The sequence below is a fragment of the Veillonella sp. T11011-6 genome (assembly GCF_002959755.1).
Taxonomy (GTDB): domain Bacteria; phylum Bacillota; class Negativicutes; order Veillonellales; family Veillonellaceae; genus Veillonella.
Genome location: NZ_PPCW01000005.1, coordinates 372,672 through 430,342 on the forward strand (window position 1 = coordinate 372,672; position 57,671 = coordinate 430,342).

Consider the following 57,671-nt stretch of genomic DNA (forward strand, 5'->3'; position numbering starts at 1 on the left):
CTAGCTTGAATCAAGTCATTGCATATCCTGCACAAACAGCTATTAATACAGCAGAACATGACTTACAATATAAACCTTACAATATTACGTTGGAACAAGCTAAAGCATATGCTTTGCTTCACCGTTCTGCCCTTGTAAAATCTGCTCTCGATGTAAAATCTGCAGAAGAGGCTGTAAAATCTGCTAAATCTGGCTACTTGCCAACTGTAGCTGTAAAAGCTGGTCGTGGTTATGCCGATCCAGATGGTTACTTTGGAACAAGTACAAAATCCTGGAGTGTAGGTGCTACTGCATCTTGGAGCTTATGGGATGGCGGTGCAACACAAAATGCTATTAAAAAAGCAAATGCACAACTTGAACAAGCGAAAGAGGCTAATTTAGCTACTGTTGATGCTGTATTATTAGCAGTACAAAAAGCATACTTGAATTTGCGTTCTGCAGAGCAAACAATCCAAAGCACTCAAACTGCAGTTGCTCAAGGTCAAGAAAGCTTCCGTATTGCTACACTTCGCTATCGTGCTGGTGTTGGTACAAACCTTGATGTACTCGATGCGGAAACTAAATTAACAGATGCTCGTAATAACTATGTACAAGCTCTTTATAATTACAATATTAGCATTGCAGCTCTTGAACAATTGACAGGTGTTCCATTGAATACTCCAGTTGGACAAGGTGCAGAAATTATTGCAAACAGTGGTGCAGCTGAACAATTAGCACAACTTGGTGGCAATCAATAATAGAATACTAAAAAAGACGACTTCGGTCGTCTTTTTTTTGTTATAGATTTATAAAGCGTAAATTCATTGTATATTTTCATTTTTATGTTATGGTAATGTTTAAAATAATTTTATCTGTAGTTATTGCAGAAAATGATTAGTAAAAAATATATTAGTTTTATAAAATTTACCCTTAAAATACTATAGTTATTACTTTGTGTGTGGTAAGATTAGTATATATATTTATATTATTCATAATGTGTATGGGAGATCATTATGACCCGTAAAAAGTGGTGCCTCATAGGGGCTGCAATTTTAGGCTTATCTGCAGTTGGTGCTAGTATAAACCCTATAGCTCAGACCTATGTAGCACCTATGGTTAAAGAACAAGTAAATAATGCCATAAACGGATCTGTGGACTATGATTCTCTTCGTATCAATTGGAATGGTGATGTAGTTTTATCAGATGTGGTGATTAAAGATCGGGATGGTCACTTAGTAGGGACGGCGCAAGATGTAGCCGTTGGGGTTAAACTATCTGCATTACCAAGTATAATTGGGGGTAATACATCAGGGGCAACAGCTATATCGACTGTTACTGTAGAGGCACCTGATCTTCATATATGGCAATTGAACGATGGATCTTGGAGTATAGAAAAATTAGTAAAACCATCTGATCCGAATAAATCGGGTGGTTTTGATGGTGATATTACCATTAATAATGGCCATGTAGCGCTACGTACTAAAGATGGCATTAAACGCAATGTTGAAAACCTTGATGGTACCGTTGCTCTTAATATGAGTGGTATGTCTAAAGGGGCTTTTACTGCAGATATAGATGGTTCCTCTGTTCTTGTAAATGGCAACATTGATATGGATCATGTATCTAATTTCGATCTCTTTGTGCAAGCAGATGAAATTGATACGGCAGGTATCATGAGTTTTATACCGCTTCGTAAAGATTTGTCAGTAACGGGTGGGAAATTACAAGACTTACATCTCAATATTAAAAGTGAAGATGGCCAATATGTTATGAGTGGCAATGTAGGCTTTAAAGGCTTAACGGGGACTTATAAACGGAGCAATACGCTTTATACGATTACCAATGGTGAAGGTCGTATTATGTTGAATCACGACCAAATTGTTATTAGTCATAGCTCTTGGCGTATTAATGATCAGGAAGCAAAGCTTAATGGTCTCATTACATTGGGAAAAGACGAAGAGTATTTAAATCTTAATGTTGTAGCCGATAAGGTGGATTTAGAAGCTATTACTGATGTAGGGGTTACTGGTATTGTTGGCGGTCGTGCGCATATAGGAGGCACTACTGTAGCGCCTCGCGTAGACGCAACAATAGGTAGTGATGGTATTTCTTATAAAGGATATCATGTGGATCGCGTTCAAGGAAATGTGGTATACGATAATGGATTAGTTCGTATCGATGATGCCCAATTGTCTATTGGTGCTGGTAATGCTAAAGTCAAAGGTCAATACGTTGTAGATACAGGTGATTTTGACGCTATTGCCAATGTAAATGCATTATCGTTGGATACTTTTACAAAAGATTTAGCTATGCCTATTAGTGGGACCGTTGATGGTGAAATTCACGCTTTAGGGAAGAATAATCAACTTACAGATCTTGTGGGAGCGGTCCAAGGTCATCAGATTGGTGTACGTGGTGTAGTTCTAGACTCTGTAAAAGCGGATTTGACCCATAGTGATAATCTTACCAACATAACTATGGTAGGCAATATGGGAACGGGTTCCTTTAGTGGATATGGTTCTATTCAAAATGGCCAAGTGGATGCCACAGTTTCTGGTAATGCCTTGCCGTTGACATCACTTAGTCCAATCATAGGTGAAGATGTAGCTGGCACAGTTAGCACTTCTATTAATGTAAAAGGTGCCTTAGATAACCCTAATGTGATTGGAACCGTATGGGGACAAGAGGTTCTCTATAAGGGGGCTCACTTTAATGATATTCATAGCGATATCAATCTAGATAATCATATTCTAACAATAACCAATGGTCATATTGGTGATGGTAGTGGCGGTTACGATATTACCGGTTGGTATAATATCAATACTGATGCATTAGATTTAAATGCTAAAGCTCGTGCTGTACGTATTGAAAATTTAATTCGTCCTGTAACAGATATTCCTATTACAGGTTGGTTTGAAACTGACAACCATATAACAGGGACTATTGCTAGTCCGATTGTAGAAGGGCGAGCTCATTTATGGGATGGGTCTGCCTATGGCAAGCTTATTACTAATGCTTTTGCCAAATACAACTATAAAAATGAAACATTAGAATTATATCGCTTTGATATCGAAGGTTACGGTGCAACTATTACTGGTGGCGGTACTGTATCAAAAGAAGCTATTAATATTGATTTTGAAGGTAAGAAAATCGATATGGGTAGATTGCTCATCAATACCGATTATAAGGTGGATGGTTTACTAGCAGGCCGTGGTACTATAACGGGTTCCATGGATAACCCTCAGTTTAATGGCTATATTTTATCAGATGCTTTATCCATTAATGGACAGCTATTGACGGATATTCATGGCCATGTTTATGCCGATAAGTCTGTTGTAAATGTACAAGATTTTTCGTTTGCTGAATCGAATGGTGGTCGTTATGTTGCTAAAGGTGGCATGAAGCTTGACGATAGCAAACAATTATTTGGCGTTTTAGATGTTACCAATGGTAGTGTAAAGAACTTATTGGCTTTATTAGATCGAGCTGATGAGCACCTCGATGGTCAATTAAATGGCTCTGTTGAAATTGGAGGTACGAAGGACAATCCAAGTGTTATTGTAAATGGTAAAATTAACGATGTTAGCATTGATGATAAGGTAGTAGGGGATGCAACAATTGATGCTAGCCTAGCTAATCGTAAGTTTAAAATTACCACTTTAAAACTACCTGTTGGTGAGGGCCTCATTGCTATGGGTGGTACTTTGGATCTCGATGGGCAAGCTGATTTACAAGTAGCCTTAAAGGATGTCGACATAGTGCCATTCTTACCACTTGTAGGTAAGGATATTCAAGCAACAGGCTGGGTAACAGGTGTTGTGAATGTTACTGGAGAAACTAAAAATCCTAAGGTGGAATTATCTGGTGCAGTAGAGTCCGGTTCGTTCAATGGAATTGGTATTGATGAAGGCTTTGCGTTGGCTACAATGCAAGATCATGTCATTCAAATCCAACGTATTCAAGGCGCTAAAGGAGGCTATAAGCTCAGTATTTATGGTAAAATTCCATTGGCGGCTCTTTATACATCTGGTTATTTAGAAGCTAGTGATGCTAAATCTATGGATGTAACAATTGACTTTAACGAAGCAGATATGGCTGTTATTCCTCTTGTTACTACTAGTGTTAAAGATGCAACGGGGCCGTTAAAGGGTGCAATTAGGCTTACAGGGACTATAGACCAACCTGAGGCATACGGCACAGTATCTGTACGTAATGGTACTATGAAATTGGCCAATGTAGATAATGAAATTACTGGTATTGACGGAGATTTAATCTTCTCTGGACAACAAGGGGATTTCCAATCTCGTATCAATATGGGGAAAGGTAGTGCTGGTTTAGCTGCTAAGGTAAATTGGTCTGGTCATGAGCTTACCAACTATAAGGCTGCCGTTCAACTTGATGGACTCGATGTTCGTAGCGAATATGTGAGAGGCCCATTAAATGGTGAACTTTACATTGCGGAACGTGATGGATTACCTACCTTGATAGGTAATTTGGACCTAGAAAACATCCAATTTAAGATTCCTCTTTCCTTGCAGTCTAGTGAAAGTAGCACCAACATGGGTGTAGATGTTAATATTCATGCTGGCAAGGGCGTACGCTTATATGATCGAACTCTATATAACATGTTTATCGGTGGTGATGTTCATTTCGGTGGCACATTACAAAACCCAACTGCTAGTGGCCAGTTCGATGTTAAATCTGGTACGTTCAAATACTTAAGTCATGTATTTAATATTACGAAGGGGAATGCACACTTTGTAGGTGGTTCCTATTTACCAAACTTACAATTAGAGGCTGAAACGAATGTAAGCAACTACAATATTATGCTTGGTGTAAAAGGGACTGTAGACCATATGGATCTTACTTTGTCGTCTAATCCTAGTTTGTCTAGAAAGCAAATTATTTCCATGTTAACCTTTGGTCGTGGTGCAGATTCAAATAGTAGTACATTGACAAATGATGATGTGAATGCTGTTGCTACAGCAGGTTTACAAATGTTTGCCTTTGGCTATGTGCAAGATGCATTGCAAAATACATTAGGTTTAGATCGGATTAATATTACGACAGGTTCCATTGATCCTGATGAACCAACTAATAGGGCAACAGCAGGTAATTACAACATTGAAATTGGCAAATATATTGTGCCAAAAGTTATGCTTACCTATTCTCAAGGTATCAATAATAAACAAAATAAATATGGTGTGGAGTATTCTGTTAAACGAAACCTTAAATTCACTGCATGGCATACATCGCAAGGGAACAATTATATAGGCGGCCGTTGGACAAGAAGCTTTTAAGTGTATGGCTAGAGTGTGCAAATCCCATGGATATGCATATTCTAGTCATATTAATTTCATAAAATTTGTTTAATATAGTACTCATTCCCAGTATTTTATGCTATAATAATAAAGATTTATTAGTCTTTATAAAACAAGATGTAAACTTTTTATGGGGATGAGTTCTAGGAGGAATTTATGTTTAAACCAAAAGCCTATAAAAGTATGCTTGCAGCATCTGTGTTGACTGCTGTCATGGGGACAGGCAGTGTATTTGCTGCGGAGGTACAAGCTGGCTATACTCCAGATTTAAATAACACAACAACAACTAGTGCAGCAACTACTAATGATTCTACTACTACACAAGCAGTTTACAATGCTAATGCGGCTACATCTGCAACAACACAAGATGAAACTGATGCAGCTATCTTAGCGGCTCGTGGTGATACAACTGTATCTAGCGATGGTACTGTAGTTAAAGGTTCTGATGGAACTGTTACAGTTAATAATGCTGCTTTGAAAACAGATGATAAACAAGTAAAAATGGTGTCTAAAACTACTGGTGGTACTGACCTTGATAAGGCTGCTGAAAATGGCCAAACTCAAGCTGTTACAACTGTAGAGGCTCAATATGTTACATCTGCAAATGCAGAGTCTATTAATCCATATGTAGGTAAATTGATAACTGGTTTATCTATTTCTGGCGTAACAGCTGAACAACAAGCACAACTATTGCCAATCTTAACAGAAAAAATCGGCGATGCTGTGTCCGTTGATGGTGTATTTAAAGACGTAACTAACCTAGGTAATACTGGCTACTTCTCTGAAGTAAACCCTGTATTCACTACAGTACCTGAAGGGGTTAAATTGGACTTTGCTGTCACAGTAAATCCAATTACTACAGGTGTAGCTTTCGAAGGCAATACAGTTTATACTTCTGAAGTATTGACTAAGTTCATGGATATTCAACCAGGTCAAGTTCTTAACTCTGTATACGTAGGCCAAAAAGTTCAAGGTATCAACGCAGCATATGCTCGTGATGGCTATATGTTGGCACATGTAGATGGTATTCGCGTAGATGACCAAGGTGTGCTTCATGTTCATATCGTAGAAGGTATTGTAGAAGATATCATTCCTGCGGGGAACAAGAAAACTCGCGACAAAGTTATTACTCGTGAATTCGTTCAAAAGAAAGGTAAACCTTTCAATAAGTTCTTGGTTCGTCGTTCTGTAGAACGCGTATACAACCTAGGCTTCTTTGACGACGTAAATGTTCGTATGTTGCCTGGTAATCAGGATCCTAATAATGTAATCATTGAAATCGATGTTTTGGAGCATAAAACAGGTACTATTACATTAGGTGCTGGTTACTCCAAATCTGATGGCTTGATGGGTATCATTGAATTTGGTGAAGATAACTTCCGCGGCACAGGTGATAAATTCAAAGTTCACTGGGAAATCGGCGGTAAGAAAAAATATAAAAACTACCAAATCTCTTACTTGAAACCTTGGATTGATAGCAAAGGTACATCCCTTGGCTTCTCCTTCTTCAACCGTGAAGATGAATATACAGATTACAACGAAGATGGCAATGAAGTAGCAGAATACAACAAGAAATCTCGTGGTTTCAATATCTCCTTCGGTCGTCAAACTGGGGAATATACACGTGATTACTTGACATTAGAATCCCGTAAAGATACTTATAAATGGGATAGTGACGATAGCTCTGGTTATCGTTATGACACAGATGCTATCTCTAATACAAGTGGTAGCGGTAATGATTGGAATAATACTAATCCAAATACTGGTGGTAGTTGGAATTTTGCCTCTAATAATTACGTAAAAAATAACTTTGGCCGTATTAACTCCATTACATGGCAAAAGGTATACGATTCCCGTGATAATATTTATGATCCGACACGTGGTCGTCGTATTTCCTATACAGCTCAATGGGCTGGTCATGGTTTAGGCGGTGATTTCGACTTCTATAAATTCACAGCTGAAGCACGTATGTATAAAAAACTAGGTGCTAAGAACGTTTTGGCATTCCGCGCACGTGGTGGTTTTATCCAAGGTGATGCACCTTATAGCCAATTATTTACATTGGGTGGCGCTGATTCCTTACGTGGTTACGAAGATGATCAATTCCGTGGTAAGTATATGTATAATGCGACATTGGAATTCCGTTTCCCAATCGTTAAAAAGGTTAGTGGTGTGTTGTTCACTGATATCGGTGATGCATGGGATGCACCAAATGTTACGTGGTACAATGGCAAGAAAACCTTTAACTATGGCGTTGGTGCTGGTGTTCGTATTACTACACCAATTGGCCCAGTTAAACTTGATTATGGCGTGGGTAAACACAAAAATAAATTCCACTTCAGCTTCGGCACACAATTCTAATATAGTAAATATATATGGTGGAGGCCTCGTTTCTAAAGAGGCTTTCACCAATATCTCTATATGGCATCCTTTGATGCAGTAATTTAAAGAAATGAGGGCACTCTATTATGATGCGAATGATGAACAACAAGGCGAATGTGAAAATTTTTTCTATCGTCATTGCTGCTATTTTTATTATTGGTATTGGCGCTTTAGCGTATACACAAATGGCTACGCCAAGTGGTAATAGCGGTAATAGTACAATTGGTGTTATCGATACATCTCGTATGATGTCTCAAGATAATCCAATTTATATCTCTGCAGCTCAAGAATATATGAGTTATCAAAGTCAATTACAACAAGAAACACAAGCAAAAATTGATGCAGCACAAGATGATGCGACTAAACAAAAATTAGCTGAAGAAGCACGTCAAAACTTAGCAAAAAAAGATCAAGAAATTGCTAAATCCGTTCAAGATAAAGCGATGGAAGCAGCAAAAGCTGTGGGTGATGCAAAAGGCCTTAGCGTTGTAATGACTAAAGATACTGTATTATACGGTGGTGTAGATATTACAGATCAAGTATTGAAAAAATTAGCTAATGATGCGAAAAAATAAACTGTAGTTCTATGTAAGGGAGAACGACAATGAACGGGAAAAAACGATATATAGGATTTGCCATATTTCTCGTTGTTGCATTATGTGCTATGGTTTGGGCCTATGGATTTGTGACGAATCGTCAGCAGAGTCCTGATGGGGTATCAATAGGTGTTGTACGTATTGATGATGTATTAGAGTTTAATCCTTCTTATGAGGATTATAAACAAGCAAAAAATGAATTGGACCTTTTACAACGTCAATATGAACTTGAGCAACAAGCTCTAAATGCCAAGTCAGAGACACAAGAGGAACAGTTGAAATCTCTTGCATTAGATTCAACCTTGTCAGATGCTCTTACGGTGGAATTGCAAACTCGTATTGCAACAAAAGAAAATGAATTGAATCAGCAATTAAATGCGAAACGAAATGAACTCACTCAAAAATATTTAGCCCAGTTAAAAGTTAGTGCTAATGAATATGATCTTGAAATTGTAAATCTTCAATTAGATTTATATGCTTATGATGCTCGTGTATACATTGATGATGCACAAAAAGAAGCGGCTATGGCAGAGAAGGCTAAGAAAGAGGAACGATTGAAGGAGTTATTAGCTAAGAGAAAACCATCTAATCTAGATGTAGACTCTATTAAGGCTAAAGTACAAGCAGAACTTGCTCCTATGCAACAAAAAGGGCAAGAAGAGCTTAACCAATATGCAGCATCTTTACAAAAGGAATTGGCTGCAAAACGGGATACTATGGTACAACAACAAGCACAATCTATTATTGCTAATAATAACTTACCTGTTGCTCAGGACTGGAATGATTCTTGGGCTAAAAAGCTTTCAGATAAAGAAGCTGAAGTGAGTGCACTTCATGAGGCCATTTTAGAAGATGTCCGTATGCGTGTAGCAATTATTGCAGAGGAACAACATTTAGATTTAGTCATCATCGATGATGGTGGTAATATTAAGGGGCTTGATATTACTGATGCTGTAAAAGCGTCCTATCGAGTTCAATAAGGAGTTATATTATGAATAAACGTATTAAATCTTTAGTATTAGGTGCATCCTTAGTGGCTTCTATGGCTATTTTAGGTGGTTGTGGTTCTAATAATATCGGTTATGTTGATAGCGTGAAAGTAGCAAACAGCACTGAAAAAGGTATTGAAATCACTAAAGAAATCAATGCTAAAAAAGCTGAGTTGGATGCTAAAATTGCAGCCGCTGATGAAGCCTCTAAACAAAATGTATTTAATCAAGCTAATCAAGAATTAAACGCCTTTGCCAATGCAAAAGCACAAGAATATCGTCAATATCAAGAACAAAAAGTTGGTGAACTTGTAAAAGAGAAAAAACTTGATGTTGTTATCGAAAAAGGTGCTGTTGTTGGTGGTGGCACTGATGTGACTGATGATCTGATTGCGAAGATGGGCAAAGCTTCTGATGACCAAATTAAAGAAGCTCAAAATGCAGCTAAAGCACAAGAACAACAAGATGCACAACAAAATGCTCAACAAGCAGGTCAAACTACAGCAGTTAATACTGAGGAAAGTGCACAATAATTAAGGATTATTACAGGGGGAGGAGTTTACCTTGGAAAAAACTTTACAGGAACTCGCAACATTAGTAGGTGGTCGTGTTATAGGCGATGCATCTATTGTTATTACTGAGACACGTAGCTTTGAACAAGCTGTAAAACAATCCATAACTTTTGCAGTAGGTGAATATGTTGAACATATTGCATTATGCCAAGCGGGTGCTGTGATCGTTGAATCTGAAGTGAAAGATGCACCGATGGCTCAAATTGTAGTTGATAATGCAAAAGCAACGTTTGCACAAGTGTTAGAACTCTTCCATCCACCTGTTGTTGTTCCTAGAGAAGTGCATAGCACTGCTATTATTGGCGAAAATGTAACGATTGGAAAAAATGTTGCTATTGGTGCCTATTGTGTTATTAATGATAATGCAGTCATTGAAGATAATGTAACAATTCGCCCATATGTTTATATTGGACATAATGTGCGTATTGGTGAAGGTTCTGATATTTATGCAGGCGCTATTGTTCATGAAAACTGTATTTTAGGTAAACGCGTTGTATTGCGTGCTAAAGCAGTAATTGGTGGCGAAGGCTTCGGTTTTGCTACAGAGAATGGCGTACATACTCATATTCCACAAGTTGGTAATGTTATTCTTGAAGATGATGTTGAGGTTGGCTCTTGTACAACAATTGACAATGCTACAATGGGATCTACATTAGTTCGTCGTGGTACAAAAATCGATAACCTTGTACACCTTGGTCACAATGTGGAAATTGGTGAAGATTGCTTCTTAATTGCTCAAGTTGGTATTGCAGGTAGTACTAAATGCGGTAATCATGTAATCTTTGCAGGTCAAACTGGTTGTACTGGACATATCACAATTGGAGATAATGTGCAATTTGCTGGAAAGACTGGTATTACAGGTAATGTACCATCTAATTCTATTATGGCGGGCTATCCTATGAGACCACATAAAGAATGGTTAAAATTGGCCGCTTATGAAAACCGTTTGCCGGATATGGTTAAAACAGTAAAACAATTACAAAAAGAAATTGACGCTTTGAAAGCACAGCTGAAGGAGAGCTAATAATCCATGTATAGGTTTATGAAAATCTTTAGTGCCTTTATTTGCTTATTACCTAAAGGTTTGCAATATGCTATTGGTACATTGCTTGGTGAAATTGCGTGGCTAGTCGTACCGCCTAAACGCAAGCGCCTAGCGATAGGCCAAATTCTATTCTGTAATATTACCGATGATCCCAAGGAAGCTCGACGCATTGCGAAAGCTAGTACTACGCGCTTTGGTCGCATGATTATTGATGTATTACGCTATCCTGAAATTAAGGATGGTGCATACAAAGATATGGTAGAGTTTATTAACAAAGAGTACTTAGATGATGCTTTAGAAAATGGTCGTGGCGCAATTTTGGCGGCTGTTCATAGTGGCAACTGGGAACTCCTTGGGGGGGTTCTTGCTTCGGAAGGGTATCCGTTGATTTCCGTGGCAATGAAACAGAATGGTGATGCCGATAAGTTTATCAATGAATATCGTCGGATTATGCACCAACATGTGACTTATAAAACTGGTGTGCGGGAAATGATCAATGAACTAAAAAAAGGTGCTTTTTTAGGCCTTATTATGGATCAGGATCCTGGTGATGATGGCGTTCTTGTACCATTCTTTGGTTATGAAACATTGACAGCTGCTGGTCCGGCTGTACTGGCTCGTATGCAAGATGTACCAATCATTTTTGTGACTATACATTATAGTCCATTTTCTGAAAAATATGAGATTGAAGCACATCCACCGATTTATGTGGAGCGTACAGATGATAAAAAACGCGATATAGCTGTTACTACTACTCTACTTAATGAGTTTATTGAAGATTATATTAGACGATATCCTGAAGATTGGTTCTGGCTTCATAACCGTTGGAAGTGGACACGTCGTTTCTATGGCGAGCAGATTGATACTCCGCCAGATGTATATCGCTAATTATTAAATATAAAGAGATTTTACATGTTTATTTGTACAGTATCGATTTAGATACCGCATGAATAAAGCATAGTAAAGTCTCTTTTTATTTTGCAGTGTATAAAGTAGTATTTATAATTAAATTTATATAAAGTTAATTATGTGAAAAATGCTTTCAAAATCATTGAATATATGGTAAATTTCTTGTATCACCTATGCAAATAGGGTATAATACATATTGGTGTATAGTAAACGTGAATTCAGATTATGAAAGGACTTTCTTATGAGTAAGCCACAACAAACAATTAAACAGGCTATTTCATATCAAGGGATTGGCCTTCATAGCGGTGAACCAGTGAATATGGTTTTTAAACCTGCACCTGAAAATACAGGAATTGTGTTTATCCGCACGGACATTGAAGGTCATCCTTCTGTGCGAGCACACATTGATAATGTGACGAACACTATGCGCGCTACTACATTGGAAAATGGTGAAGCGAAGGTTTTCACTGTAGAACATGTTATGGCTGCGTTCAGTGCTATGAATATTGATAACTGTTATATCGAGATGGATTCTCCTGAACCTGCTGTAGGTGATGGTAGTAGTGCTATTTTTGTAGGCCTTATAGAAGAGGCTGGCATTCAAGAACAAACAGCACCACGTCATGTATATAAAATAACTCGCTCCCATGCTATTTATGATGGTGATCGTTTTATAGTTATTTTGCCATACGATGGCTATCGCATTACATTTACATCGGTTAACAGTCATCCGTTACTTGGTACGCAAAATTGCGATTTTGAGGTTTCACCAGAATACTTTAAAGAGCATATTAGTGCTGCTAGAACTATCGGATTTATGAAAGAATTAGAACAATTACAGGCTATGGGCCTTGCAAAAGGTGGTACCTTAGATAATGCGTTAGTTTATGATGATGAGAAGTGTTTGTCTGTACCTCGCTTTGATGACGAATTAGTTCGTCATAAGGCATTAGACGTAGTAGGCGACTTATTCTTATTAGGACGAATCGAAGGTCATGTAATTGCTATGAAATCGAGTCATGAATTAAACTCAAAATTGGCTCGTAGTATAATGGAAGAAATAAGGGAGACACAGCCATGATTCTTAATCACGAAGACATTTTAGAAATTTTACCTCATCGTTATCCTATGCTTTTGGTAGATCGCATCGTTGAGTTAGAACCTATGAAACGCGCTGTGGGCATTAAAAATGCTACATTTAACGAATTGTTCTTCCAAGGTCACTTCCCAGGTAATCCAGTAATGCCAGGCGTGTTATTGACTGAGGCTATTGCACAAGTTGGTGGTATTGCTTTGTTATACCCTGAAGAAAACCGAGGTCTTACACCTATGTTTACAGGTATTGATAAAGTTCGTTTCCGTCATCCTGTAAAACCTGGTGATCAAGTACGTATGGAAGTTGATATTGTAAAAATCAAAGGTAAAATGGGTAAGGTTGAAGGCCGTGCCTATGTTGGCGACAAATTGTGCGCTAGCGGTGAATACATGTTTGCCCTTGTATAATGATTGAGGAGTGATTGTAGTGATAGTTGTAGGCATGGAAAATGCAGAATCCAACATCCATAGTACAGCCATAGTCCATCCAAATGCTAAATTGGGCAAAGATGTAATCGTAGGTCCTGGTGCTGTAATCGGCGAACATGTCGAAATCGGCGATGGTACACAAATCGGTGCACATGTTGTAATTGGTGGTTGGACAACCATTGGTAAGCGTTGTGAGATTTATCCTAACGCATCTATTGGGTTGGAACCGCAAGATTTAAAATTCAAAGGTGAAAAAAGCTATTGTAATATTGGCGATGAAACGGTTATCCGTGAATTTGTTACTATTAGCCGCGCTACTGGAGAAGGTGAAGAAACACGTGTAGGTAATAACTGCTTGCTTCAAGCATGTACACATGTGGCTCATAACTGTATTGTTGGTAATAATGTAATTATGAGTAACTGTGCAGGCTTAGCTGGTCACGCTATCGTTGAAGATCGCGTAGTTATTGGTGGCCTTGCAGGTATTCATCAATTTGTTAAGATCGGTCGAAATGCTATGGTTGGTGGCATGGCTAAGGTGGTTCAAGATATTCCGCCGTACGTTATTGCTGATGGTCAACCGGCGCGTGTTATCGGCCTTAACTCTGTTGGTTTATCTCGTGCAGGCATTTCAGAAGAAGTACGCCGAGATTTGAAACAAGCATTCCGTATTATTTATCGTTCTGGTTTTAGCTTATCTAAGGCTATTGAAGAAATGGAAATGCAGCTTGATTCTTCTGTAGAAATTGAAAATTTATTACGCTTTTTGCGCAATGCCGATCGTGGTATTATGCGTACACGTCGCGACTAATTCAAAAGACCTCGTACAATGTACGAGGTCTTTTTGTGTAATCTATAAATATTAATATTTTTATATGATCTATAAAATTTAGAGTTTTAATTGGATAAGAATTTTATAATGGTAGTTCATTAATATAAAATATTTTGATAAAAATATTTGAATAAATTTTACGTTTCTAAGTTGTAAAATTGGTATTAAAATAATTCTGTTAAAATGTTGAAGAAATAGGCATAAAACATGGTGTTTTAATGGTAAAAAGTGTCCATTTATAGTACAATATATTGTATATGATTATGTCTTTTTTGAGGCATTATTTATTGTAAATTTGTAATTACTAATTGATATATAGGCCGTAGGTCATCTAGGAGGTATAGTCTTGGCAAAGGTAGGATTGATTGCAGGCATTGGAGTTTTACCTGTAGAATTCATGCGTGCCGCTCATGTATTAGGTCACGAGGTAGTTGTTATCGGCGTGGTTCCAGATATAGACCCGGCTTTGAAGGCTGAGGCCGATGCTTTCTATGATATCAGTGTTGCTAAACTAGGTAAAATCTTCAAAACCTTGAAAAATGAAGGTGTTGTAGAGTTAACTATGTTAGGCAAAGTTACTAAAGAAATTCTTTTTAAGGGCCTTGCTTTCCCAGATTTGAAAACATTAGGCGTGCTTAAACGTTTGAAAAATCGTAAGGATGACACGATTATGCTTGCCATCGTTGATGAAATTGAAAGAGAAGGGTTTAAAGTTTTAGATCAAACCGTATATCTTAAACCATTTATGCCGAAGGTGGGGGTGCTTTCCAAAGCACAACCAACTGATGAACAATGGGCGGATATTTGCTTTGGCTTTGAATTAGCAAAACAAATGGGGGGGCTTGATATTGGTCAAACCGTTGTTGTAAAGCATAAAGCGGCGATGGCGATTGAAGCCATTGAGGGCACTGATAAGTGCATTTTGCGTGGTGGTGAGCTTGGCCGTGGCGATGCAGTTGTAGTTAAAACAGAAAAGCCAAATCAAGACGTGCGTTTTGATGTACCTGCTGTGGGGATTAAAACATTAATGTCTATGATTGACAGTGGCTGTAAAGTGTTAGCTGTTGAAGCAGAAAAGACTATTTTTGTTCAGCAAGAAGACGTACTTGATATGGCGAATCGCCATGGTATTGTCATCTGTGCTGTAGATCAAGAATTTGTGAATTCCAGAAAGGATGCATAATGAAAGTCATGTTTTCCGCCGGAGAAGCATCCGGTGATACTCATGCGGCCAGCGTTGCTAATGCACTAAAAGAAATAGATCCTTCGGTCGATATGTTTGGTATGGGTGGCACCTTGATGGAACGCGCTGGTGTTCGCATCGTATATGATATTAAAAATTTAGGTGTTATCGGGATTGTAGAGATTGTTAAATCCTTACCAAAATTCTTTAAACTTCGCACATATTTAAAACGCGTCATGATGAAGGAAAAACCAGATATTCTCGTATGTGTAGACTATCCTGGATTTAATATGAAGCTGGCAGCCGTAGCCCATGAATTAGGGATTCCTGTTCTATATTACATTGCTCCTACAATTTGGGCATGGCATAGCAGTCGTGGTAATACAATTCGTAAGTATGTAACAAAGGTTGCATCCATATTCCCCTTTGAAGCTGAAGCGTATCGCAAATATAAATGCGATGTAGAGTTCGTGGGGCATCCATTATTAGATATCGTACATCCTACGATGACTAAAGAGGAGGCTGAAGAATACTTTGGGGCTCGTAAAGAAGCTAAAAAAGTATTGCTTATGCCTGGTAGTCGCAAGCAAGAGGTTTTATCTTTGCTTGATACGATGTTAAAAAGTGGTGAGCAATTGATGGCGAATCATGAAGACATTCAATTCTTCTTGCCTCGGGCACATACCATCGACCGCAGTGAGTTAGAAACTTTCATCGATGCTCATAAGGTGCCTGTTACGATTACAGAAGACCATACGTATGACTTGATGCAGATTTGTGATGTATGTCTTGCTGCATCAGGAACTGCTACGTTGGAAACGGCAATGATGGAATTACCGACAGTGTTACTGTATCGTGTATCCCCAATTACTTATGGTATTGGGAAAATGGTAGTAAATGTATCACATGTAGGATTGCCTAATATTGTGGCCGGTAAAGAGGTAATTCCTGAATTATTACAAGATTCTGTTACACCACAGGCTATTGTATCCTTAGTGGAACCTCTTCTAACTGATGTTGAGAAAAATAAAGCTATGCGCAGTGAATTACGTGAGGTGCATCATAAATTAGGTGAGCCTGGTGCTGTAAAACGAGTAGCACATCTTGTATATGATCTCGGTAAGGAGAAATGTAATGAATAGTTATTCTAGGCTTTTATACTTTGTAAAGCCTTATTATAAACGCATGATCTTTGCAGTATTTTGCATGATTATTGCGGCTGCGGCCTACTTGGTAGTGCCTTGGCTAATTAAAAATGTAGTAGACCAAGTATTAGATGACAAAAATATGTTTATGTTGAACCTCATTGTAGGGGCTATCATTCTTATATTCTTAATTCGTGGCTTTGCTACCTATGGTCAAACCTATAATATGTCCTACATTGGACAACGTGTCATCATCGATGTCCGTGAGGCTATTTTTAATCATTTGCAAAAATTAAGTTTATCTTATTTTGACCGTCGTAAGACTGGCGTTATCATGAGTAATCTTACGAATGACGTTGCTGCCTTGCAAACTGCCGTTGTAGATAATTTGATTTCCTTTATTACTGAATCCGTAACACTTATTGGCTCCTTAGTGTCTATGCTTCTCATCGACTGGAAATTGACACTCGTTACCTTCGTTACGGTTCCAGTAGTCTTGATAATTATTAATGTGTTTGGTAAAAAGCTTCGCGTTGCCGGTCATGACGTGCAAGGACGTATAGCCGATATTACGGCACTTTTACAAGAGGTCATCAGCGCTATTAGAGTGGTGAAATCTTTTTCTCGTGAAGATTTTGAGCGCCACCGTTTCGAAACTGAAAACGATCGTAACTTTAGAGCTGTTATTAAGGCTACCAAATTGACTAGCTTACTAAGCCCAATGGTTGAGTTCTCTGCGGCTATCGCTGTAGCGGTTATTCTATGGTACGGCGGCTATTCCGTAGTAACTGGTGTAATTACGGCTGGTTCTTTAATTGCGTTCTTGATTTATGCTATCAACTTGTCCAATCCAGTAAAACGTTTGAGCCAAGTTTACGGTAATATTCAAAAAGCATTGGCTGCAGCTGATCGTGTATTTGAAATCTTAGATACTAAAACTGATGTTGTAGAAAAAGCTGATGCTATTACGTTGCCATCCATTAAAGGCGATGTAGAGTTTAAAGATGTTTCCTTCTCTTATGATGGTGAAAAAACGGCGCTTGAAAACTTCACGTTGTCTGTTAAGGCTGGTGAAAGTGTAGCCCTTGTTGGTCCATCTGGAGCAGGTAAAACGACTCTTGCTAACTTGTTACCTCGCTTCTACGATGTAACGGGTGGCGCTCTTACCATTGATGGTTATAATGTAAAAGATGTTACATTTAAATCATTACGTGAGCAAATCGGACTTGTACCACAAGAAACAGTATTATTTAATGCCACGATTAAAGAGAATATCTTGTATGGTCGATTAGATGCTACTGATGAAGAGGTATATGAAGCTGCTAAGGCTGCTAATGTTCTTGAGTTCGTAGAAAAGATGCCTGATGGTCTCGACACAGTTGTAGGTGAGCGAGGTAGCTCCTTATCTGGCGGTCAACGTCAACGGGTAGCCATTGCACGTGCTATTTTAAAAGATCCTCGTATTCTAATCTTGGATGAAGCCACATCTGCATTAGATACAGAGAGTGAAAAACTTGTACAAGAGGCACTAGATCGCCTCATGAAAGGGCGTACTGCATTTGTTATTGCCCATCGATTGAGCACAGTTCAAAATGCTCATCAAATTGTTGTACTTAATCAAGGTCACTTGGTAGAGCAGGGGACTCACCAAGAGCTATTAGCTGTTAATGGCGGATTGTACAATCATCTCTATTCCGTTCAATTCTCCAACAAAGGATAACCATGTACTGGATATATAATGTATTGCTCATATTTTATTGGATTGGCTTGATTCCGGTTATTTTATACCGTCTCGCCTTTGAAGATGGATTTTATGAGCGTATCAAACAGAGTGCAGGCTATATGCCAGCCTCATTACTAAAGAAAATTGAAGGCCGTCGTGCTATTTGGATTCATGCTGCTTCTGTAGGGGAAATTGTAGCTACTAGTCCATTAGTAAAAGAGGTAAAAAAGGAATTTCCTGAAGCCGTTGTGGTCGTATCTGTTGTAACGGCTACAGGTCATGCAATGGCACATCGCATTATTCCTGAGGCAGAAGGTATTATTTTCTTCCCTCTTGATTTACCTTATTTGACACGTAAGATTTTGCATATTATTAAACCTATTGCCATCTTGCTTGTAGAAACAGAAATTTGGCCAAATTTCTTGCGTATTGCGCAATCAGAAGATATTCCTGTTATGATGGTTAATGGGCGGATTTCTGATCGTAGTATGAAACGCTATAAATATATTAGTGCGTTCACAAAAGAAATGTTGCGTTCTATTGAACGTTTTTGTATGCAATCTAAGTTTGATGCAGCACATATTGAAGTGTTAGGAGCTCATACACCAGATATTACCGTAACAGGGAATATGAAGTACGACCAAACGTACGCTACTGTATCAAACGAAGAAAAACAATCTCTTCTTGAAGAGTTTGGCTTTGGTAATAATCATCCTATAATTATTGCTGGTAGTACACATAAGGGTGAGGAAGAAACAATATTTGAGACCTTTAAACAAGTATTGAAAGAATACCCTCAAGCTCGTTTACTAATTGCGCCTCGTGAGATATATCGCGGTCATGATGTTCAAAATCTAGCGAACCGTTATGAATTAAATGCTATTTGTCGTAGTGATATGACTGAGCCAGTTCATGAAGGAATACCTGTAGTTGTATTGGATACTATTGGCGAACTCGGTCGTTTGTATAGCTTAGGGGATATTATTTTTGTTGGTGGTTCTCTTGTGAAAACTGGGGGCCATAATATTCTCGAACCGGCAGCACATGGTAAACCAATTCTTGTAGGACCATATATGTTCAATTTCAAAGAGATTTTTGCTTTATTACATTCTCGTCATGCTTGTGAGCAGGTAAAGAATGGTAAAGAATTAACTGATATGGTATTGCAATTATGTAAGGATAAGGATTTATCAACGAAAATGGGGCAAAACTGTCTTGATATTATTCGTGAAAATCGCGGTGCTACACAACGCAATACACAAGAGTTACGTCAGTTGTTTGAAAAACACCATATTATTCCATAAGCTAGATATAATTTATTACATTCATCTATGATGTTACATAATAGGAGGAGTCACCTATGAGTGGGGAAGCATTATTTAAATCCATCGTTAGTGGTGAGAATCAATCCATATTAGGTGATATAGCTCGTTCCAGCTTGGGCTTTCTGAGTAAAGGTTACGAAAAGGCTGTATCTATACGAAACGCTCGATTTGATGCGGGAAAAGGGGTTACTAAAGTTACCGTTCCGGTTATCAGTGTTGGTAATATTACTGCTGGTGGTACAGGTAAAACCCCAATGGTGAGATTTATATGTGATGTGCTCACCCGAAAAGGACTCCATCCTACTGTGCTTAGTCGTGGCTATCGGGCTGAGGACAATAAGAAAAATATAATTATTTCTAAAGATGGTGCTATGTTGGTAGAGCCATTTATTAGTGGTGATGAAGCTTGGTTGTTGGCAAAAGTATTACAAAAGTCTAATGTGATTATCGGCCGTGAACGGGCCAAATCTGCACAAATTGCCATAGATGAGCTCGGTGCAGATTGTTTAGTTATGGATGACGGCTTTCAACATCGCGCATTAGCTCGAGATATTGATATCGTTCTTATTGATGCTTCTAACCCATTTGGTTATGACCATGTATTACCTCGTGGTTTATTACGAGAACCGCTTAGTGGCTTACAGAGAGCTAGTATTATCGTTCTTACCAAGGTGGATCAAGTGGCACCAGGTGTTGTTTCAGGCATCCGTAAGCGTTTAGCTCATATGCTTCCCAATACACCTGTATATGAAACAATCCATAAGCCTCAATGTATGTATACATTAGATGAGTGGGCTAACGGAGAAAATGGTTCTCCAGTCGATACATATCAAAAGCATCGAATCATGGCGGTTAGTGGTATTGGGAACCCTCAATCCTTTACACAAACATTGACCGATATCGGATATAATGTGGTCCATACAATGCCATTTGGTGATCATCATAATTTCGAAAATGATGATGTTGTAGATATTTGGAAAGAAGCATTTGCTCATCAAGCAGATGCTATTTGTATCACGGAGAAGGATGCGGTGAAGTTAAGTCAATTGCATGCAATTGAAGATTTAAAAATACCGATTCTAGTGCTATCTATTGGAATTGAGTTCATCTCTGGAAAACAAGAATTCATAGAAAATTTAGAGATTTAGTGTATAATAATTAGATACACGAATAACAGAAATGGGGTTTTATTGTGAAGTTTGGATGCGTTATTCCTGCTCGTTATGGTTCTACAAGATTACCAGGGAAACCATTAGCGGATATTGCAGGTAAACCAATGATTGAACGGGTTTATGCAAGAGTGTCACAAGCGACAAAAACAGAGTGTACTATTGTTGCTACAGATGATGAACGTGTATATTCTGCAGTTCAAAACTTTGGGGGATCTGTTATGATGACAGACCCTAATCACCCTACAGGAACTGATCGATTAGCCGAGGTTGCTAATCATTATACAGACTTAGATGTCATTATTAATGTTCAAGGTGATGAACCTATGATTGAGCCAAACCTTATTGATGACTTGGCCCATCTTTTTGAAGAAGATCCAAACTTGCAAATGGCTACCGTAGCTACTCCTTTATTGGAGGATGAATACGATGAACCGTCAGCGGTAAAGGTTATTTTAAATAATCGCAATGATGCGATGTATTTTTCTAGATCCTTAATTCCCTATCCTCGTCATGATTTTGTACGTGCGCCGTTAAAACATATTGGTATCTATGCATATCGTAGAGATTTCTTATTAAACTATGCAACGATGGAACCAACACCAGCGGAGCAAACCGAATCGTTAGAGCAATTGCGCGCTCTTGAAAATGGCTATACTATTCGTGTTATTCTTACAGATAAACGATTTATCGGTGTAGACACACCGGAAGACTTAGCTCGTGTAAATGCAATTTACGAGCAAGAGGAGAAATAAATGAAAACAGTTCAAATTAAAGATATTACTGTCGGTGGCGGTAAAGGTCTTTTTGTCCTTGCTGGACCTTGTGTTATTGAAGATTATGACCGTACATTGGCTATTGGCAAACGAGCAAAAGAAATTTGTGAACGCTTAGGAGTTCCATATATCTTTAAAGCTTCTTTTGATAAGGCTAACCGTTCTAGCTATGGTTCTTTCCGTGGACCAGGTCTTGAGGAAGGTCTAAAAATCCTTGCTTCTATTAAAAAAGAACTCAATGTACCAGTTGTAAGTGATATTCACTCCATTGAACAAATCGAACCGGCTGCAGAAGTATTGGATGTTTTACAAATTCCAGCCTTCTTATGTCGTCAAACAGACCTTGTATATGGTGCAGCTAAAACTGGCAAATGCGTAAATGTGAAAAAAGGTCAATTTATGGCGCCTAAAGATATGGAAAATGTCTTAAACAAAATGAAAGAAACAGGCAATGAAAATCTTATGCTTACAGAGCGTGGATTTAGCTTTGGCTATAACAATCTCGTTGTAGATATGAGATCCTTCCCAATTATGCGTTCTTTCGATTATCCAGTAGTATTCGATGCTACACATAGCGTTCAATTACCTGGTGGTGCAGGTACTAAATCTAGTGGTAATCGCGAATTTGTACCAAACTTGGCTCGTGCCGCTGTTGCAAGTGGTGTAGATGGTCTATTCTTTGAAGTACATGATAATCCAGAGGAAGCCTTATCCGATGGTCCAAACATGTTATACTTAGATAATTTTGAAGCTTTGCTACGAGATTTAGTAGCTATTGATAAAATCGTAAAAGGTTAGGGGCGGTATTTGTGACTATTTTAGAACAAGCAGCGCAGGTACTTCATGAGGAAGCACGTGCTATTGAGGAATTAAGTTCTCGTTTGGATCACAATTTTGTAAATGCTGTAAATATGATTTTGGCTTGTAAGGGTCGTGTAGTATGTACTGGTATGGGAAAATCTGGTCATATTGGTCGCAAAATTGCGGCTACTTTGGCTAGTACTGGTACACCGGCACTTTTCATGCATCCTGGTGAAGGTGTGCATGGCGATCTTGGTATGATTACAGAAGATGATGTAGTATTAGCTTTTTCCAATAGTGGTGAAACAGGCGAAATCATCAGTATCTTACCATCCTTACGTCGCATAGGTGCAAAATTAATTTGTGTTGTAGGTAAACCAGAATCTACATTAGCTAAGAATTCTGATATTGTATTGCTTGCTGAAGTAGAACGTGAAGCTTGTCCATTAGGGTTAGCGCCTACTACAAGTACTACTGTTGCTTTAGCATTAGGTGATGCCTTAGCAGTATGCTTATTAGAACGACATCACTTTACACCTGAAAACTTTGCTGTATTCCATCCAGGTGGTTCTCTTGGTCGCAAATTATTGTTGACCGTAGAAAATATTATGCATGGTGGTGAAGATAATCCTACGGTATTTAAAGGTGCAACAGTGCGAGATGCACTCTTTGTAATGACCGAAAAAGGTTTAGGTGCTACTAATGTTATTGATGAAGAAGGTCACTTATTAGGCCTTGTTACCGATGGTGATGTGCGTCGCGGATTAGATTCTGGTAGTAATTTCCTAGAATGGCCTGTAGAGGATATGATGACCTCTATGCCTCGTACGATTACAAAGGACAAATTAGCGGCTGAAGCTCTTCATTTAATGGAGAAAAATCAACCACGCCCTATTACGGTGTTACCAGTTGTAGATACAGATAATAAATGTCTAGGCATTGTTCATATTACGGATTTATTGCGTAGAGGCATTGTATAATGAATATTCAATGGATTGTTCTTGATGTTGATGGCGTGCTATCTGATGGTACTCTAATCTATACATCAAGTGGGGAAGAGCTTAAGTCTTTCTCTGTAAAAGATGGTCTAGGATTAACGGCAGCTCGAAAAGTAGGTCTTAAGCTTGCCATCATCACAGCACGGATATCTCCTATGGTTGAGCGACGTGCTAAGGAACTTCATTTTGATGCATTGCTTATGGGGCATGCGAATAAGACAGAAGCATTAAGAACCCTTTGTAAAGAGCATCAAATCAATTTAGAAGAGATTGCTTACATGGGGGATGACCTAAATGATTTAGGGGCACTCCAAATCGTAGGTTTACCAATGGCACCAAATAATGCGGTACCAGAGGTCAAAGAATTAGCTAAATTTATATCTACTGTCAATGGAGGCCATGGTGCTGTTAGAGAGGCTGTAGAATATATCTTGAAAAATCAAGGTTTATGGGAAACTGTTGTAGCAGACTATGCACGAGAGGCCCATGCTCATGGACAATAAAGGAGGTGGGCAGAATGAATAACGAATGGCAATACCATTTAGTTAAAGGCATTAGCTGGCTCGTTTGCCGACTGCCGTATAAGCTCATTTTGCTCATAGGCGCTAGTTTAGGACCAGTATATGGTCTCATAGCGAAGAAGCAAAAACTTAGAGGTATAAAAAACATAAAAATTGGCATGAACATGAATGATCAAGAGGCAGAACAATTAATTGAAAAGTTATTTAAAAATCTTGGCCGTAGTGTTATGGAAGTATTGTACATGCCAAACCTTACAAAATCCTTTATCGATAAACATATTGAAATGCGTGGTGTCGAATATTTAGAAGAAGCCATCGCAGAAGATAAAGGCGTTATTGTTCTTACTGGACATGTAGGCAATTGGGAATGGATGGGCGCTGCTATGGCGGCTCATGGATATCCATCTACCACAATTGTTAAAAAACAACCGAATGCTCAATTTACACGTCTCATGAATGAGTATCGTGAGATGGTGGGACTTGATGTATTTGCTAGTGGTGGCAATGAAATCGTTTCCGCTGCAAAGGCTTTAAAGAAGAAAAAACTGCTTGGCTTCTTAGCTGACCAAGATGGATATATACATGGTTTACCAGTTCCGTTTTTAGGTCAAGACTCCTCAGCGGTTATTGGGCCAGCTACATTTGCGAAAAAATTTGGTTCTCCCGTAGTTCCCATTTTTGCATCTCGCAAGGCTGAAGGTGGGCATATTGTTCACATTTTACCAGCATTGCATTATATTGACACTGGCGATGAAGATGCAGATATGTATCGCCTAACTGAGGAATGTGTACGCGTTACTGAAGACTTTATTCGCCAGCATCCAGATGAATGGCTTTGGTTCCAACATCGCTGGATGACTAAGATGGATCAAATTATTGATTATGATAAGAAGATAGCTGCACGGGAGAGGGCACATGAAAAATAATAAAAAATTAATTGCCATAGTGGCCGTTATAGTGTTGGCTCTAATTGGTCTTATCGTATATATTATGAAAGACTCTGGTGATGTGGGTACCACTCAAAATCAGAATGGTCAACTCGTTAATTTCCAAGGTGCTGACCTACAAGAGGAAAAGGATGGCAAATTAGTGTGGGCCTTATCAGCTGAAAAGATTGAATATGACCCACGGACAAAGGCCATCGTTTTGACTAATTTGAAGGGTCTTTTCTATCAAGATGATGTGACCACTACTATTACAGCTCCTCATGCTGTATTGACGGGGGACCGCAATTCTCTTGATATCGACCAAGGCGTTACAGCTACCAATACAGAAGGTGCAGAATTTAAAACAGAAGCCCTTCACTTTGATAACAAAACGAAAACGTTGACATCTAAGACGGCTTTTACTTATAACAGTAAGGATGTAACTATTACAGGCGATAAGCTTGAAGGTAATATGGCTTTGAAAATTATTAAAGCCATTGGCAACGCAAAATTAACGAAGAAGTAATTGAGGGGAAATATGATGAATAAGAAAAAACAGATTGGTATGGCTATTTTGGCTGTACTCATGACAGCATCTGTTACAGCTTGGGCTGCAAATGACCCATTGACTATTAGCGCTGATACGTTGTCTTATGATGGCAATACAGGTCGTGCTGATGCAACCGGTAATGTTGTTATTACTCAAGCTGATAAAACTATGACTGGTGCCAATGGTTGGTACAACACAAAAACTCAAGAAGCAAGTCTTGAAGGTGGTGTATCTTTGATTGGTTCTGATATGGCTATGTCTGCACAATCAGTGCACAGCTACAATAATAATAAATTTACTGCTAATGGCGGTGTTCATTTACAACGTAGTGATCGTCAAATTTTTGGCGATAAAGTTGAATATAATACAGATACAGAATATGGCCTTGTATCTGGCAACGCTCGTTTAATTGCAGAAGGTACTACATTAACAGGTAATCAAGTAGAAGGTTGGCTAAAAGAAATTCGCGCAGTAGCACAAGGGGATGTGACATTCTCTAATCCAGAACGAAATGTATCTGGTTCTGCAGAACGAGCTACCTATACACAAACACCAAATCAAAATGATGGAGTTGTACTCTTATCTGGCTCTGCTCATGCTGTTCAAAACGGTAATGTACTTAATGCACCAGAGCTTAAGATTCGCCTTGCTGATGATTCTGCTGAAACATTAGGTGGTCGTAGTACGCTTATCATTGTTCCAAATCAATAAGGATTAAATATGTATATAGAAACCAAAAACTTAGTCAAAACCTTTAACGGGCGCAACGTAGTAGACGGGGTTAGTCTACGCGTTGATAAGGGGCAAGTCGTTGGGCTCCTAGGTCCTAATGGGGCAGGGAAAACTACATCATTCTATATGATTGTTGGCATTGAACGACCTAGTTCAGGTATCATTACCGTTGATGGCAAGGATATTACGAATATTCCAATGTATAAACGCGCTGCTGAAGGTATTGGGTATCTTCCGCAAGAAGCATCAATTTTTCGCTCTATGACTGTTGAGGATAATATTCGAGCAATGTTACAGACAACATCGAAGAAATCTGATGAAATTGAAGCTATAGTGGAATCCCTCATTGAAGAATTTCATATTGGTCATGTTCGGGATCGTATGGGGATGCAGCTATCTGGTGGTGAACGCCGTCGTGTAGAAATCGCTCGTTGTCTTGCGTTAGAACCGAATTTTATTCTTCTCGATGAACCTTTTGCTGGCGTCGACCCTATCGCGGTTGCTGACATTCAACAAATCATTTTACATGTAAAAAATCGCGGTATTGGTATCTTGATTACAGATCACAATGTGCGTGAAACATTGGGGATTGTAGATAAGGCTTATATTTTAAGTAGTGGTAAGATCCTCCTAGAAGGCACCCCTGAAGAAATTGCAAACGACCCAATCGCTCGTGAGCATTACTTAGGGGATAACTTTAGATTATAGGAGGGGACTATGAGATTATTAGATAAATATATATTAAAAGCCTTTGTAGGTCCGTTCCTATTTGGGGTATTTGCTTTTACCAGTATTTTTATTGGCACAGGCACATTGTTTAGAATTGCTCAATATATTACTGAATATGGGGCACCGCTAGTGCTTGTTATGAAAGCTTTTGTGTTGGCCTTGCCAAGTATTGTTATCTTAACATTCCCGATGTCAGTATTATTGGCTTCTCTTATGACCTTTAGTCGTTTGAGTAGTACTAGTGAGATTGTTGTTATGCGTGCCGGTGGTCTTAGCTTTTTACGCTTAGCGATGCCTGTATACATTATTGCCCTTATCATCTCAATTGGGGCTGTCGCATTTAATGAATTTGTTGTACCACGTACAAATAATATGTATCAAACGATTGTGCGCGAGCAGATTATGAAAAATGCGTCTCCTCAAACACAAAATCATATCGTTTTGAAAACAATGAATGGTAATGATTTAGGTACATTGATGTATGCTAAGAGCTATAATGCTGAAACTAAACAGTTATCTATGATTACGGTGCAACAGTTTGGAGAAGGTGGAAAACTACAACAAGTTGAAAATGCGGATACTGCTATCTGGAATGGTCAATATTGGGTGATGCAAAATGGTATCATTTATGATATTTCCGCTGGCGATGGTGTAGAACGTACAATGAAGTTCAAGGAGCAATCCTTGCCAATTAAGTCTGCACCAAAGGATATTCAACAAGATCAACGTAAACCAGAAGAATTAACAATCAAAGAATTACGTCATCAAATTAAAGCGTATAAGGCGGCTTATACGAATGCCAATAAACTAGAAATGGAAATGTATCAACGTTTTACAATTCCATTAGCTAGCTTTGTATTTGCTCTTGTAGGTGCTCCATTAGGTCTTCAAAAGCAACGTTCTAGCTCATCGATTGGTTTTGGTATCAGTATTTTAATCATCTTTATTTATTATGGTGTGATGACATTTGCTGGTGCATTAGGTAAAGGTGGTGCATTGCCAACCGTATTTGCTGCATTAATTCCAGATACATTAGGCATTATTGCTGGCCTATACTTAAATTGGCGTGTATCTAAGTAACCTGATATATAAATAAATTTGATTTAAGAAATAGCATATTTTCGCATCCAATAATTGTGTAATCTTATGAAAGGAGGGACTCGATGTTAGTAGGTGTTAAAATATTAGTTATTATCGCCCTTATGGGTGGACTTATTGCCTACATGGGGGATAAGTTAGGCACCAAAGTTGGTAAGCGTCGCATGTCCCTCTTTGGATTAAGGCCTAAGCATACATCGATTATTGTTACTATCGTAACGGGATTGTTAGTTGCTGCTGCTACAGTAGGTGTATTAACTATTACATCTCAAAGCGTACGAACAGCGCTCTTTGGGATGGATCAGTTACGAGCAGATATGAAGCAACTTAATGATGAGGTAGCTGCTAAGACGCAAGAGCTTATTCGAGGACAAGCATTGCTTGAGCAAAATAAGCAAGAATTAGCAGAACGAATGGCTGAAATAGAGCAAATTCGTAAAGAGGTTGATGCAACTAAGGCTGAGTTGGCTAGTGCACAAGCGGCTAAAGATGCGACTGAAGCTGAGTTAGCTACACTTCAAGCTTCATATGATGAAGTATCTAAAAAATTAGCTGATTTAGAGGCTACAAGAGCCAAGATGGAAGCTCATATTAAGGATTTACAGACAACGCAGGAACAGTTGCAAAATGGCATTATTCATTTGCGTGAAGGTACAATTCTTTTCCAAGTTGATCAATTATTGGCTCAAGCTGTTGTTCGACCTGGTTTAAGTGAAGAAGATAGCCATGTAGCCATCAAAAATATTATTGATGATACAAATAAATTGGTATTACGTCGTCTTGGTATAGAAGATCAAGGTCAGGCTGTTGTGTATGTAGATCGTCAAAATATTGAGGTAGCTACACAAAAGCTTAATAGTGCAAAGACTCCAATGGTGGTTCAAGTGGTTGCTGCTGGAAATATTATTGCTGGTGAACCAGCGGTAGCAGTTATTCAAGTTTACCCACAACAATTTATTTATAAAAATGGAGAAGTAATCTATTCTGCTGTAATGGATGGTGGCCCTAACGCTCAATCTGCTATGCTTCAATTCTTAAAGCAAGTAAATGAAAAGGCAAGAGAGAAAGGGATTATTCCGGATTCCTTATCTGGTGATATCGGAACGATACCAGGGGATGATTTGTTTACTGCTATTCGTCGTATTGCTACAATGCATGGCAAGGTTCATGTGGAAGCGTATGTTGATGGTGATACATATTCATCTGGTCCTGTACATCTTAAATTACGTATTACTCAAATGCCTGTTTTTAATGATAAGGCTAAAATGCCAGCTTATTAAATTGAATAGTATTTTGGTTTATATACTTTAAACGAAGGTCTTATGTAAATTTTTACATAAGACCTTCGTTTTGTGTTAAAATATAAATGCTGTATTAGAAATGAGGATAGTAATATGACTGATACTACGTACATTTTGGCTGTAGATCCAGGCAATGAAAAAACAGGTGTAGCAATTGTAACACCTTCTGGTACTATGGTATGTCGTAAAATTATTATGACAAAACAGTTCAATGGTGAAATTGAACGTATATTAACTGAATATTATGGTGTTGTTCATATGGTATGTGGAAATGGTACAAATCATAAATATTTATATCCATCTCTCCAACAAATTGGACGAAATCACAGAATTACTACTAGTTTAATTGATGAATCGCATAGTACTGAGGAGGCTCGAAAATTATATTGGCAATATAATTCACCTACAGGGTGGCGTAAGATTATCCCTACGTCTATGCAATTTCCACCAGAGCCTGTAGATGATTTGACTGCTTTTGTTATTGGTTTACGTTATACAAAACAGTTAAACCAAACTGCTAATGATATACAAAATAATATGATGGACTCTAGTGAGTTGGAAGAAAAGAGACTACATGCTATGGAGCAGTTGTACGGTAAAGGAGAAGTGCATGAAAAATGAAGCTTCAACGCATAAGTGGTCAAATTTTATTATGCGTTGCTTAATGATGATCTTAGGGGCTCTAATTTATACTATAGGCTTAGATTTATTTTTAGTACCGAATAGTATCATCGATGGTGGTGTAGTTGGTATTTCCTTGATGGCTGCAGAGCTTTCAGGAATTTCTTTTAGTATTTTCGTCGTACTCTTTAACTTGCCTTTCTTATATATTGGCTATAGAGCTAACGGCAAAAACTTTACTTTCTCTACACTATTTTCTATCGTATGGATGGCAATTTTCTCTACCTTTGCTCATGATTTTACACCTATCACAACAGATCCATTCTTAGGTTCTATCTTTGGTGGTATCATTTTAGGTATTGGGGTAGGCCTCATTATACGTAATGGTGGTTCTTTAGATGGCTCTGAAATTGTGGCAATCATCTTTGATAGACGTTCCACCTTCTCCGTTGGTGAAATCGTAATGGCCATGAATCTCATTATTCTCGGTGCCGCAGGTTTTGTATATAGTTGGAATAGTGCTATGTATTCCTTAATCGCTTATTTTATTGCTTATAAGATGATCGATATTACAATTACAGGCCTTGATGAATCTAAAGGGGTAATGATTATTACAGATGCAGAGAACTCTAAGAATCTTGCAGATGCATTAAATGCGAACCTCAATCGTGGTGTTACAATTATGTATGGTGAAGGGGGCTATTTAAAGCAACCTAAGCATGTTTTATATTCTGTAGTAACAAGACTTGAAATTATGAGGTTAAAAAATACTGTTTATGAAGTAGATCCATCGGCATTTATTACTATTCAAGATGTACATGATGTATTCGGTGGTAGATTTACAAAAAATGGTCATTAAGGGGTTAATATGAGTAATAAAATAGTAAAAGAAATATTAGATTGGATTTATGCTATTGTACTAGCGTTGATTATTGCTATGGTTATCCATATTTTCTTGATTCAACCAACACGTGTATCTGGTGAATCAATGGAGGATACATTACACAATGGTCAATATTTAATCGTAACGAAGTGGCATCATATTATGAATGAAATGCCAAATTATGGACAAATTGTAATCATTGATAGTCGTGTTAATCGTGCACGTACTTGGTTAGATGATGTTGAAGAACCATTGATGAACTATGCGTCGGTATTTAATAAAGCGGCACAAACAAATGATGTTTGGGTAAAACGCGTGATTGGCCTTCCTGGTGATGTATTGGAATTTAAAGATGGTCATGTATGGCGAAATGGTGAACAATTACAAGAACCATATACTAAAGATACAATAATGAATTATACACGATCTACACCTGTTACAGTTCCTGAAGGGCATGTATTTGTGATGGGAGATAACCGAAATCATTCTAGTGATAGTCGGTTCATTGGTCCTGTTCCCATTGATCACGTCCTAGGTTTTGTATCCTATGCAATTTAATGCTTCTAAAAGCCTCTCTATAGTAGTAATTACTGTAGAGAGGCTTTTTGTATTTAAATAAGGGGGTATTTATAGCTTAATATTATTAATGACATATTTAAGCGAAAATATATGATGAATGGCATTAATAAGGTTATTACTAATAGAAATTAGAAAGACAAAATAAAGATATTAATAATAGAAAAGTGGAATATAATTATATTTTAGTTTAATATATTAGTGTTATATATTAAATAATGTAAAATTTATTATTTTTAGTAATTAAAAGTTATAGATTTATCATCTAAAACACATGAATTTTAGATAAATAAAATGAAATTGTGCAAAATTTAATTTTGAGAAATACAGGAGAAATCTATGTTTATAGGTTTATTTTTATTCATGAAAGATATTTCATCAAATTTAGTTGTATAAAATGCTTTACAAAAAATTTGGACGGTGATATATTCTAATCACAGTAAGGCACCACTAATAAAGAGGTGAGGCTGTGATAGATAATATAGTCGAGGAAACGTGGACACTCCTAATATATCTTTCATAGTTATACCACTTATACAGTGAATGTCTTCTGTTACTATAAATTCTTATTTATAAGAAAGAAGGAATTCATTATGAAAAAACAATTCGCAACAATTTTTGCAGCAACAGCAGTATTAGGTGTAACAACAGCATTCGCTGCTAACCCATTCTCCGATGTAACTCCAGATAGCTGGGCATACCAAGCTGTATCCCAACTAGCACAATCTGGTATCGTTAATGGTTACCCAGATGGTACTTTCAAAGGCCAAAATAACATCACTCGTTATGAAATGGCTCAAATGGTAGCTAAAGCAATGGCTAACCAAGATCGCGCTAATGCAGAACAACAAGCTATGATTAACCGCTTGGCAGATGAGTTCTCCAATGAGTTGAACAGCTTGGGCGTACGCGTATCTCGTTTGGAAGATCGCGTAGGTAATGTAAAAGTAACTGGTGATGCCCGTATCCGTTACCAAGGCTCTGAAGATAAAGGCGTTTACAAAGCTAACAGCAAATCCTTAACAGATGGCCGTGCACGTGTTCAATTCAACGGTAAAGTTAATGATAAAACAGAAGCTGTTGTTCGTGTAAAAGGTAATTACGAATTCGGTGATTCTACAAAAGGTGCTGATGCAACAATTGATCGTGCTTATGTAGATCACAAATTTGGTAATAGAGTATCTGCTAAAGGTGGTCGTTTCCAACAAACAATTGGTGGCGGTTTAATGTACGATGATACATTTGATGGTGCTCAATTGAACGTAGGTAATGACAAAGTTCAAGTACAAGGTGCTTATGGTTACATGATGGCCGGTGCTGCTGATGGTAACTCCAAATCCGATAACCCTTCCGTAGCTTATGTAGGTGTTAAAGGTAAAGTTGGTCAAGAATCCACAGTTGGTGGTTTCTACTCTAAATTATCTAGCGGTAACTTGAACCATAACGGTTCCACAGTAAGCTCTGATGGCCAAGACGTATACGGCTTCAATGCAGACTTCCGTAAAGATAAAGTTTGGGTTGGTGGTGAATGGTTAAAAGCTTCCAACGTAAATGATTCCCAAGCTTGGACAGCTGGTGTTGGTTATGGTAACTACGACATCGCTAAAAAAGGTACATGGGATGTGAAAGGTCAATACTTCAACCAAAAAGCTAACGCTCCAATCGTAAGCTCCACTTGGGACCAAGCATATGACTTAACAAATACATCTAATGGTTACAAAGGTTACATGGCTAGCGTAAACTACGCAGTACAAGATAACGTAGGCTTATCTGCTGGTTATGGTTTCAACTCTAAAGACCAAAAAGGTAACGATCTTTCCGATTTCTACCGTGCAGAATTAAATTACAAATTCTAATTCCCTCACAAACAAAAAAAGACTTCTTCGGAAGTCTTTTTTTGTTGCATATAAATCGGTAATATTTTCTTTTGTATATAATAGTATATATATAGTAAAATAAATCTATATATAGTGAACGTTAAAAATTAATTTGATTAGTATATATATAGATCTATCACACAATATATTGTATGAGGTGTTTATGAACCATTTATGCATAAAATGGGTATATACTAATTAATAATAGTATCATTAATTAGTAAAACTTAATAATATATATGATAATAAATCTCATTTGGTATGAAAAAAGATAAATTTGATTTTTTTAGTGAAAAAAAATAGACCTTATAAAACCAGATAAAATCTGAATTTTGGGTCATTTTAAATTATAAAATTTTTATAATGAGAATGAAATTGAGAAAAAAGGGTTTACACGAAAATTAGGTTGTGCTAATATCACCCTACAAGAAGTAACAAACACATGAAACGAAGAACTTCGATGTAGAATGTGGCGAGGAAACGTGGACACTCCCAAAAATTCTTAATCTGAAGAACAGAGTAGAATGTGAATGTTATGACTTGTAACATTTAATATTTCTATTTTTTTCAGAAAGAAGGAATTCAACTATGAAAAAACAATTCGCAGCAATTTTCGCAGCAACAGCAGTTTTGGGTGTAACTACTGCATTCGCAGCTAACCCATTCTCCGATGTAACTCCAGATTCTTGGGCATACCAAGCAGTTTCCCAATTGGCAAACGCTGGTATCGTTAATGGTTACCCAGATGGCACTTTCAAAGGCCAAAACAACATCACTCGTTACGAAATGGCTCAAATGGTAGCTAAAGCTATGGCTAACCAAGACCGCGCTAACGCTGAACAACAAGCTATGATCAACCGTTTGGCTGATGAATTCTCCAACGAATTGAACAACTTGGGCGTTCGTGTAGCTCGCTTGGAAGACCGCGTAGGTAACGTAAAAGTTACTGGTGATGCTCGTCTTCGTTACCAAGATGCTGAACATGCTAAATCCAAATTCGACGCTCGTGCTCGTGTACAATTCAATGCAAAAGTAAACGATCGCACTGACGCAGTTGTTCGTTTGACTTCTGGTAACTTCGAATTGGGTAACTCCCAAAACGGTGGTAACTCCAATGCTACAATCGATCGCGCTTATGTAAACCATAAATTCGGCGAACGCGTATCCTTGAAAGCTGGTCGTTTCGGCCAAATTATCGGTGGCGGTTTAGCATTTGACGGTACTTTCGACGGTGCTCAATTGAACGCTGGTAACGACAAAATTATGGCTCAAGCAGCTTACGGTTACATGGTATCCGGCGAAGCAGCTGGCTTAACTAAAGACCAAAACGTAACTAACACTTACCTTGGCTTAAAAGGTAAAGTAGGTAAACACACTATGGTTGGTGGTTTCTACGATCGTGTAAACCAAGATAGCACTAATGGTTACAAAAATATCTACGGCTTCAACGCTGATGCTAACTTCGACAAAGTTTGGGTTGGTGGCGAATGGTTGAAAGACTCCCACGTTGATGAATCTCAAGCTTGGACTGCAGGTCTTGGCTTTGGCGACTACAACATCGCTAAAAAAGGTTCTTGGGATGTTAAAGGCCAATACTTCAACGCTAAAGCTAACGCTCCTATCGTTGATACTACTTACAACCACCTTTACACTACAAATGCTAAAGGTTGGATGGCTTCCGTTAACTATGCATTGCAAAACAACGTTGGCTTGTCCGCTAACTACGGTTTCGACTGGAAAACTCAAGACGGTGCTGATCTTAACGACTTCTACCGTGCAGACCTTAACTACAAATTCTAATTTGATAGTTAACCATATAAAAGGGACTCCTTCGGGAGTCTCTTTTTTTATGAATAATCTATAGATTCCTATAACAAATTGATATAGAATGCCTTTTATTATGCAATTTTGATAATTAAAGATCAACTTATATACAAATAATACTTATCTTTTATTTTGTGATTTATAAGCTCTGTTACTGGGAGAAGTAAAATATTTTTGATAGAGGATTACTGTATATTTCTATCTATATAAGTATTATAAATGGTATAATAAAGAGTATTAGATTTTCTTGTGAAGGAGGTAAGAATGAATCCTTCTTTTTCTCATATAAAAATGGTAGCCATCGATTGTGATGAGACGTTAGTTCGAAGTGATAATACAGTTTCTGCGTATACAGTTGATGTATTGCATCGCTTGCAGCAGAAGGGAATTGGTATAACAATTGCAACTGGACGCATGTATCAAACGGCAAAACCAATTGGATTAGCATTACAACTTGGTAATGTTCCTATGATACTGTTCTCTGGTGGTTTAATCCAGGAGTTAGAAACGGGATATAAGCTATTTGAACAAACTGTTCCTATAGATGTCGTATATCGTGTTTTTCAACTCGGTCAACAATATAGTTGGCATATACAATCGTACGTAGATGATCATTTACTGTGTCATCATAAAAATTGGCAATCCGATCATTATGAACAGCAAACAGGGGCTGTAGCTGAGTTTTTAGGTGATACAATTTATACACTTTCTTCAGAACCCAATAAGCTCATTGCTATCGATACAGAAGAAGGAATCGATAGAATTATTGATATCTTGACCCCATTAGTTGGTAATCAAGTTACATTAGTGCGTAGTCAACGAGATTTCCTCGAAATCACTGCACCGAATGTATCAAAAGGGCGTGCATTAGCTCAATTAGCTTTAGATAATAATCTTAGTCTTGAAAATATAGTTTCCTTTGGAAATGCAGAGAACGATATTTCTATGTTAAGTGAAACGGGATATTCGGTAGCTGTTTCAAATGCAACAGAACATGTAAAATCTGTGGCTAATGAAGTATGTGGTCATCATAATGAAGATGGTGTAGCTCACTGGATAGAAAAGAATCTTTTATAATGGAGTAAAACTATGGAAGCATTTCGTTTATTAATTGTTACAGGCATGTCTGGTGCCGGCAAAACTCAGGTTCTACAAGCATTAGAGGATATGGGCTATCTATGTATTGATAATATTCCTCCTATACTGATTCCTAAGCTAAGTGAAATTTGTCGACAAGGTGGAGAACGTACAAACCGTGTAGCTTTAGTTGTAGATATTCGCGGTGGTGAATTCTTTGAAGCCCTTTCATCATCTCTTGAAACATTAAGAGAAATGAAGGTAGATTATGAAATTGTCTTTATGGATGCTACAGATGAGACGTTAATTAGACGATATAAAGAAAGTCGTCGCAGCCATCCACTGGCTCCAGATGGGATGATCACTACAGGTTTGAAAGAAGAACGTCAGATATTAAATTCTGTACGACATAAAGCAGACTTCATTATTGATACAACGAATATGAAAACTGCGAGCCTCAAAGAGTATTTAAAAACTCGATTCACTCAAGTTGACGAAGGACATGGCATGTCTATTACAGTTGTAAGCTTTGGCTTTAAATATGGATTACCATTGGATGCGGATATGGTTTGGGATGTTCGATTTTTACCAAACCCATTCTACATTCCAGATTTCCGTCATAAAACAGGTCGTGTGAAAGCTGTAAATGAATATATTCATTCTTTTGAAGTTACAGAGGAATTTAAAAAGCGTTATTTTGATACCATTGATTTTCTTGTGCCTAATTATGAACAAGAAGGGAAGTCTCAATTTATCGTTGCTGTAGGCTGTACAGGTGGTATGCATCGATCTGTGGCTATGGCAGAAGCATTATATTCGCATCTATTAGAAAACGGCTATCGCGTTTCTGTAGAACATCGAGATATGATGAAAAATAATGTAGAAGAAGATTATAATCCTCATGAAATTAAAACATTTGGTAACTAGATAGGGGTTCATATGTTGCGAAAAAGATGGTTTCGGTGGCTTATTCCGGGCCTAAATATAAAACGTTGGCTTGCCCTATTTAGTTGTGGTGTAGGTCTTTTAATCATAGGCATTTCATTGATATTTAATTATCAATGGCTTGCCGTTCTTGAAGATATTGTATTAGCCTTTTCTTATAATATGACGGGCTTTTACAATTATAATGTGCTCATTGCTGTAGGCGCTGTTGTACTATCGATTGGCGCTGTGTTAATGTTAATCGGTACGAGTAAGGTTATTAAAACGATTATTCGTGCTGTATTACCTAATCCTGATAGTAAGGTGTCAGATATTATTTTCCAAAATATACGCCTCGATAAAGGTCCTAAAATCGTTGTTATCGGCGGTGGTACAGGATTGTCTAATCTATTGCGTGGATTGAAAACACACACATCTAATTTATCAGCTATTGTTACAGTAGCTGACGATGGTGGTTCATCAGGTCGTTTACGGGAAGATTTTAAAATGATTGCCCCTGGTGACTTACGAAACTGCTTGGTCGCATTAGCAGAACAAGAAGGGGTTATGGAAAATCTTTTCCGCTACCGCTTTGAAGGGGAAAATGAGCTATCTGGACATAGTTTTGGCAATCTCTTTATTACAGCACTTGCTCAAGTATACGATGGCGATGTGGAGGAAGCACTTGAAGCAGCTAGTAAATTACTACGTGTACGAGGTCGTGTAATTCCTTCATCTACAGAGTTTATTAAATTGGTAGCAGAGATGACCGATGGTACCATTGTAGAAGGTGAAAGTAATATTCCAAACGCTGGTAAAACCATTCGTCATATGTATAGCGAACCTGCGCAACCAAAGCCGGAAGGTGCTGCATTACGTGCTATCGATGAAGCCGATGTCATCATTTTTGGACCTGGTAGCTTATATACAAGTATCATTCCAAACTTGTTAACTGATAAAATTGCATCTCATATATGTGCTAGTAAGGCAAATAAGATTTATATTGCTAATGTTATGACTCAACCTGGTGAAACATCGGGCTATACACTTAGTGATCATGTGGAGGCTCTCATCGCTCATGGTGGGGAAGGCATCGTAGATACTGTACTGGCAAACGATGGGCCACTACCAATTCAAATGGTAGAACAATATAGTGCAGTAGGCTCTGAGCCTGTGGCATTAGATACTAAGAAACTACAAGCTAAAGGGATTCGCACGATTCGGGCTACTTTAATTAGTTCGAAAAAGCCAGCTGTTCATGATCCAGAACGGTTAGGTAAAGTAATTATGGATATTGTTCATGCCATGCAATCGGATACTGAACCACATATCTTAGAGTATTATCTCCAACGAGATGATCATTAATGAGAAGGGATACCTATGTCATTTGCTGAAGATGTAAAAAATGAATTATGCCAATATGAATCCTCTAGTGATGCAGATGTGGCCATGAAAATTGAAGCGTCTTGCTTATTGCGCATGGGTGGATCTATCATTCTGGGGATGAAGGGCGCTGTTGGTATTAGATTAGCTACTGCAAATAATGCAGTAGCTCGTCGCTTGTTAGGCATTTTAAAGAAACAATATGAATTGCCTACCAATGTATTAGTACGACAAGGGCTTAACTTGCGTAAGAAAAATATGTATACCCTATCTGTGGAGCCATCCATAGAAGGGCGACAGGCTTTAGAAGATCTTGCTTTATGGCCTGTAACTGAACAAATCCCTCGTAGTTGGCTTAAATCTATGGAGGCACGACGTGCCTTTTTACGAGGTGCCTTTTTAGGTGGTGGCTCTGTTAATAAGCCACAAAGTGATTATCATCTTGAGTTTATGACCGGCAATGAGAATTTTGCAAAGGAAATTATCCACGTATTGCGGCTCTTTCACATTCATGCAGGATTGACGGAGCGTAAAGAAGAATATGTGGTATACCTTAAAGAAGGGGACGCGGTAACGAATTGCTTACAGATTATGGGTGCTCAATCAGCCTTGATGGAGTTTGAAAATGTGCGCATTATGAAGACTGTGCGAAATCAAATCAATCGACAAGTAAACTGTGAGACCGCCAATTTACAAAAGGTTGTAGATGCTGCAGTACGTCAGGTAAAAGCAATTCGAATCATCGATAGAGAAATTGGTATTGATGCATTGCCTGACAAGTTGAGGATTGTAGCCAGATTGAGATGGGACAATCCAGAAGCGAGTCTGAAAGAACTTGAAGAATTGATGGATGGCGAATTATCTAAGTCGGGTATTGGACATCGTTTAAAGAAAATTGAAGCATTAGCACTTACGTATGACCCTATGGGGCTTGAAGAAATATAGAGGTATTAATATATGTTTTCTTATAAATCAAAATATTGTGTAGCTGCGGCCATGGCCGCCATGGCTGCGCTTACAGGCCATGTAGAGGCTCGTGATATAGATTTACAATCAATTGGATATTTTCAGTTTTCTCCGTTGCCACCAAGTTTGGTGTCTCAAACGGATACATTGCTACTATCAGATAGCCCTGAATATGTAGGACCAGTAGGTGGTACACTTAGTGCAGGTACAATTAATGGAAATGGTCGTATCTATTTTTACCATGTAAATGAAATGGATCAGCCTCATAAGATTGCTATCGTATTGGAGAATCAATCGGCGTATCCCAATACTGTTCATGTGATGAGACAGTTGAAATCTGTGGCCACACCAGATTATTTCGCTGCTGGTCGTGATTTATCCCGGAAGGACTTAGAGCATCCTTTAGATGAAAGTCCCAATGCGAGACCTTTATATTCGCTAAGTATTCCGCCACAAGGGCGCCAATTAATCTTTAGTGATTTGGAAAATACACCAGTATATCAAGATGCATTATTTACCGGTATCGTAGATATTAAAACAGAGGCACCAATCTTTGCTCGTGTTATGATGTTGCCTATGGGGATGGATGCTGTAGATGCATCTCATTGGGCGAAAAATTTGCCTATTGATGAAATTCAGTTGCGTGGTACCTATACTGGGTCTAAGCGTAATATGGAGGTTACTACACCATTTGATACTACATTAGGTGGTGCTTTTGTAGAAATCGGTAATGACCGTGAAGATATGTTTATCAATGGTGTAGACGAAATGCAAAATAAAGCATTTGTTCGTGACCGTGGTAACTATGGTGTTTCATATACTTTAAAAATTCCTACAAAAGGTAATGAACCATTTAGATTGTATTTTAACCCTCTTGGTGGTCCCTATTCTGGTTCCTTTACGGTGAAAGCATTACACCAACAAGGTGCTCGTCGCGGTCAAACAGATACACGAACCTATCATATTGGTGGTGCCGATGGTATCTCTGCACTTGGGGATGGAACTATTTTAGATAGTCGCATCATGGGCAATTATAATGCAGGGGATTTATTAACCTTGAATTTTATGCCTGCTGGGGCATCTAATTTGCCGATTCGATTCTTATTGATTCCTGAATCTCTTGCAAATCCACAAAAACATCAGACTATTGCGGTCAATGTACCAAAAGATGTAACTGACTCTTTAGGGCACCCAACTCAAAGTGGTACACAAATCCCTGTAGGTCCTATAAACGGTAAAGATACAAATAAGGGCACTGTAGATAGTTCTAAATCGACTATGACTCCTGCTAAACAGGCAGAAACAATTGCTCATGAAGAAACAAAAAAATTGAGTGATAAAGCTGCAGCAGATGCTAAAAAAGAGGCACAACTCAAAAAAGCAAAAGATGCAGAAGAAGCATTAGCGCGTAAGAAGGCTGAAGAAGCTCGTATAGCAGCAGAAAAGGCCGAATTGGCGCGTAAAGCAGCAGAAGCAAAACATGCTGAAGTGGAGCGCAAACTAGCAGAGAAAGCTGAGGCGGATCGCAAAGCTGCTGAATTGAAGGCGGCTCAAGAAGCACAAGCTGCAAAAGAAAAAGCTGCATTAGAAGCTAAAAAAGCTGAAGAAATGCGTCAAGCAGAAGAAGCTAAACGACTAGAAGCTGAAAGAAAAGCTGAGCTTGATCGAAAGGTAGCTGAAGCTCGTAAGGCCGAAGAAGAACGTAAAGCTGAAATGGCGCGTATTGAAGCTGCTAGAAAGGCGGAAGCCGATCGTTTAGAAGCAGCACGTAAAGCGGAGGAAGCTCGTGTAGCGGCCGAAGCAAAACGTCTTGAAGAAGAACGTAGAATTGAAGCGGCTCGTATTGAAGCAGCACGAAAGGCAGAAGAAGCTAGACAAGCCGCTGAAGCTAAGGCTCGTTTTGAAGCACAACGGGCAGCAGAAAAGGCAGCATTAGAGGCAAAAAAAGCTGAAGAAGAACGCTTAGCAGCTGAAGCGAAAGCGCGGTTAGAAGCACAGCGAAAAGCAGAACAAGAAGCATTAGAAGCACGCCGCGCAGAAGAAGCACGTAAAGCCGCAGAGGCGAAAGCGGCATTAGAAGCACAACGGGCAGCTGAACAGGCTGCGTTAGAAGCGAAACGTCAAGAAGATGCTCGTAAAGCGGCAGAAGCAAAAGCAGCCTTAGAAGCACAACGTATTGAAGCGGCAAGAAAAGCTGAAGAAGCACGTCGTGCAGAAGAAGCGAGAAAGGCTGAGGAGGCAAGAATCGAAGCGGCCCGTAAAGCAGAGGAAGCTCGTGTTGCAGCAGAGGCTAAACGTGCAGAAGAAGCGCGTAAGGCTGAAGAAGCTCGAATTGAAGCGGCTCGTAAAGCTGAACAAGCTCGTTTGGCAGAAGAAGCACGAAAAGCAGAAGAAGCACGTCGTTTAGAAGCTGCTAGACTTGAGGCACAACGCAAGGCTGAACAAGAACGTCTCGAAGCGGCCCGTAAAGCCGAAGAAGCTCGCGTTGCTGCTGAAGCAAAACGTCAGGAAGAATTACGTAAGGCCGAGGAAGCTCGAATCGCAGCTGAAGCAAAACGGGCAGAAGAACTTCGTAAGGCTGAGGAAGCTCGAATCGCAGCCGAAGCGAAACGTGCAGAAGAAGCTCGTAGAGCAGAGGAAGCTCGTCGCATAGAAGAAGCTAGACGAGCAGAAGAAGCGCGTAAAGCCGAAGAAGCTCGTATAGCTGCTGAGGCACATAAGGCTGAACAAGCTAGATTGGCTGCAGAACGAGCAGAAGCCGAACGTCAAGCAGCAGAGGCAAAACGTATTGCTGAAGAACGCTACCAAGCTCATTTAGAAGCGGAACACAAAGCAGAAGAAGCTCGTCAACAGGCACTTGCACAAGCTGAAGTGGAACGTAAAGCAAAAGAACGAGCTGAAGCAATTCAACGTGTCAAAGAACAGCAAGAAAATGCTCGTCGTCGTGCAGAGCTTGCACGTCAACAAATTGAGGCAGAACGTAAGGCTGCCCAAGCAGCTAAGACAGGACCTTCCTTCAGTGAACTTGATGACGTCCACGAAGATACTCCTTCCGTAACGATTCCGAATGCTGTATCTATTGATGAATTGACTAAACCAAGACCGACTGCATCTCAAAATACACGTCGTCGTGATCAACGTCAACCTCAACAAAATCAACAATATGCACAACAAAATCCAATGACTAATGGTCAACAAGATCAAGCACCTTATGGTTCACAGCAAGATCAACAAAATGATGATCAAAATCCACCAAGATTGTATCCTATGAATCGATAATTCATAATCATAATAATAAAAGCTATTAATGTCTAATTATAGATTTTGGGGATTCGGATAATGATGTAAGTATAGAGAGGACAAGCCACTTTACTGGGCTTGTCCTCTTTTTAAAATACTTATGAACTTTCGCTTTTACATTGACTTTCAAGGGCAGATTCAGTACAATAAATAAAGAAAATGCACCTATGGTACGAGAGACCATTGCATAGTACAAAACCTTTTAATTTAGTCCAGAGAGGCTGAGAAAGGAATATAGTTGAAGCGCCCCCATAAGGGCTTCTTTGTGCAAACTATTTGACCTTTTGCCCTGGGCAAAAGGTCTTTTTTGTTACGTGAGTTAGGAGGAAATCATGGGACAAGTTAGCCTAAAAGGCAAACATTTATTGGGTTTGCAAAATGTGTCACCTGAAGAAATCAAATTGATTTTGAATGTGGCAAAGAAAATGAAGAAAATCGTTCTTTCTGATGATAAGAAGGTTCCACTTTTAAAGGGGAAATCCATTATTAACCTTTTTATGGAGCCTAGTACTCGTACCCGTAGTTCCTTTGAATTGGCCGGTAAATATTTAGGGGCTGACGTTATTAATCTTTCTCCAAGCGGTTCTTCCATGGGGAAAGGTGAAAGCTTCCGCGATACCTTGCTAACTATGTCCTATATGGGCACAGATGCTATCGTAATGCGTCATAGTGCAGAAGGGGCTCCTCTATACGCCACAAAAGCAGTAGATCCTATCATTATCAATGCTGGTGATGGTGCTCATGAACATCCAACACAAGCTTTGTTAGATATGTATTCCATCTTAGAGAAAAAAGAATCTATTGAAGGCTTAAAAATTGTTATCTTAGGCGATATTATGCATAGCCGTGTAGCAAGATCTAATATTTATGGCCTTACTAAAATGGGTGCTAAAGTACATTTGGCTGGTCCTCGTACTATGGTATATCCAGAGCTCGAAAAATTAGGTGTTACCGTACACCACGATATTCGTGAAGCAGTGGCTGATGCAGATGTGGTTAACGTACTTCGCATTCAATTAGAACGTATTCATTCTGCGTTGTATCCTACAAATAGAGAATATGCACGTATCTTTGGTATTAACAATGATGTATTGAAATTGGCTAAAGATGATGTGATGGTAATGCATCCAGGTCCTATGAACCGCGGCCTTGAAATTGCACCAGATGTAGCATATTCTGATCAATCCGTAATTCAAGAACAGGTACGTAATGGCGTAGCTGTACGTATGGCTGTATTGTACTTAACTATTATCGGAGGTGACGGTAGTGAGCTTGCTTATTAAAAATGGTACGGTAGTTAATCCGGCAAAAAAACAAAACGAAGTAGCAGACGTTCTCGTAAAAGATGGTAAAATTGCAGCCATCGGTCAAAACTTGAGTGCTGAAGGCGCTGAAGTATATGATGCAACAGGTCTTATCGTAGCACCTGGTCTTATCGATATTCACACACATTTGCGTGAACCAGGCCAAGAAGCTAAAGAAGATTTCCACTCTGGTACACAAGCGGCTGCTGCTGGTGGTTTCACACGTGTAGTCACTATGGCTAATACAAACCCAGTTGTAGATAATGCTGCACTTGTAAGAGGTTTACAAAAACAGGCTGAACTCACTGGCGTTGTGAAAGTAGAATTTATTGGTGCTGTATCCAAAGGCCTAGAAGGTAAGGAACTTGCTGAAATGGGCGATATGGCTGAAGCTGGTGTAGTAGCTTTCTCCGATGATGGCCATTATGTAGAAAATGCTGCATTTATGCGTCGTGCCTTAGAATACTCCTCCATGTTTAATAAAATGGTTATCGACCATGCAGAAGATATTACATTGACTAAAAATGGTCATATGCATGAAGGTATCGTTTCCTATGAACTAGGTGTTATTGGTCGTCCTGCAGTAGCTGAAGATTTAGCGGTTGCTCGTGATATTTTGTTATCTGAAATGACAGGCGGTCACATTCATATTGCACACGTAAGTAGTAAAAATACAGTGGACATGGTTCGTCGCGCAAAAGCAAAAGGTCTTAATGTAACATGTGAAGTTACAAGCCAACATTTATCTTTCACAGATGAATATTTACGCGAATACAATCCAGCGTTTAAAATGGCTCCTCCAATTCGCTCCGAAGATCATCGTCAAGCATTATTAGAAGGCTTGAAAGATGGCACAATCGATGCAATTATTACAGACCATGCACCGCATGCATATGAAGAAAAAGACCATGAGTTCTGCTGTGCTCCTAATGGTTTCAGTGGTCTCGAAACATCTTTAGCAGCGGTTATTACCAATGCGTATGGTCCAGATAAACTCAGCATTGACCAAGTTGTGTACTATATGAGTACACGTCCAGCTGAATTAATGCGTCTTGATGCAGGTGTTCTTGAAGTTGGTAAACCAGCAGATATTACTGTATTCTCTACAACTGAAGAATGGACAGTAGATCGAAATAAATTCTATACAAAAGGCAAAGTCAGCCCATTTGATGGTATGACTGTTACAGGTAAGGCCAAACTCACAGTAGTTGATGGCAAAGTAGTTATGAAGGAGGGCGTAGTCTTATAATGAAAGGCAAGTTAGTTCTTGAAGATGGTTCCGTGTTTGAAGGTTCCTTATTAGGTGGCGCTCCAACAGTAGGCGAAGTTGTATTTAACACAGGTATGACAGGGTATCAAGAAATCTTGACTGATCCATCCTATGCGGATCAAATTATTACATTAACATATCCTTTGATCGGTAATTATGGTACATTGAATGCTATTACTCAAGGCCCTAAACCATATTGTAAAGGCTTTATCGTAGGAGAACTGTGTGATTTCCCATCTAACTGGCAAAATGAAGGCTTATTTAGCGAGTATCTTCGTTTACACGGCATCCCTTGCCTTTATGATGTAGATACACGTGCTATTACACGTGTACTTCGTAACCATGGCGTAATGAAAGGCGTACTTGTACGTTCTGATTACCCTATGGAAGATATTCAAAAATTATTTAAACAAGACTTGCCAACAGATCAAGTTATGCGTGTAACTACAAAATGGCAAGGTATGCGTGGCGATAAAAATGCAGAGTTCCATGTAGCTGTAATGGACTATGGTGTAAAGGAAAATATCCTTCGCTCTTTAGAAGCAGCTGGTTGTCGTCTAACAGTATTCCCTGCAGATGCTAAGGCTGAAGATGTATTGGCAGCAAATCCAGATGGTGTATTCTTATCTAACGGCCCTGGAGATCCTCAAGATCTTGGCTATGCTGTAGAAGAAGTAAAGAAATTATTCGGTAAAAAGCCTATCTTCGGCATTTGCATGGGCCATCAAGTATTGGCTCAAGCCTATGGTGGTACAACATTTAAATTAAAATTTGGTCACCGGGGCTCTAACCATCCAGTACAAGATTTACGTACAGGCCGCGTATATATTACATCTCAAAATCATGGCTATGCAGTAGATGATACTTCCTTGCCAGACTTTGTAGAAATTACACATCGCAGTGTAAATGATGGTACTGTAGAAGGTATGCGTCATAAAGAATTACCTATCTTCTCTGTACAATATCATCCAGAAGCATCCCCAGGACCTACTGATAATCTATATTTATTTGACGAATTTGAAGACTTAATGAGAAAGGGAAAATAATATGACCACAGAAGCAAAAAAAGTACTTGTAATTGGTTCTGGTCCAATTATTATCGGCCAAGCTGCAGAGTTTGACTATGCTGGTACACAAGCATGCCGTTCCCTTCGTGAAGAAGGTTATAAAGTAGTATTGGTTAACTCCAATCCTGCTACAATTATGACCGATACAGATATTGCAGACCGCGTATATGTAGAACCGATTAGTCTTGAATTCGTAACAGAAGTAATTAAAAAAGAACGCCCTTGGGGCTTATTGGCTACATTGGGTGGCCAAGTAGGTCTTAATATGGCCGTACAATTGTCTGAAGCTGGCGTATTAGAAGAATACGGTGTAAAACTTCTAGGTACAACACTTGAAGCTATTAAACAAGCAGAAGACCGTGAACTCTTCAAAGAAGCGATGAAGGAAATCAATCAACCAGTTCCTGAATCCGATATCTTTAACGATCTTGAAGAAGCGGTAGCTTTTGCTAATCGCATTGGTTATCCTATCATTATCCGTCCTGCTTACACATTGGGCGGTACTGGTGGTGGTATTGCGCATAATGAAGATGAAATGTATGAAATTACACGCCGTGGTTTGAAACTTTCACCAATTCACCAGATCCTAGCAGAACGTTCTGTAGCAGGCTGGAAAGAAATCGAATACGAAGTAATGCGCGATAGTGCAGATAACTGTATCATCGTATGTAATATGGAAAATATCGATCCTGTAGGCGTACATACTGGTGACTCCATTGTTGTGGCACCAAGCCAAACATTAAACGATATTCAATACCAAATGCTTCGTACTGCTTCTGTAGAAATTATTCGTTATTTGAAAATCGAAGGTGGTTGTAACGTACAATACGCGTTGAATCCAAATAGCAATGAATATATCGTTATCGAAGTAAACCCTCGTGTATCCCGTTCCTCTGCATTAGCATCTAAAGCAACTGGCTATCCAATTGCGAAGGTAGCTGCAAAAATTGCAGTAGGCATGACATTGGATCAAATTACAAATGCTGTAACAGGTGAAACAAAAGCATGCTTCGAACCTACACTTGACTATGTAGTAACGAAATTCCCACGTTGGCCATTTGAAAAATTCAATTTGGCAGACCGCACATTGGGCACTCAAATGAAGGCTACTGGCGAAGTTATGGCTATCGATCGCTCCTTGGAAGGCTCCTTGCTTAAAGCAATTCGTTCCTTGGAAATTGGTTTAGACCATATTGAGCTAAAGAAAATCTCTCATGAGTCCATGGAACAATTGATTGAACGTTTACATTTAGTAGATGATGAACGTATCTATGTTGTAGCAGAAGCACTTCGCAAGGGCATTAGTGTAGAAAAAATTCACTACATTACAAAAATTGATACATTCTTTATTGAAAAAATCAAAAATATTGTTAATGTAGAAAAAGCATTGGCTGAACATGGCTTGACAGAAGATGTATTGCGCAAAGCAAAACGTTATTCCTTCACTGATTCTGTTATCGCCCGTTATGCTAATACAACTGTAGAAGAGGTTCGTGCAAAACGTAAAGAATGGAACATTCTTCCAACATATAAATATGTAGATACATGTGCTGCCGAATTCGAATCTAAAACACCATATTACTACAGTGCTTATGCACAAGAAGACGAAGTTAAACCACTCGGTGAAAAATCTGTTGTCGTACTAGGTTCCGGTCCAATTCGTATCGGTCAAGGCGTAGAGTTTGACTACTGCTCCGTACATTCCTCTTGGGCACTTCGTAAAGCGGGTTATCAATCTATTATGATCAACAATAACCCAGAAACAGTGTCTACTGATTTTGATATTTCTGATTCCTTGTACTTCGAACCATTAACAGTGGACGATGTAATGGAAATTATCGATAAAGAAAAACCAGCTGGCGTTATTGCTCAATTCGGTGGTCAAACAGCAATTAACTTGGCAGGTCCATTAGCTAAGCGCGGTGTAAAAATCCTCGGTACATCCGTAGATAGTATCGATATGGCAGAAGACCGTGAACGCTTTGATGAATTGTTGGCAAAACTTGGTATTCCACGTCCAGTAGGTGCGCTTGTAACCTCCGATGAAGAAGCACAAGCAGCAGCTAAAAACTTGAAATATCCATTGATTGTACGTCCTTCTTATGTATTGGGCGGCCGTGCTATGGAAATCGTATACAACGATAAAGAGCTTGATGTATACATGAAGGAAGCCGTAGTAGCATCTAAGGAACATCCTGTTCTTATCGACCGTTATATGGTTGGTATGGAGGTAGAGGTTGACGCTATTTCCGATGGTACTGACGTATGTATTCCTGGTATTATGGAACAAATCGAACGTGCCGGCGTTCACTCTGGTGACTCCATGGCCGTTTACCCAGCTCAACATTTGAGCCAAGAATTGATTGATCAAATCGTTGACTATACACGTCGTATTGCAGTAGGCCTTAATGTTAAAGGTGTACTTAACATTCAATATATCGTGGCTGATGGTGAACTTAACGTAATCGAAGTTAACCCTCGTTCTAGCCGTACTGTACCATTCATTTCTAAGGTTACAGGCATCAATATGGTAGAATGTGCAACACGCATTGCTCTTGGTGAAAGCTTAAAAGATTTGGGCTTGCCACTCGGTCTTGTACCTAATAAACCATATGTAGCTGTAAAAGCACCTGTATTCTCCTTCTCCAAAATGGGCCTTGTAGAAATCGCTCTTGGACCTGAAATGAAATCTACTGGTGAAGTTATGGGTATTGGTCGTACTTATTCTGAAGCATTGTTTAAAGCTATCAATGGTGCCAATATGCGTATCCCAGAAGATGGCACAATTCTTATGACCGTAGCAGACCGCGATAAAGAGGAAGCTAGCCAATTGGCAAAAGGCTTCATCGAATTGGGCTATCACATCGAAGCAACTGGCGGTACTGGTAAATACTTCAAAGAACATGGTGTTGACTGCAAGGTAGTTAACAAAATCTCTGAAGGTGATGACAACTGTGCTGACCACATTCGTCAAGATAAAGTAGATCTTGTACTTAACACATTGACTGCAGGTAAACGCCCTGAACGTGAAGGCTTCCAATTGCGTCGTCTCGCTGTAGAAATGGGTACACCATGCTTAACAAGCCTTGATACAGCTCGTGAAGTATTGCGCGTTGTAGCTAATCGTAAAGATGATGCTAACTACAATGTAGAAGCATTACAAGATTTTGAATTGGAGTAAAACCATGAGTGGCTATGTAGAACAGGGCGAAGTCGTTCGCAATGAGCAAATAGGCTCTGATGTGTGGATTATGGATATTCACGCACCAAAACAAGCAGCAGAAGCAAAGGTAGGACAGTTTTGTAATGTTCGCGTAGCGGACTCTACGGCGCCATTATTGCGTCGCCCTATCAGCTATGCTGGATTCGATGCACAAAAGGGTATTATTACCCTTTTGTATCGCGTCGTAGGTAAGGGGACTGAAATTATGACACGTCTCGTACCTGGCGATACACTAGATTGTTTAGGACCTTTAGGTGAACCATTTGTAACATCTAAGAATATGCTTCTCGTTGGCGGTGGCGTTGGTATCGCACCAATGCTATGTATCGCATCCCATTTGAAAGAAGGGGAAGAGGCACAAATTATTCTTGGTTTTAGAAATGAAAGCGAAACCTTTTGGGCAGATTTATTCAAAGATACGCCTGTTAAAGTGCACATCACAACTGATGATGGTAGCGTAGGTGCGAAAGGGTTCCCTACAGCAATCATGCCTGAGCTGATTAATGGCAATACTTTCACATCTGTTATGACTTGCGGCCCTACACCGATGATGAAAGGTGTGGCACAAGTAGCTAAAGATCTCAACGTTCCTTGCCAAGTATCTCTTGAAGAACGCATGGGCTGCGGCACTGGAGGTTGTTTGGGTTGTGCTTGTGATGGTGCAGGTGGCAAACGTTACAAAGTTTGTAAAGATGGTCCTGTATTCCCAGCTGAGGAGGTGTTCTTTTAATGAGTGAACGCGATTTAAATAACACCGTTACGCCTAATCCAAAGCTTGCTGTTGACTACTGCGGTATTAAGATGAAAAATCCTATTATTGCCGCATCTGGCACCTTTGGTAATGGTCCTGAGTATGCTGGTTATTTAGACCTTAGTAATGAAGTAGGTGCTATTTCCGTAAAAGGTTTAACACCTAAAGGTCGTCACGGCAATCCAGGAACTCGTATCGCAGAAACACCGTCTGGTGTCTTAAACTGTATTGGCCTTGAAAATCCTGGGGCAGAACATTTTGTAACAGATATTTTGCCAGACCTCAAGAAATACGATGTACCATTGTTAGCGAATATGTCTGCTGGCACGGTAGAGGAATTTGCATGGATGGCAGAAACTCTATCCGTAGATGGTATTGCGGGCCTAGAGGTTAATGTATCTTGTCCAAATGTTGCTTGTGAAGGTATGGCTTTTGGTGTAGATCCAAAGGTAGTAGAACAAGTAACTAAAGCTGTTCGTAAGGTAACAGATAAGCCTGTTATTGTAAAACTTTCACCGAATGTAACCGACATTGTGGAAATCGCAAAGGCTGTAGAAGCTGGTGGCGGTGATGGGGTCAGTCTCATCAATACCATTCTCGGTATGGCCATAGATATCCATCGCCGTAAACCTGTATTGGGTAATATTTATGGTGGTTTATCTGGTCCAGCTGTAAAACCAGTAGCACTTCGCATGGTGCACCAAGTGTATAAAGGCGTTAATATTCCTATTATGGGCCTTGGTGGTATTATGACTGGTACTGATGCTATTGAATTTATGATGGCTGGTGCTCAAGCAGTTCAAGTTGGGGTTGCTACGATGGTAGACCCAACAGCTATTTCTCGTATTGCTCGAGAAATGGGCGATTATGTGGAACAATATAATCTTAACAGCATTACTGATATAGTAGGTGCTGTCCATCAAGGATAGTAAAAAGAAGACCTAGTACATTATGTACTAGGTCTTTTTGTATGTATTGTATTAATGTTCATAACTGTACAAAATCTCATACGATAAGTTATAAATACCATACTATATGAATTAGTATAGTGTGGCTTATACATATGCTTTGTAGAAATCAATAAACTGCTGTGCTACAGGGGATAAAGCATGGCCTTTAAGCGTAATAAATGCTTTTTTAAAATCGCCTGAGAATTCTGGCAATTTGATACGGGCCATTTTACGATGGTTAATGAGCTCTTTTGCATCCATTGGAACTAAAGACACAGTTCTCCCAGAGGATGCCCATTCGATGGCAGAGCTCTTAGTTGTAGTGATGGCAACAGCATTCAATTGATCCATGTCAGTTAAGCTAGACTGCATAATCATTCGCACAGATCCACCAGAGAGGGATAAAGGACACTTTTTGATATCATCCCATGTGATGGTATCATGTTCACGATCTATCCAGAATACATCACGGCGGAAAATAGCGTATAAATGTTCCTCTTGAGTAAGAAGGATATCAAATTTATCAGTGTCTACCATTTGAATGTTTGCAATTCCCAGCTCTGCATTACCATTAATAAGTTGATTGACCACATTAGTCATTAGTCCTTCGTAGATTTCGAAGTGAACTGATGGGTATTTCATGGAAAAGGCTGGTAAGTATTGTTGTACGATTGGTGTGGAGCGCGATGCAGACGTAGCGATTCGCAATGTACCTTCAATACGTGAGTTCAACTGTTGTACTGCATTGTATGTTGATTCTTCAATGGAGCATAATTGTTGGGCTTTTTGATAAAAAATTTTGCCCGCATCAGTCAGTTGTAAGTTTGATCCTCGTTGGCCGCGCTTGATATTTATGAGTTGAGCTCCAAATTCAGCTTCTAAATACTTTAATTGTTTACTTAAAGCTGGTTGTGTAATATGAAGAATCTCTGCGGCCTGAGTCATATTGCCCGTTTGAACGAGGGTAATAAAATTGTGGTAGTAAGATGTATCCATAGAATCTCCCTATTATACACAAAATAAGATAAATAAAAATTATAACGAACTAAGTAACAGTAATTTCACATTTGATAAAATAGCGTATATACTATATTCATCAAGGAAAGAGAAAGAATAATGTGTTTGAAATAAACTTTCTATCCTTATCACAATTTTTAATATAATAATAGTGATTAAGAAAGTAGGTACTATCATGGGCGTAGTAAAAAGAACATTAAGTAAAGCAATTCGTAACTGGGAAGCACGTAGATTAATGACTGCACATAATGCAGGTGTTAGTCGTAAAAAACAACTTGAACGCGTATGGCCTCATCCATTAACTACAGAAAAACGTCATGAACTTAGTCAAGGCGTAAGTGGCTTAGTTAATAGTGAAAACTAATTACTATGTGTGTATCAGTTAGATTATTGTTCTAGCGGTAGCACCACTTCAATAGAATCTAATATAGTACAAGTAGCAGCTCCATGACTCATGTCTTGGAGCTCTTTTTGTATGCGCTCTACATCAGTTGGTGGCACTAAGATGGTTATATCTACATGTTCACCAAAGTTTGATTCATAATGCAATTTTTGATCTTGCACATATCTTTCAATGGCTCCATATAAGGCATAGTCGATGGTAGCCTGCAGCTGAGTTCGTGTTGTGTGTAGTTCTTTAGGGGCAAGACGTAAGGTTTCCGCAACGGAGTGTGAATATGCACGAATCAAACCACCTGCACCTAATTTGATGCCTCCAAAATAACGGGTTACTACGACCGCTACATTGGTAATACCTGTTTTTTTGAGTACTTCTAACATAGGTTTACCTGCTGTACCAGATGGTTCACCATTGTCAGAAGAGCGCTGTTGTTCTTGCTTTGGTCCTAATGCAAAGGCCGTACAATTATGGCGGGCATCCCAAAATTCTTTATTGATGCGGCTAATAAAAGCCTGTGCCTCCTCTTCTGTAGAACAAGGATATACAGTTGTGATAAAACGCGATTTCTCCACAACATATTCATGGCGAAATTCCTTCGCTACCGAAGTGAATTCTACAATAGGGCTTATTGATTCACACATAGATTCACCTCCTTTGGAATCAAAGTTTATGTTTATTCATCATCACTTTATTATAATCTATTTTTTTATACTATGTATAGGTGTATAGGTGGCAGGAGATTAATTCCCCTAGAAAAAGGAAATAACCCTCTAGATTTGGTAGGATATTGACGTAATGAGAATTTATGTTATTATGGAATAGAGACGCATGAACGAATACTCATGTAAAAGTGTTCATATAATAAACTTTACGTGTTTATAAATACTCTGTTACCGATGTATGATATGTCTACTATGAGTTTCTGACTTATATAGATATATAGAAACGTATATTTTTGAAAATTCAAGTAGAAAGTAGTGATATGATGAGTAAGAAGAAGCAAGAGTTTGATATAACAGGTATGCATTGTGCTGCTTGTGTAAAGCGCGTTGAAAACGTCGTTTCGAAGATTGATGGTGTAGAATCTGTAAAGGTTAATCTACTCACTCGTAAAGGCAGCGTTGAATACAAAGACGGTTCTAATGTAGAATCACAACAAGTTATTGATGCCATTACAAATATTGGTTTCGGTGCTACAGAGGCAGATGAAACGAAGCAAGAAATAGAAAAGGTTAATTTAAAACCTCATATTACGCGTCTTATCATTGCTGCTTGTATGGCCGTACCGATGATGATTAACATGACATTACATCGTTTTGGCATTCAAGCCTTGCCAGTATGGGTAGAGTTTATTCTTGCTACCATTGCTCAGTTCGGCCCTGGCCTTATGTTCTATAAGAGTGCGTGGAGTGCGGTAAAGAATGGCGCCCTTACCATGGATGTTCTCGTTGTAATGGGTACGACTGTTGCTTATCTATTCAGTATTTATAATTGGCAGTTCCATCCAGAACTTGGGCCTCATGGCATTTACTTTGAAACCTCAGCTTGGCTCATTACATTCATTCTTCTTGGCAAACTTTTAGAAGAAATTGCCAAGGGGCGTACCTCTGAAGCACTTCAAAAATTGATTGCCTTGCAACCAGCAACAGCTCATGTATTGCGTGACGGTGAGTTCGTAGATATTCCTACATCTAAGGTTGTAGCAGGTGATATTTTACAAGTTCGTGCAGGCGAAAAAATTCCAGTAGATGGTACTATTACTGAAGGCTATTCTACTGTAGACGAAGCTATGCTTACCGGTGAAAGTTTGCCTGTAGAAAAACAAGTGGGATCTGATGTTATCGGTGCGACTATTAACTTGAGCGGTGCTTTCACGATGGAAGCAAAACGTATCGGCTCTGATACAATGCTCTCTCAAATCATCAAAGTCGTAGAGGAAGCTCAAACCTCTAAAGCAAGTATTCAACGTATTGCAGATATCGTAGCTCAATACTTCGTGCCTACTGTTATCGGCCTTTCTGTTTTGACCGGCCTCGTATGGTACTTCATTATGGGCGACTCTATTAATGTAGCTCTCATTAATGCTACAGCAGTGCTTGTTATCGCTTGTCCTTGTGCGCTTGGCCTTGCTACACCAACATCTATCATGGTTGGATCTGGCTTAGGTGCGGAGCATGGTGTTCTCATCAAGAGTGCAGAATATCTTGAAAAAGCTGGTAAACTCGATGCCATCGTTATGGATAAAACTGGCACTCTTACACAAGGTATTCTCGATGTAACGGCTTTCAAAAACTATAATGGTGATGAAAGTATAAATATGTCCCTAATGATGGCCCTTGAAAGTGGTACATCGCATCCAATTGCAAAGGCCATGGTTTATTATGGTGAAGATCATGGTTATAAAGGTACAGCTGTAGAACTAGAAAGCTTTGGTGATGTGCCTGGTAAAGGTTTACAAGGTGCTTATCAAGGTGTATCTGTACAACTTGGTCATAGCCGTTGGATGTCTGAATTAGGTTATGATCTAAGTGCCGTCCAAGATGATATTCTACACTATGAAGAACAAGGTGCCTCCGTGTCTGTTCTCGCTGTAGATGGTGTCATCAGTGCCTTATGGGCTGTAGAGGATGAATTGCGTCCAGAAACTATTGAGGTGGTAAAAGAATTACAGTCTCAAGGTATCGATGTGTGGATGCTTACCGGTGATAATCGCCGTACAGCTCAATATATTGCTAAACAAGCAGGTATTACTCACGTTATTGCAGAAGTCTTGCCTCAAGATAAAGCTAGCAAAGTAAAAGAGTTACAAGATAAAGGTCTGGTAGTGGGCATGGTTGGTGATGGTATCAATGATGCACCAGCTCTTGTAACGGCAGATATTGGTTTTGCTATCGGTAGTGGTACAGATATTGCCGTAGAGGCAGCAGATATCGTTCTTGTAAGAAATGATTTACACACATTAGTACAAGCCGTACGCCTCAGTCGTAAGACTATGACTAATATTAAACAAAATCTATTCTGGGCATTGATCTTTAACTGCATTGGTATTCCATTGGCTGCTGTCGGCGCATTAAATCCTATGATTGCAGGTACCGCAATGGCATTCAGTTCCGTTACAGTTGTGGGTAACTCCCTTCGCTTGAAACGAGCTAAGATTTAATTTAACTTGTATCTTATAACATATAATATTTGATAGAGTTGATTAAAGTTTATAAAGCACCTATACCATGGTATAGGTGCTTTGTTATTTAATTCCTACGAAATCGGTGTTTTTAGACTGAGTGAGATTTGTTATACTAAATATAGTTATTCAGCTAAAAGAGAGGAGCTAGATTATGAAATTAAACACGCGCGATATTGTATATATTGGATTTATTGCTGCCTTATGTGCAGTAGCAACTACAATTCGCATTGAAATACCAGGTGGGGCTATGGTTCACTTAGGATCTGCCGCATTATTTACGTCATCCATTCTTTTTGGCGGTTTATATGGTGGTTTAGGTGCGGCTATTGGTTCTGCATTATTTGACCTCTTTGGTGGACATACACAGTATATTGTATTCTCGTTCTTTATTAAAGGTATTGCAGGCCTTATTGTGGGCGGTATGACAGCAGGTTACTTGCCACCATCCATTACAAAGCCTACAGCATCCTTTACACGTATTTTGATTGCTTTAATTATTGGTACAATTTGGACTGCCTTTGGTTATTTCTTAGCATGGTGGTTTGTTCTTGAAAGTGCAGCCGTAGCAGCTAGCAAAATTCAATACTCCTTGATTACAAGTGCTGCAGGTATTGTGGTGGCTATCGTATTGACACCTAAATTGCAATCAGTAGTTCGTAGATTATTTACAAAGAACTAAATATATTAACTAATAATCCAAAATTGATCATTAGGCATAAATAAAAGAGTCTCCCGTAACTTATGTATTCAGTTATGGGAGACTCTTTTATTTATTATATTAGATTATGTAGTTACTATTCTTACCTAGAAATTACAGAGATCATTTAAATTTTCTGCCATTGTAGGATGTGTGAAGATTTGGTTCTTGAAATATGTATACGGAATGTTGTTATCCATAGCTACTTTAATCATGTTAATCAATTCTTCGGCACTTTGGGAATAGAGTGTAGCACCGAGGATTAAATTGCTTTCCGCATCTACCACAATTTTGAAAGCCCCTTTAAGGTTGTCATTTACATGAGCCCTTGGCATAGTGGCTACAAGCATTTCCTTCGTTTTAACAGTGTAACCTTTATTAATAGCATCCTCTTCTGTAAGACCAACACGAGCGAGTGGAGGTGTTAAGAAGGTGGTGTAAGGAATGTTTTTGTGATCTTTTAATGTATAGTGACCATTACCTGTAAGGGCACCAAATACGATGCGGAAGTCATCGAGAGAAATGTAGGTAAATTGCGGACCACCGTTTACATCGCCTACAGCATATACACCTGGAACGGAGCTTTCACAAGTATCATTTACTACGATTGCACCGCGTTCATTAGTAGTAATATCCGTGTTTTCTAAACCAATATTTGTAGTATTCGGTCTGCGACCTGTAGCATAGAGAACAGCATCAAAGGTATAGTTTTCATTATTAGCAGTGATAACAGGCTTGTTGCCGTCATTAGATACAGAATTTAGTGTAACAGAGTTTAAAATAGTAATGCCTTGTTCCGCTAAGTATTCATTAGCTAATTCTTGAACGATAGGTTCTTCGTGTTTTAAAATGTTAGCCTCAATATTGAATACAGTAACCTTTGTACCTAGTTTAGCGTATAGGCTAGCAAATTCTAGGCCAATAGGACCGGCGCCAATAATACCTAATGTACTAGGTTGAGGGGATAAATGTTGAATTTCTGTACTATTATAGAAACCTGATGCGGTATCGATACCATCAATGTTAGGTTTAATGGCTACAGCCCCTGTATTGATGATAATTGTGTCACCAGATAAAACAATTTTATCTTCCCCAGTTGTGACATCGATTTCTTTATTACTAATGAATTCGCCATGTCCAGTATATACATCGACATGTTCATTTGTATCTAACATACCGAAGTTTTTATTACGTAAACGAGATGTAACAACCTCTCGTTGGTTTAGTACTTGATCGTAAGATAAGCCTTTA

General features: G+C 38.9%; 48 protein-coding genes (2 of these 48 cut by a window edge). 45 read left to right on the forward strand and 3 right to left on the reverse strand.

Annotated elements, in window-relative coordinates:
* From VRHSUH10_RS09120 to VRHSUH10_RS09325, 42 genes are all read left to right on the forward strand, one after another.
* Positions 1 to 737 carry the 3' portion of a TolC family protein gene (locus VRHSUH10_RS09120; protein WP_105090300.1) on the forward strand. It extends 724 nt beyond the left edge of the window, so the window shows 737 of its 1,461 coding nt (coding positions 725–1,461); the start codon falls outside the window, past its left edge; its stop codon occupies positions 735 to 737.
* 255 nt (positions 738 to 992) lie between these two features.
* Positions 993 to 5,279 carry a translocation/assembly module TamB domain-containing protein gene (locus VRHSUH10_RS09125; protein WP_105090301.1) on the forward strand — a complete coding sequence of 1,429 codons (4,287 nt, stop codon included), beginning with the start codon at positions 993 to 995 and terminating at the stop codon, positions 5,277 to 5,279.
* Between the two features lie 177 nt (positions 5,280 to 5,456).
* Positions 5,457 to 7,661, forward strand: a complete 2,205-nt coding sequence (locus tag VRHSUH10_RS09130; RefSeq protein WP_105090302.1) for an outer membrane protein assembly factor — start codon at positions 5,457 to 5,459, stop codon at positions 7,659 to 7,661.
* Positions 7,662 to 7,768: 107 nt separating this feature from the next.
* Positions 7,769 to 8,257: an OmpH family outer membrane protein gene (locus tag VRHSUH10_RS09135; protein ID WP_105086180.1), complete on the forward strand. Its 489-nt coding sequence runs from the start codon at positions 7,769 to 7,771 to the stop codon at positions 8,255 to 8,257.
* 29 nt (positions 8,258 to 8,286) lie between these two features.
* Positions 8,287 to 9,258 (forward strand): hypothetical protein, encoded by a 972-nt coding sequence (locus tag VRHSUH10_RS09140; protein ID WP_105086181.1) that lies wholly within the window; start codon positions 8,287 to 8,289, stop codon positions 9,256 to 9,258.
* Positions 9,259 to 9,269: 11 nt separating this feature from the next.
* On the forward strand, positions 9,270 to 9,800 hold the full coding sequence (locus tag VRHSUH10_RS09145; protein ID WP_105086182.1) for an OmpH family outer membrane protein: 531 nt from the start codon (positions 9,270 to 9,272) through the stop codon (positions 9,798 to 9,800).
* 31 nt (positions 9,801 to 9,831) lie between these two features.
* Positions 9,832 to 10,863: a UDP-3-O-(3-hydroxymyristoyl)glucosamine N-acyltransferase gene (gene lpxD / locus VRHSUH10_RS09150; protein ID WP_105086183.1), complete on the forward strand. Its 1,032-nt coding sequence runs from the start codon at positions 9,832 to 9,834 to the stop codon at positions 10,861 to 10,863.
* A 6-nt stretch (positions 10,864 to 10,869) separates the two neighbouring features.
* Positions 10,870 to 11,772 (forward strand): lysophospholipid acyltransferase family protein, encoded by a 903-nt coding sequence (locus VRHSUH10_RS09155; protein ID WP_105086184.1) that lies wholly within the window; start codon positions 10,870 to 10,872, stop codon positions 11,770 to 11,772.
* Positions 11,773 to 12,034: 262 nt separating this feature from the next.
* Positions 12,035 to 12,874, forward strand: a complete 840-nt coding sequence (gene lpxC / locus VRHSUH10_RS09160; RefSeq protein WP_105086185.1) for a UDP-3-O-acyl-N-acetylglucosamine deacetylase — start codon at positions 12,035 to 12,037, stop codon at positions 12,872 to 12,874.
* Positions 12,871 to 13,296, forward strand: a complete 426-nt coding sequence (gene fabZ / locus VRHSUH10_RS09165; protein WP_004695477.1) for a 3-hydroxyacyl-ACP dehydratase FabZ — start codon at positions 12,871 to 12,873, stop codon at positions 13,294 to 13,296. Before lpxC ends, fabZ begins: the two co-directional genes overlap by 4 nt.
* Positions 13,297 to 13,315: 19 nt before the next feature.
* Positions 13,316 to 14,128 carry an acyl-ACP--UDP-N-acetylglucosamine O-acyltransferase gene (lpxA, locus tag VRHSUH10_RS09170; protein ID WP_174683260.1) on the forward strand — a complete coding sequence of 271 codons (813 nt, stop codon included), beginning with the start codon at positions 13,316 to 13,318 and terminating at the stop codon, positions 14,126 to 14,128.
* Between the two features lie 367 nt (positions 14,129 to 14,495).
* Positions 14,496 to 15,332, forward strand: coding sequence for an LpxI family protein (locus VRHSUH10_RS09175; RefSeq protein ID WP_105090303.1), 837 nt, complete (start codon positions 14,496 to 14,498; stop codon positions 15,330 to 15,332).
* A complete protein-coding gene (lpxB, locus tag VRHSUH10_RS09180; protein WP_105086187.1) occupies positions 15,332 to 16,474 on the forward strand; it encodes a lipid-A-disaccharide synthase in 1,143 nt (380 codons plus the stop codon). Before VRHSUH10_RS09175 ends, lpxB begins: the two co-directional genes overlap by 1 nt.
* Positions 16,467 to 18,197, forward strand: coding sequence for an ABC transporter ATP-binding protein (locus VRHSUH10_RS09185; protein WP_105090304.1), 1,731 nt, complete (start codon positions 16,467 to 16,469; stop codon positions 18,195 to 18,197). Before lpxB ends, VRHSUH10_RS09185 begins: the two co-directional genes overlap by 8 nt.
* A gap of 2 nt (positions 18,198 to 18,199) precedes the next feature.
* Positions 18,200 to 19,504 (forward strand): 3-deoxy-D-manno-octulosonic acid transferase, encoded by a 1,305-nt coding sequence (locus VRHSUH10_RS09190; RefSeq protein WP_105090305.1) that lies wholly within the window; start codon positions 18,200 to 18,202, stop codon positions 19,502 to 19,504.
* Positions 19,505 to 19,560: 56 nt separating this feature from the next.
* Entirely contained in the window at positions 19,561 to 20,673 is a 1,113-nt protein-coding gene (lpxK, locus tag VRHSUH10_RS09195; protein WP_105090306.1) for a tetraacyldisaccharide 4'-kinase, read from the forward strand.
* 44 nt (positions 20,674 to 20,717) lie between these two features.
* Positions 20,718 to 21,449 carry a 3-deoxy-manno-octulosonate cytidylyltransferase gene (gene kdsB / locus VRHSUH10_RS09200; RefSeq protein ID WP_105086191.1) on the forward strand — a complete coding sequence of 244 codons (732 nt, stop codon included), beginning with the start codon at positions 20,718 to 20,720 and terminating at the stop codon, positions 21,447 to 21,449.
* Positions 21,450 to 22,268, forward strand: a complete 819-nt coding sequence (gene kdsA, locus VRHSUH10_RS09205; protein WP_024065882.1) for a 3-deoxy-8-phosphooctulonate synthase — start codon at positions 21,450 to 21,452, stop codon at positions 22,266 to 22,268.
* Positions 22,269 to 22,279: 11 nt separating this feature from the next.
* Entirely contained in the window at positions 22,280 to 23,251 is a 972-nt protein-coding gene (locus VRHSUH10_RS09210) for an SIS domain-containing protein (RefSeq protein WP_060924938.1), read from the forward strand.
* On the forward strand, positions 23,251 to 23,772 hold the full coding sequence (locus VRHSUH10_RS09215) for an HAD family hydrolase (RefSeq protein WP_105086193.1): 522 nt from the start codon (positions 23,251 to 23,253) through the stop codon (positions 23,770 to 23,772). Before VRHSUH10_RS09210 ends, VRHSUH10_RS09215 begins: the two co-directional genes overlap by 1 nt.
* Before the next feature lie 14 nt (positions 23,773 to 23,786).
* A complete protein-coding gene (locus tag VRHSUH10_RS09220) occupies positions 23,787 to 24,716 on the forward strand; it encodes a lysophospholipid acyltransferase family protein (RefSeq protein ID WP_105086194.1) in 930 nt (309 codons plus the stop codon).
* Positions 24,706 to 25,242: an LPS export ABC transporter periplasmic protein LptC gene (lptC, locus tag VRHSUH10_RS09225; RefSeq protein WP_105086195.1), complete on the forward strand. Its 537-nt coding sequence runs from the start codon at positions 24,706 to 24,708 to the stop codon at positions 25,240 to 25,242. The genes VRHSUH10_RS09220 and lptC overlap by 11 nt, the downstream gene beginning before the upstream one ends.
* A gap of 12 nt (positions 25,243 to 25,254) precedes the next feature.
* Positions 25,255 to 25,977, forward strand: a complete 723-nt coding sequence (locus VRHSUH10_RS09230) for an LptA/OstA family protein (RefSeq protein ID WP_105086196.1) — start codon at positions 25,255 to 25,257, stop codon at positions 25,975 to 25,977.
* Between the two features lie 9 nt (positions 25,978 to 25,986).
* A complete protein-coding gene (lptB, locus tag VRHSUH10_RS09235) occupies positions 25,987 to 26,706 on the forward strand; it encodes an LPS export ABC transporter ATP-binding protein (RefSeq protein WP_105086197.1) in 720 nt (239 codons plus the stop codon).
* Between the two features lie 9 nt (positions 26,707 to 26,715).
* Positions 26,716 to 27,807 (forward strand): LptF/LptG family permease, encoded by a 1,092-nt coding sequence (locus VRHSUH10_RS09240; RefSeq protein WP_105086198.1) that lies wholly within the window; start codon positions 26,716 to 26,718, stop codon positions 27,805 to 27,807.
* Positions 27,808 to 27,890: 83 nt separating this feature from the next.
* Positions 27,891 to 29,105 carry a DUF3084 domain-containing protein gene (locus VRHSUH10_RS09245; protein WP_105086199.1) on the forward strand — a complete coding sequence of 405 codons (1,215 nt, stop codon included), beginning with the start codon at positions 27,891 to 27,893 and terminating at the stop codon, positions 29,103 to 29,105.
* A gap of 114 nt (positions 29,106 to 29,219) precedes the next feature.
* Positions 29,220 to 29,747 carry a hypothetical protein gene (locus VRHSUH10_RS09250; protein WP_105086200.1) on the forward strand — a complete coding sequence of 176 codons (528 nt, stop codon included), beginning with the start codon at positions 29,220 to 29,222 and terminating at the stop codon, positions 29,745 to 29,747.
* Positions 29,737 to 30,606: a YitT family protein gene (locus VRHSUH10_RS09255; RefSeq protein ID WP_105090307.1), complete on the forward strand. Its 870-nt coding sequence runs from the start codon at positions 29,737 to 29,739 to the stop codon at positions 30,604 to 30,606. The genes VRHSUH10_RS09250 and VRHSUH10_RS09255 overlap by 11 nt, the downstream gene beginning before the upstream one ends.
* Before the next feature lie 9 nt (positions 30,607 to 30,615).
* Positions 30,616 to 31,188 carry a signal peptidase I gene (gene lepB / locus VRHSUH10_RS09260; protein ID WP_105090308.1) on the forward strand — a complete coding sequence of 191 codons (573 nt, stop codon included), beginning with the start codon at positions 30,616 to 30,618 and terminating at the stop codon, positions 31,186 to 31,188.
* 611 nt (positions 31,189 to 31,799) lie between these two features.
* A complete protein-coding gene (locus VRHSUH10_RS09265; protein ID WP_105090309.1) occupies positions 31,800 to 33,062 on the forward strand; it encodes an S-layer homology domain-containing protein in 1,263 nt (420 codons plus the stop codon).
* A 609-nt stretch (positions 33,063 to 33,671) separates the two neighbouring features.
* Positions 33,672 to 34,883: a putative porin gene (locus tag VRHSUH10_RS09270; RefSeq protein WP_105090310.1), complete on the forward strand. Its 1,212-nt coding sequence runs from the start codon at positions 33,672 to 33,674 to the stop codon at positions 34,881 to 34,883.
* Positions 34,884 to 35,171: 288 nt separating this feature from the next.
* Positions 35,172 to 35,984, forward strand: a complete 813-nt coding sequence (locus VRHSUH10_RS09275; RefSeq protein WP_105086204.1) for a Cof-type HAD-IIB family hydrolase — start codon at positions 35,172 to 35,174, stop codon at positions 35,982 to 35,984.
* Between the two features lie 12 nt (positions 35,985 to 35,996).
* Positions 35,997 to 36,911, forward strand: a complete 915-nt coding sequence (rapZ, locus tag VRHSUH10_RS09280; RefSeq protein WP_105086205.1) for an RNase adapter RapZ — start codon at positions 35,997 to 35,999, stop codon at positions 36,909 to 36,911.
* Between the two features lie 12 nt (positions 36,912 to 36,923).
* Entirely contained in the window at positions 36,924 to 38,273 is a 1,350-nt protein-coding gene (gene yvcK, locus VRHSUH10_RS09285) for a gluconeogenesis factor YvcK family protein (RefSeq protein ID WP_105090311.1), read from the forward strand.
* 15 nt (positions 38,274 to 38,288) lie between these two features.
* Positions 38,289 to 39,236, forward strand: a complete 948-nt coding sequence (gene whiA, locus VRHSUH10_RS09290) for a DNA-binding protein WhiA (protein ID WP_105086207.1) — start codon at positions 38,289 to 38,291, stop codon at positions 39,234 to 39,236.
* A 12-nt stretch (positions 39,237 to 39,248) separates the two neighbouring features.
* Positions 39,249 to 42,536, forward strand: coding sequence for an ATPase (locus VRHSUH10_RS09295; protein WP_105090312.1), 3,288 nt, complete (start codon positions 39,249 to 39,251; stop codon positions 42,534 to 42,536).
* A 353-nt stretch (positions 42,537 to 42,889) separates the two neighbouring features.
* Complete coding sequence (locus VRHSUH10_RS09300; RefSeq protein WP_105090313.1) at positions 42,890 to 43,840, forward strand: aspartate carbamoyltransferase catalytic subunit; 951 nt, start codon at positions 42,890 to 42,892, stop codon at positions 43,838 to 43,840.
* Entirely contained in the window at positions 43,824 to 45,110 is a 1,287-nt protein-coding gene (locus VRHSUH10_RS09305) for a dihydroorotase (protein ID WP_039969456.1), read from the forward strand. The genes VRHSUH10_RS09300 and VRHSUH10_RS09305 overlap by 17 nt, the downstream gene beginning before the upstream one ends.
* A complete protein-coding gene (carA, locus tag VRHSUH10_RS09310) occupies positions 45,110 to 46,177 on the forward strand; it encodes a glutamine-hydrolyzing carbamoyl-phosphate synthase small subunit (RefSeq protein ID WP_005387324.1) in 1,068 nt (355 codons plus the stop codon). The genes VRHSUH10_RS09305 and carA overlap by 1 nt, the downstream gene beginning before the upstream one ends.
* 1 nt (position 46,178) lies before the next feature.
* Positions 46,179 to 49,379, forward strand: a complete 3,201-nt coding sequence (gene carB / locus VRHSUH10_RS09315; protein ID WP_105090314.1) for a carbamoyl-phosphate synthase large subunit — start codon at positions 46,179 to 46,181, stop codon at positions 49,377 to 49,379.
* A gap of 4 nt (positions 49,380 to 49,383) precedes the next feature.
* Entirely contained in the window at positions 49,384 to 50,151 is a 768-nt protein-coding gene (locus tag VRHSUH10_RS09320; protein WP_105090315.1) for a dihydroorotate dehydrogenase electron transfer subunit, read from the forward strand.
* Positions 50,151 to 51,101, forward strand: a complete 951-nt coding sequence (locus VRHSUH10_RS09325; protein WP_105090316.1) for a dihydroorotate dehydrogenase — start codon at positions 50,151 to 50,153, stop codon at positions 51,099 to 51,101. The genes VRHSUH10_RS09320 and VRHSUH10_RS09325 overlap by 1 nt, the downstream gene beginning before the upstream one ends.
* A 126-nt stretch (positions 51,102 to 51,227) precedes the next feature.
* On the opposite strand, the gene VRHSUH10_RS09330 is transcribed toward VRHSUH10_RS09325, so the two are convergent.
* Positions 51,228 to 52,118: a LysR family transcriptional regulator gene (locus VRHSUH10_RS09330; protein WP_005387328.1), complete on the reverse strand. Its 891-nt coding sequence runs from the start codon at positions 52,116 to 52,118 to the stop codon at positions 51,228 to 51,230.
* A gap of 196 nt (positions 52,119 to 52,314) precedes the next feature.
* On the opposite strand from VRHSUH10_RS09330, the gene VRHSUH10_RS09335 reads away from it, so the two are divergent.
* Entirely contained in the window at positions 52,315 to 52,503 is a 189-nt protein-coding gene (locus tag VRHSUH10_RS09335) for a hypothetical protein (RefSeq protein WP_039969458.1), read from the forward strand.
* A 23-nt stretch (positions 52,504 to 52,526) separates the two neighbouring features.
* Here VRHSUH10_RS09335 and VRHSUH10_RS09340 read toward each other — a convergent pair whose 3' ends face one another.
* Entirely contained in the window at positions 52,527 to 53,180 is a 654-nt protein-coding gene (locus VRHSUH10_RS09340) for a YigZ family protein (protein ID WP_105090317.1), read from the reverse strand.
* Positions 53,181 to 53,524: 344 nt separating this feature from the next.
* On the opposite strand from VRHSUH10_RS09340, the gene VRHSUH10_RS09345 reads away from it, so the two are divergent.
* Together VRHSUH10_RS09345 and VRHSUH10_RS09350 are read left to right on the forward strand one after the other, a co-directional pair.
* Complete coding sequence (locus VRHSUH10_RS09345) at positions 53,525 to 55,699, forward strand: cation-translocating P-type ATPase (RefSeq protein WP_105090318.1); 2,175 nt, start codon at positions 53,525 to 53,527, stop codon at positions 55,697 to 55,699.
* A 175-nt stretch (positions 55,700 to 55,874) separates the two neighbouring features.
* Positions 55,875 to 56,402, forward strand: coding sequence for an ECF transporter S component (locus VRHSUH10_RS09350; RefSeq protein WP_105090319.1), 528 nt, complete (start codon positions 55,875 to 55,877; stop codon positions 56,400 to 56,402).
* 125 nt (positions 56,403 to 56,527) lie between these two features.
* On the opposite strand, the gene VRHSUH10_RS09355 is transcribed toward VRHSUH10_RS09350, so the two are convergent.
* Positions 56,528 to 57,671, reverse strand: the 3' portion of a protein-coding gene (locus tag VRHSUH10_RS09355) for an FAD-containing oxidoreductase (protein WP_105090320.1). It continues 182 nt past the right edge of the window; the window shows 1,144 of its 1,326 coding nt (coding positions 183–1,326); its start codon lies off the right edge, out of view; it ends in the stop codon at positions 56,528 to 56,530.

Coding starts and splice junctions, on each gene's coding strand:
- VRHSUH10_RS09240 (WP_105086198.1), top strand. CDS start 26,716: ATGAGATTATTAGATAAATATATATTAAAAGCCTTTGTAGGTCCGTTC.
- VRHSUH10_RS09320 (WP_105090315.1), top strand. CDS start 49,384: ATGAGTGGCTATGTAGAACAGGGCGAAGTCGTTCGCAATGAGCAAATA.
- VRHSUH10_RS09140 (WP_105086181.1), top strand. CDS start 8,287: ATGAACGGGAAAAAACGATATATAGGATTTGCCATATTTCTCGTTGTT.
- lptB (WP_105086197.1), top strand. CDS start 25,987: ATGTATATAGAAACCAAAAACTTAGTCAAAACCTTTAACGGGCGCAAC.
- carB (WP_105090314.1), top strand. CDS start 46,179: ATGACCACAGAAGCAAAAAAAGTACTTGTAATTGGTTCTGGTCCAATT.
- VRHSUH10_RS09325 (WP_105090316.1), top strand. CDS start 50,151: ATGAGTGAACGCGATTTAAATAACACCGTTACGCCTAATCCAAAGCTT.
- VRHSUH10_RS09215 (WP_105086193.1), top strand. CDS start 23,251: ATGAATATTCAATGGATTGTTCTTGATGTTGATGGCGTGCTATCTGAT.
- VRHSUH10_RS09265 (WP_105090309.1), top strand. CDS start 31,800: ATGAAAAAACAATTCGCAACAATTTTTGCAGCAACAGCAGTATTAGGT.
- lpxB (WP_105086187.1), top strand. CDS start 15,332: ATGAAAGTCATGTTTTCCGCCGGAGAAGCATCCGGTGATACTCATGCG.
- VRHSUH10_RS09220 (WP_105086194.1), top strand. CDS start 23,787: ATGAATAACGAATGGCAATACCATTTAGTTAAAGGCATTAGCTGGCTC.
- VRHSUH10_RS09125 (WP_105090301.1), top strand. CDS start 993: ATGACCCGTAAAAAGTGGTGCCTCATAGGGGCTGCAATTTTAGGCTTA.
- VRHSUH10_RS09155 (WP_105086184.1), top strand. CDS start 10,870: ATGTATAGGTTTATGAAAATCTTTAGTGCCTTTATTTGCTTATTACCT.
- VRHSUH10_RS09250 (WP_105086200.1), top strand. CDS start 29,220: ATGACTGATACTACGTACATTTTGGCTGTAGATCCAGGCAATGAAAAA.
- VRHSUH10_RS09145 (WP_105086182.1), top strand. CDS start 9,270: ATGAATAAACGTATTAAATCTTTAGTATTAGGTGCATCCTTAGTGGCT.
- kdsA (WP_024065882.1), top strand. CDS start 21,450: ATGAAAACAGTTCAAATTAAAGATATTACTGTCGGTGGCGGTAAAGGT.
- VRHSUH10_RS09185 (WP_105090304.1), top strand. CDS start 16,467: ATGAATAGTTATTCTAGGCTTTTATACTTTGTAAAGCCTTATTATAAA.
- lepB (WP_105090308.1), top strand. CDS start 30,616: ATGAGTAATAAAATAGTAAAAGAAATATTAGATTGGATTTATGCTATT.
- VRHSUH10_RS09275 (WP_105086204.1), top strand. CDS start 35,172: ATGAATCCTTCTTTTTCTCATATAAAAATGGTAGCCATCGATTGTGAT.
- carA (WP_005387324.1), top strand. CDS start 45,110: ATGAAAGGCAAGTTAGTTCTTGAAGATGGTTCCGTGTTTGAAGGTTCC.
- VRHSUH10_RS09130 (WP_105090302.1), top strand. CDS start 5,457: ATGTTTAAACCAAAAGCCTATAAAAGTATGCTTGCAGCATCTGTGTTG.
- lpxC (WP_105086185.1), top strand. CDS start 12,035: ATGAGTAAGCCACAACAAACAATTAAACAGGCTATTTCATATCAAGGG.
- VRHSUH10_RS09335 (WP_039969458.1), top strand. CDS start 52,315: ATGGGCGTAGTAAAAAGAACATTAAGTAAAGCAATTCGTAACTGGGAA.
- VRHSUH10_RS09330 (WP_005387328.1), bottom strand. CDS start 52,118: ATGGATACATCTTACTACCACAATTTTATTACCCTCGTTCAAACGGGC.
- VRHSUH10_RS09295 (WP_105090312.1), top strand. CDS start 39,249: ATGTTTTCTTATAAATCAAAATATTGTGTAGCTGCGGCCATGGCCGCC.
- rapZ (WP_105086205.1), top strand. CDS start 35,997: ATGGAAGCATTTCGTTTATTAATTGTTACAGGCATGTCTGGTGCCGGC.
- yvcK (WP_105090311.1), top strand. CDS start 36,924: ATGTTGCGAAAAAGATGGTTTCGGTGGCTTATTCCGGGCCTAAATATA.
- VRHSUH10_RS09245 (WP_105086199.1), top strand. CDS start 27,891: ATGTTAGTAGGTGTTAAAATATTAGTTATTATCGCCCTTATGGGTGGA.
- VRHSUH10_RS09190 (WP_105090305.1), top strand. CDS start 18,200: ATGTACTGGATATATAATGTATTGCTCATATTTTATTGGATTGGCTTG.
- lpxK (WP_105090306.1), top strand. CDS start 19,561: ATGAGTGGGGAAGCATTATTTAAATCCATCGTTAGTGGTGAGAATCAA.
- VRHSUH10_RS09345 (WP_105090318.1), top strand. CDS start 53,525: ATGAGTAAGAAGAAGCAAGAGTTTGATATAACAGGTATGCATTGTGCT.
- VRHSUH10_RS09135 (WP_105086180.1), top strand. CDS start 7,769: ATGATGCGAATGATGAACAACAAGGCGAATGTGAAAATTTTTTCTATC.
- VRHSUH10_RS09340 (WP_105090317.1), bottom strand. CDS start 53,180: ATGTGTGAATCAATAAGCCCTATTGTAGAATTCACTTCGGTAGCGAAG.
- fabZ (WP_004695477.1), top strand. CDS start 12,871: ATGATTCTTAATCACGAAGACATTTTAGAAATTTTACCTCATCGTTAT.
- whiA (WP_105086207.1), top strand. CDS start 38,289: ATGTCATTTGCTGAAGATGTAAAAAATGAATTATGCCAATATGAATCC.
- VRHSUH10_RS09300 (WP_105090313.1), top strand. CDS start 42,890: ATGGGACAAGTTAGCCTAAAAGGCAAACATTTATTGGGTTTGCAAAAT.
- VRHSUH10_RS09255 (WP_105090307.1), top strand. CDS start 29,737: ATGAAAAATGAAGCTTCAACGCATAAGTGGTCAAATTTTATTATGCGT.
- lptC (WP_105086195.1), top strand. CDS start 24,706: ATGAAAAATAATAAAAAATTAATTGCCATAGTGGCCGTTATAGTGTTG.
- VRHSUH10_RS09230 (WP_105086196.1), top strand. CDS start 25,255: ATGATGAATAAGAAAAAACAGATTGGTATGGCTATTTTGGCTGTACTC.
- VRHSUH10_RS09350 (WP_105090319.1), top strand. CDS start 55,875: ATGAAATTAAACACGCGCGATATTGTATATATTGGATTTATTGCTGCC.
- VRHSUH10_RS09270 (WP_105090310.1), top strand. CDS start 33,672: ATGAAAAAACAATTCGCAGCAATTTTCGCAGCAACAGCAGTTTTGGGT.